The following is a 56,985-nucleotide window of genomic DNA, read 5'->3' on the forward strand; positions in this document are numbered from 1 at the left end:
GGCACGCGCGAATTGCAGACGGCGTCGAGCCATAGTCTTCGTGGACTTTGAACGCGGCCGCGCCGCCCAGGAGCTGCTCGATGAGGGGGTCCTTGCCTGAGCAATTGCCCTTGCCGCTCAGTCCGAAATTGATCGGCAAGTTCTCGATGGCGCGCAGCATCATCTCGAGATTTCTCGGACCGTTGGTGGTGGTGACGCCGTTCGTTCCGTCGGTCGGACCGATGCCGCCGCCCCACAAGGTCGTGATGCCGTTCGATAGCGCGGCATAGACTTGCTGCGGCGAAATATAATGGACGTGGGTGTCAATGCCTCCTGCCGTGAGGATGAGGTGTTCTCCGGATATGGCATCCGTCGCCGTTCCGGTGACAAGTCCCGGTGAGACGCCCTGCATCGTCGAGGGATTGCCAGCCTTGCCGATGCCTGCGATGTGGCCGTCACGTATTCCAACGTCGGCTTTCACCACGCCGAGCATGGCATCGATGATGGTGACATTCGTAATGACGAGGTCGAGACATCCGGCTTCCTGCGTCAGGAAGTTATTCGATCCCATGCCATCGCGCAGGGTTTTGCCGCCGCCATACTGGATCTCGTCACCGTAGACTCGCAGATCCTGCTCGATCTCGACGAAGAGATCCGAATTGGCGAGGCGGATCTTATCGCCGACCGTTGGACCGTAAAGATCAGCGTATTGCTGGCGGGATATTTGCGTCATTTGTCCACCTGAATGGCGTGAGCGATGCCTGTCGCAGAGACTTGCGCGACGAGAAGATTCTATTTGCGCGTCTTGTCGGGCTTGTCCGATTTGTCCGGCTTGTCGGACCCTTTCTCGCCTTCGAATTTGAAGCCGAGCTCATGGGCTTTTCTGACTGCTTCATCCTTGTTCGGCCGGTAGTCCGGGTTCGGGCCATCGCCGGTCCAGCCGTCGACAAGATTGTTGAAGCCATAGGCAAACTGCTTGCCTGCAAAGGGGACGAGGGTGACTTCCTTTTCATCGCCAGCTTCAAAGCGGATCGCGGTGTTCGCGGGGATGTCGAGACGCAGACCGAAGGCAGCGGGACGGTCAAACTCGAGATAGCGGTTGGTCTCAAAAAAGTGGAAGTGCGAGCCAACTTGAATCGGGCGGTCACCCGTATTGCGAACCTTCAATTTCGTCCGAGGCCGATTGTCATTAATCGTGATGGGGTCGCTTGCGAGGACATAGCCCCCGAGAGGGAGAACAGATTTGCGAGTGACCTGCGTTTGTTCTGGCGGGAGATGACCCGGCGTCTGCTGTTTACTCGGGGTTTTGGCCACTGCTGCCTCCTAGGCGAACTTGGAAATGCGAAGCGAACGCGAGGTGCTGATTGCGCGATGGGCGCCCGTGCCTATTTTTGCCGGCTACAATTTAGGTGGGCCGCAATTCAAGTGATGGGACGATGCAAACTGACGAGCCGGCTGCCGTCCGTGAACGTCGCCTCGACCTGGATGAACGGAAGAAGCCCGGGCACGCCCTCCATGACGTCATCGGCTTTCAGGACGGTGCGCGCATTGTCCATGATCTCTTCGACGGTTTTGCCTTCGCGGGCGCCTTCGAGGACCCAGGAGCAAAGCACGGCGACGGCCTCCGGGTGATTCAACTTCAGGCCCTTCGCTTTGCGCTTCAGAGCAATCTCCGCAACCATGTGAATGACGAGCTTGTCGAACTCTCGGGGCGTGAAGTGCATGTTGGAAGCCTCCAGTCCGATTTTGACTTCTGCTTTCCCGTCTCAAATGAGGAAGCTCACCAAGGCATCGGCTCTGCGGAAAATCAAAATCGCCTTTGCATCAAATGAAGTGTGCTTATGGAATTTCCAAAATGTCTTGCGTAAGAGAAGCAGCAGACGAAGTGCGGACACCGAAGCTCAATGGGAGCGCGCTGATCTCACAACATTCCAGGCAGGCCAGCGTTTCTGGCGTTCGTAATATTTTTTTGTCTTCCGCCTAATTCAAACGGCTTCGTTAGGCTGCCGTTACTGACGGCCCAAAGTGAACGGTTCGGCCAAACTCACTCATCGTGCGCGCGTCGACTGCCGGAGGGGTGGCCGCCAGCCGCAGAAACACTCTCTCCCACCTGCGAATCCAGTTCGTCGTATCCCATCATGCGATACACAAAGGTGGAGATGATCCAGCTCGCAACGAATATGCCGACAACGACAAAGCCGAAGCTGGTGAGATTTTCAGTCAGATCTCCAGCGATGCGCCATAGGCCCTGATCAAAGCCCAACTTCTCACCGATCAATCCAATCGCCTCTATTCCGCCGATGAAGATTGCGACGACAACGGAAGCCGCTGTGATCGTCAGATTGTACCAAAGCTTGCGCATCGGTTTGACGAATGCCCAACCGTAAGCCCTCGTCATCAGAACGCTGTCGGTTGCGTCCATTAGCGACATGCCCGCGGTGAAGAGTGCAGGGAACACGAGGATCGTCCAAATGGACATCCCTTGCATGGCCTGAGCTCCGGATATGGCGAGCAAGCCGATTTCAGTCGCCGTGTCGAAGCCCAAGCCAAACAGAAATCCGATTGGATACATTTGCCAGGAATGCGAAACGACGCGAAACAATGGCCGGAAGATTCGCGCGAGAATGCCCTGCCCTTCGAGCAGCGTATCGAGATCTTCGTCAACGATCTTCTCTCCGCGCTTAGCGCGCGTGAATGCACCCCAGACGTTCTTCAGGATGAAGAGGTTGATTATGCCGATGATCAGCAAGAAAACTGCTGAAACCGAGGTGCCGATGACACCACCGATGGTGTGAAACTGTTCGAAGCCGCTTTGCAGCGCCGCGGCGGTAAAAGCGACGAAGATGGTGGCGAGAATGACAATTGTCGAATGGCCAAGAGAGAAGAAAAAGCCGACGGAATACGGTTCTTTGCCATCCTGAATGAGCTTGCGGACGACGTTGTCGATGGCCGCTATGTGGTCGGCGTCGAAGGCATGCCGCAATCCGAAGACATAGGCTAGCAGCGCCGTGCCGAGGAGAGCCGGCCGTTCCGAGAAAGCAGCGAACGCCCAGGCCCATGCGCCTATATTGGCGGCGATCAAGATCGCGTACAAGCCGCCCACTTTGGCATACGCGCGGAAGGGACGGTCATCGAACGGATTTGCAAAGGCAGCCCGGATAATGCCGTGATGCGCGCGAGCCATGAACAAATGCCCTTGAGACTGGCCTCTACCCTCGCGGTCATCAAGCGAGCAAACCATGAATATCCCATCTATAGAATGGGTCGAAATGGGCCTTCCAGTGAGCGCTCCCAACATCCGCATAGTGCGCAAAATTTGGCGCTACCTTGCGCGGCAATCAAAGTGGATGATCTCTCCGTCGATGAGTTTGGTTGGCGCGCGCCGAGCCCGACCACCTCGCACCTCCCGCAAGGCCGGCCGGCCCAAGTTCAAGCTTGGCTTACGTCTGAAACGGAGGACGCTCTTTTGAGAGGACACGCCTGCGAGGGTGGCGCGCACCGTTTCGCCGGGCGACGCTATCGCAGCTGGGCCTCATCCTCCGGCTGGCACTGAGCCGACGGCTCGCCCATTGCAGGTTGCATCTCCCGCTCTCCTTCGGCGCAGAGGCAAGAGACAGTCTCCCTCCCGGACTGCGGGTATTTTTCCCAATTGTGCCACAGCGATTTGCAGCTAGTGTCGGCCGTCAAATCACTGGAAATCGCATGCCAACCAATCTCAGCATCAATTCACGACGCCTGTGGGACAGCCTGATGGAGACCGCCCGGTTCGGCGGTACTGAAAAGGGCGGAATTCGACGGCTCGCCCTTTCCGATGAGGACCGGCAGGTCCGCGACTGGTTCAAAGCTCAATGCGAAGCGCTCGGCTGCACCGTGCGTATCGACGAGGTCGGCAACATGTTCGCCGTCCGGCCAGGTCGCAACAACAGCCTTCCGCCCATTGCCATGGGTTCGCACCTCGACACCCAGCCGACGGGCGGCAAGTTCGACGGCATACTCGGCGTGCTTGGTGCGCTCGAAGTGCTGCGCACGCTCCACGAGCAGGACTATGAGACCCACGCGCCGATCGAGGCCGTCAATTGGACGAACGAGGAAGGCTCGCGCTTTCCTCCGGCCATGATGGCATCGGGTGTTTTCGCGGGAGCGTTTCCGCCGGAATACATCTACCAGCAGGCGGACCGCGAAGGCGTCACGTTTCTGGAAGAGCTGGAACGCATCGGTTATCGCGGCACGATGAAGGCCGGCGACCATACGTTCTCAGGCATGTTCGAGCTTCACATCGAACAGGGTCCCATCCTCGAAAACGAGAAGAAGATGATCGGCGTCGTCACCGGTGTGCAGGGCATGCGCTGGTACGAGGTGACGGTCACGGGCGTCGATGCGCATACCGGGGCTACGCCGATGTACCTGCGCAAGAACGCGCTGGTCGGCGCGGCGCGCATCATCGAGGCGGTGGACGCCATCGGGCAGAAGCATCAGCCGGGCGTCGCGACCGTGGGCCTTATCGAGAACAAGCCGAACAGCCGCAACGTGGTGCCCGGCGAGGTCTTCTTTACCATCGACCTGCGGCACCCCGATGAAGATGCTCTCGACCTTATGGAATCGGAGTTGCGCGCTGCGTTGGAGGCAAACCTCCCTCCCCTGCAGCTGACTTATGAGGAAAAGCGCATCTGGTCATCGCCTGCGGTGAAGTTCGCGCCGGAGCTGATCGATTGCGTGCGCCACGCTGCGGCCAAATCGAACTTTGCGATGCGCGACATGGTCTCGGGAGCGGGACACGATGCGGCTTACATCGCCCGCGTCGCCCCGACGACAATGATCTTCGTACCGTGCGAAGGCGGTCTCAGCCATAATGAGGCGGAATCGACGAGCTTCGATGAATGCGCTGCGGGCGCGCAGGTGCTTCTCGACGCCGTTCTCGCCTATGACGAACTACTGGCCGGGCAAACGGCAAAATGACAAGCGCGGGCCTTTCGGTCCGCGCTCTCCAGCGTTCGGCAATGTGAGCGCGCCTCGCGCTCTCCCCAAAACATGCAAGCCTTGCCGCATCCTTCGACCGGATGAACTGATTGACGGAGTCCGCTCCGGGGCCGGCCTCTTCATCGTGCTGGTCGCTGAAGCGCTGGATCGGCGAACAGTCGTTCACACTGAAAGAAGGCGACAGCTTCAGCTTTCCCTCAACCACACCTCAGCGCCCGCAACCGCTGCACGGTCGAGGCCGTTGTAGTCTGGGCGAGAGCGCCGCCATCTTACTGATGCGCCAAGGTGTTCGAAGGGACGACACGCATGAGAATTCTTCTCGTTGTTGCGCATCCGCGTGCAAACTCACTGACCCATGCCGTGGCCCGAGCATTTGCAGACGCGGCAAAGGCCAATGGGCACGAGATCGAAATTGCCGATCTCATGGCAGAATCCTTCGACCCGGTTATGCGAGAACCCGACGAGCCGGATCCGAATAACCCGAAGAAGATCTATTCGTCAGAAGTTCAGAACGAGATGGCGCGCGTCGAGCGCAATGAGGCCACCGTGATGGTCTTTCCCGTCTGGTGGTGGTCCATGCCGGCGCTGCTCAAAGGCTGGATCGATCGCGTATGGAACAACGGATGGGCCTACGGCGGGAGCAAGTATCCCCACAACCGTGCGTGGATGTTGGCGGTCGCGGGTGCCTCGGCGGAAGATTACAAGAAACGCCATTACGAGGAAGCCGTGCGCACGCAGTTGGAAACCGGCATTCTCGGCTACTGCGGCATACCTGAGACACGCGTCGAACTGCTGTACGGGTCGCTGGAAGAGGAGCCAGGCCCCGCGGCCCTTATCGAAACCGCGGGGCGCCTCGGCTCAGAATTCTGACCGCGCGATCAGCTGCGCCCATATGGGGCGCCTATCCTCCCCGCTTTACAAACTTTCACATTAGTGAAAATCTGCCCGCCTCTTCATTTTGAGGGCGAGCGATGGTTGAGGGCTACCAAGCCAAGTCCGCGTGGGCAGATCCTACGTTTGCGCCGCTTGCGTCCGATGCTCTCAAATCCAGCGAACATGTCGACCTCGCCATCGTTGGCGGCGGAATTCTTGGGCTTTCTTCCGCTCTTCATGCGGCGCGGCGCGGACTTTCGGTGCGCGTGCTGGACGCTGCCCAGATCGGAGATCGTGCGTCTGGACTGAACGGCGGGCAGGTCATTCCGGGGCTCAAGTACGATCCGGATTGGCTTTTGCAGCACTTCGGGCAGAAGCGCGGCGAGGCTCTCGTGCGGTTTGCTTCATCGGTTGCCGATGACGTATTCGATCTCATCGTGCGGGAGAAGCTTGACGTTCCGCATCAGCGGAATGGATGGATCCAAGCGGCGCATTCGGAAGCTGCGGTGCGGACGGCCGAGCAGCGGGCGAAACAGTGGATCGCGCGCGGCGTACCGGCCAAAGTCCTGAGCACGGCGGAAGTCACACGTCTCACCGGCGCGCGCGGTTATCTCGGCGGCTGGCTCGATCCTCGCGCGGGCGCAATTCAACCTCTGGCCTATACACGCGAGCTGGCCAGGATCGCCATCGAAGCGGGCGCCTGCATCGCCCAGAACACGCGGGTTACCTCCATAAGACGCACAAACGGCGCATGGATAGTGAACGCCGTGGATGGACGCTCCATGAGCGCCCGCGGCGTCATCGTCGCCACGAACGCGTACGCGGATGATCTTATCCCGGGCCTCGCGCGGACGCTGCTGCCGCTGCATTCGTTCCAGATCGCGACGGCGCCACTTTCCAAGGATCTCCTTTCGCAGATCTTGCCGGAAGATCAGGTCGTCTCGGACTCGCGGCGTATCCTCGTCTATTTCCGCAAGGGGCCGGATGGCCGAATGCTGCTTGGCGGCCGGGGATCGATGGCCGAACCCGTAAGCTCAGACGCATGGGCACATCTCGAGCACGCCCTGAAGCGGCTCTATCCGGCGCTTGAGGGCGTCACGATCGAAAAGCGCTGGTTTGGCCGCGTGGCGTTGACGCTCGACCATCTTCCGCACGTGCACGAACCGGAGCCCGGATTGCTGGTCGCCGCAGGATGTCAGGGCCGCGGCGTCGGCTTGATGACTGCGCTCGGCCCTCGCCTCGTCGACTATTTCGTTTCGAAAGATCCGGATCTTATCCCGTTTCCGCTGACGCCGATCCGGCCCATTCCATTTCACGCTTTTCGCAACATCGGCATTGGCGCCGCCATTGCCTGGTATCGCCTCATCGACATGCTCGAAAGATAGGCCGTCTAAGGATTGACTTTTTCTGGATTGTGAAAAAGTATCTCGTAAATTCAGGAACGGCACCGATGAACGTTTCGACTGAAAAGCTCTCGGCGCACCCGGTGGCATCTGAACGCCAGCGCCGGCTTTTCTTCATCGGAATGTCATTACCCGGGGCGCTGGCCACCTCCGTACTCGTCCTGTTTGCACTCGGCGTCGTGCTTTTTTTGGGTCTTCGCACGAATGATGGTTCGCTGCTCGGCGGCGCCTATACATTGGGCAATCTGCAAGCCGCGCTGACGGATCCTCTCTACGCGACGGTGATCATCCGTTCGCTCGCCATCGCCGGGTTCGTCACGCTGGCGACGGTCGTCACGGCTTATCCGGTCGCCTACTATCTGGCATTTCATGCCGGCAAGCATCGCGGGCTACTACTCTTCATCGTGACGCTGCCCTTCTGGACGAGCTATCTCCTGCGCGTTTTCGCCTGGAAGGTCGTGCTCGCCTACAACGGCGTCTTGAACTCGGCCCTGCTGACGACCGGCATCACGTCGGAACCGATACTTGCGTTCCTCAACACTCCGGCTGCCGTGGTCGTAACGCTCGCGCACGCCTATGCGGCATTCGCGATTCTGCCCATCTATGTCGCGCTCGAGAACGTGCCGAAATCGCTTATCGAAGCCGCCGAGGATCTGGGCGCGCGTCCGATCTCGATCTTTCGCAAAATCATCCTGCCGATCTCGATGCCGGGTGTCATGGCGGCGGCGCTTGTGGTGTTCGTGCCGACCGTCGGCGACTACGTCACGCCGGCGCTCGTCGGCGGGCCGAACAGTACGATGATCGGCTCGATGATCCAGGCGCAATTCGGCAAAGCCAACGACTGGCCGTTTGGCGCTGCGCTTTCGGTGATCGTCATGGTTGTCATCCTTGCCGTCGTCGTGGCCGCGCGGCTTGCCGACAAGCGCTTCGGGAGCAGAACGTGATGCAGGCGGGCTCCAGCAATGGCACTTGGCTGCGGGCCTATCTCATCGCTTACGTGCTGTTCTTGTATTTGCCGATCGCGATCATTCCGCTCTTCTCATTCAACAACTCGGTCCAGGCCGCGTTTCCGCTGAGCGGCTTCACGCTCGAATGGTACGGAAGCCTGTGGGGCAATGAAAATCTGCATCGCGCCTTCAAAACGAGTTTGATCGTCGGCTTCTCCGCGGCGTTCCTCGCGACCGCGATCGGCGTCACCGTCGGCTATATGGAAGTCGCCGGTGGAAAGCGCATTTCGCAAGCGATCTCCGGCCTCTGCCGTCTGCCGATCCTGATTCCGGGAGTGATCGTCGGCATCGCGCTGTTGATCCTCGTCAACCTCGCGGGCCTCGGGCCATCGCGAACCGCGATCATACTGGGACATACGCTGGTCGCGCTGCCGACCGCCGTCGTGATCATGCGCGGGCGATTTGCTTCGCTGCCGAGGAGCTTCAGCGAGGTCGCGATGGATCTCGGCGCACATGAATGGACGACGTTCCGCCGTATCGTTCTGCCGCTCGCGGCGCCCGCCATCGCCTCGTCGTTCATGCTGTCGTTTCTGACGTCGTTCGACGAATTCATCGTCGCGTTCTTCCTGTCGGGCACCGAGCCGACGCTGCCGCTCTTCGTGTGGGGTCAGCTGCGGTTCCCCAAGCAGCTGCCGAGCGTCATGGCGCTTGGGACCTGCATCCTCGTTGCTTCGATCATCATCGCGACCGCTGCCGAACTCATCCGGCGGCGCGGTGCTTCGGGCGAACTTCCCGTCACTACACCAAGACCTCTGCCGATTTCTTGAGCGCGAACAGGGAGTAAAAAAGCTATGGACGGTTCGACGACACGCACGATGCTTCGCAGGGCCGCCGGCCTTGCGACGATTATCGCCGCACTCGCGACGCCAGTACTCGCGGCCGATAAGCTGACCTACTTCACCTGGTCCGGATATGAACTGCCGGATTTCAACAAGAGCTTCCTCGCTGCCCACCCGGATGGCGTTGAAACCTCGGTCTTCAGCGACGACGACGAAGCGTTCACGAAGGTCAAGGCGGGCTTCCATCCCGATCTCGCGCACCCCTGCTACGACAAGATCGCGCGCTGGAACAAGGAAGGCCTGCTGCAGCCGATCGATACCAAGCGCATCAAAAATTGGGACACGATCTTTCCCGTATTCAAGGACCTTCCCGACATTCAGGCGGGTGACGGCAAGGTCTGGATGGTTCCCTGGGATTGGGGCAATACGTCCATTCTCTACCGGACGGATCTCGTGAAGGATCCTGCACCGAGCTGGAATTTGCTGTGGGACAAGCAGTACAGCGGGCGCATTGCGACGATCGATGCCGTTCACGATACACCCGTCGTCGCAGCACTGCTGGCGAACGTCAGCCCGTTCGACATGTCGCCTGAGGAACTGGAAAAGGTCGCGGCGAAACTGCGCGAGCAGCGGCCGCTGCTTCGTGCCTATACGACGGACATGACCTCCGTCGAGCAATCGCTGGCGAGCGGCGAACTCGTTGCGGCGATGACGTGGAATGCGTCTGCTACCGCGCTCAAGAAGCAGGGCGTCAAGGTTGAGTTCCTGAAGCCGAAAGAAGGCATGCTGACATGGAGCTGCGGCTTCGTCATGCTGAAGGACGCCAAGAACGTCGACCGCGCTTATGACTTCATCAACAGCCGTCTGGAAGGTGCGTCGGGCAAAGAGCTGATCACGCAATATGGCTATGGCAGCGCATCCAGCGCGGCGTTCGCCCTGGTCCCGAAGGAAGAGCTCGACCGGCTTCAGCTTCCCGACGACCCCAACGTCGTTTTGAAGAACACGGTTTTCACCGGCCCGATGAAACAGAACGACGATCTCGCCAAGATGTTTGAGAAAGTCAAAGCCGGCGGCTGACCGGCACAGCCTATAATTCTGGAAATGCGATCCAACTCTGCATCTCGAAGAAAGGCAACCAACGTGGCTCGGACGAAAGTGAAGGAAGGACGCGCGGACGTCTCGGACCAGGTGCCATCGGACGCGGACATTCGTCTGGGGCGCCGCATTCGTGCGGCGCGTCTGGAACGGAAATTGGGTCTCACAGATGTTGCTCAGCGCGCCGGCATCTCGGTCGGCGCGCTGAGCCAAATCGAGCGGGGAATTTCATCTCTGCGCGTACGCGTGCTGTGGCCGCTCGCTGCGGCGCTCGGCGTCGAACCGCATACCCTTCTGGCCGAGAGCCAGGAAGATGGCGGTGACCTCTATGTGGTCCGCGCCACGCACCGGAAGGAAATTCCCGTCCGGTCCGAAGGCATTCAGAAAGAGCTTCTTTCGCCGCCGAGCTCCGTGCTCACCGGGCTTTTGGTTTCGGTCGAGCCCTCAAGCGGGACGGGCGCCTCTTATAGCCATGCCGGGTACGAATTCGGCATCATCCGCAAAGGCCAAGTCGAGTTGACCATCGATAGCATCGTTTATCTCCTCAAAACGGGCGACAGCTTTGCGTTCAAGAGCACGCTTGAGCATTCTTTCCGCAACCGCGGCAAAGAGCGTTGCGAGATCATTTGGGTGAACACAGCGAAGCCGAACGAGATCAGCAATGGCGCGTGATCCACTGTTGCGCCTCGATGCCGTCTCCAAGATTTTCGATACCGGCACGGTAGGTCTCGAGAACGTCGATCTCGATATCGGCCACGGGGAATTCGTCAGTCTTCTTGGCCCCTCGGGCTGCGGGAAGACAACCAGCTTGCGGCTGATGGCGGGCTTTGAAATGCCCACCAGCGGACGCGTTCTTCTCGATGGGCAGGACATTACCGCGCTTCGCCCTTACGACCGGCCGGTCAATACCGTCTTTCAGGATTACGCGCTTTTTCCGCACATGGATGTGGCCGAGAACGTCGGCTTTGGGCTGTCGCTGCGCAAGCTTTCCGGTGCCGACATAAAGCGCCGGGTGACGGAGGCGCTGGAACTCGTCGGGCTTGCCGACAAGATCCACGCGCGGGTTTCGATGCTTTCGGGCGGCCAGCGCCAGCGCGTGGCGCTTGCGCGCGCGCTTGTCTGTTCGCCGCGGGTGCTGCTTCTCGACGAGCCGCTGTCGGCGCTCGACGCCAATCTGCGCGAGCAGATGCAGATCGAGTTGAAACGGCTGCAGGCACGTCTCGGCACCACGTTCGTCATGGTGACCCACGATCAGACGGAGGCGCTGTCGATTTCCGATCGCATCGTGGTGATGAACCGCGGCAGGATCGAGCAGATCGCGACGCCGGCCGAACTTTACGATGCGCCAGCGACGCGCTTCGTTGCAAATTTCATCGGGACGATGAACCTGCTCGAAGGCAAGGTTCTGGAGGCCACGGCGCAAACGCATCGCATTGCGGCCGGTCCGATGACCTTCGACATAGCGCCCTGCGATCCTGGAAGGGCGCCAGCCGCGGGGGCACCTGCATTGGTTTGCATACGCCCGGAAGAGATCACCGTTTTCCCCGCCCCATCCGACGGCGCGCTTCCGGCGCAAGTCGTGTCGACGGTGTTCTACGGGCCCATGCTGCGCGTCTTCGCCGAAATCGGCGGCGGCCAGAAGCTGATGATTGATACGCCACGGCGCACTGCAGCCGCAGCTTTCGAGCCCGGCGCACTCATATATGTACGCCCGAACGCCGGCTGCGGCCGGATGCTGGAGCCTTGAAACGACGCGACGGCGGCGGCTGCGTTCTACTCAGCATGACTGCATCTTTGCGGTCACGTCCGCACACCCATGCGGCAACAACGGACGGAACGAACCCCGCCCCTTCGGAGTCGTGGGTGACGGGTTGTTAGAGAGTGGGCGCCACCATGCCGTTTCCACGTGGGGTCATAGACAGTAATCATCTCAACATCATGCAGCAGGCGATGGATCTTGCCTGCAACGAACTCGCCATTCCGAAGACGGACGCCGCGGGACGCGAACGGGTCGCTTTTCTCGTCACGGGGTTCATGCGGGCGGGCGAGCACGACCCTCAGAAGCTGACGGCCTATGTGGTCGATCAGTTCAAAGTTCCGATCTGAGGCGCGCAGAACTCACTCCGCAGCGGCGGGTCTTGCGGCTGCCGGCATCTCAGGTTGCGCGGCTTTCGCGTCAGGCGCGGACGGAGAAATCCGCAAGATACGGCCAAGACGAATAAGCGCTTCCGGCAATACGCCGAGGTTGAGGAGCGTCGCCGTCGTCAAGCCGCCCAGGACAGTGATCGCCATTGGCGCTTCGATTTCGTGGCCGGGCCGGCCAAGACCCAGCGCTAGCGGCACGAGGCCGAGCGCCGCCATCAACGCCGTCATGAAAACCGGAGCGAGGCGCTCAGAGGCCGCGAGGCGGATCGTCTCCGGGCTCCAACCCTTGCCCTCCTCGTCGGCCACATGCTCGACGTGGGCCAACATCATGACCGAGTTGCGCGCGCCGATGCCGAAAACAGTGATGAGGCCGACCAGGCTGCCGAGCGTCATGCCGATGCCGCTGACCACGATCGCTGCGATGCTGCCGATGAGGCAGAACGGCAGATTGATCAGCACCAGGATCGCGAGGCCGCGGCGGCGGAAGGCCATCGCCAGCGCCGCGATAATGAGGGCGGTGCTCAGCGCGGTCAGACCGGCGAGCCGGATCTGCCCTTCCCTTTCGGCCTCGGCTTGACCCGCGAAGGAGACGTAAACGTCTTTGGGAAGATTGAGCGCTGTCACGCGCTCGCGCGCCTCGCTCACGATATGGCGCAGCGAATACCCCTTTGCGCCATTGAAGGTGACGGAGACGCGCCGCTGGGCCCCGTCATGCTGGATGTTGGAGCGGCCCTCGGTCAGCGTGACGGTCGCCACGTTCTTCAGGAGCGTTCGCGTGTTGGTGTTTCCGATCATCAGCTTGTTCAGCTCGCTGATACGGTTGCGATCCTGAGGTGCAAGGATGACGACCACATCGACGGTACGTGCGCCGTCGTACGTCTGGCCCACTGTGGTTCCGGCAAAGGCCGTTTGAATTGCCTCGAGCGCGTCGCGCGAGGTGAGGCCATAGTTGGCAAGTGCTGCTGGGTCGAGCTGGACCGACAATGTCGGCACGGTCGCGCTTCGCGGCATTCTGAGATCGGTGACGCCGGGGATGTCCTCGACGGCTTCTTGTATTTCGGCGGCGGCTTTTTCGAGTGAGGAGAGGTCCGTTCCCAGGGCGCTGATGACGACTTGGGCGGTCTCGCCGCTCAAGGTCTCGCTGATGCGATCGCCGAGGAACGTCAATGTCTCGCTTCTGACTTCCGGGAAACTTTTGAGGGTGTCGCGGATGATATCTTGGGCTTCCTCCTCACTCTTGTCGTGCACCGGCTTCAGTTCGATGTGGAATTCGCTGCGGTCGACGCTCCAGGTGTCTTCGCCCGCTTCGGCGCGGCCGATCTGATGTCCAACGGTATCGATGAACGGCAACTTCAGCAGAGCCTGTGTCACGCGCTCGCCGACAGCCACGACGTCATCCGTCGAAGTGCCGGGAGACGCCATCGCCATCTGCAGCACGAAATGGCCTTCGCGAAACTGCGGGATGAGTTCGCTATGGAGGTAGGGAACGGCGGCAGCAGCAGCGAGGGCGCCGAGCGTCAGCACCAGAACCGTTGCGCCCCAGGCGCGATGGACGACGCCTAGAATCCAGGCCTGTGCGGCTTTGAGCCCCTTCACGAGAGGCGACTCCTTCGTGTCCTCGCTTTTGGTCAGCAGGAGCGCGCAGAGCGCTGGCGTCACCGTGAGCGCGACGAGCATCGAGGCCAGCACCGCCAGAATGAATGTCAGCGCCATCGGGCCGATGAACCGGCCTTGCACGCCGCCGGCAAAGAGCACGGGGAAGAATGCGAAGATCACCGCGAGCGTGCCGTAAAGCATGGAGCCGCGGATTTCGACCGAGGCGTCTTCGATAACGGTCAAGCGGTCGGCGTCGGGACCGGCGAGGCGCAAGCGGCGCGCGATATTCTCGATGTCGATGATTGCATCATCGACAAGCACGCCCAGCGCCAAGGCAAAGCCGCCGAGCGTCATCGTGTTCAGCGATTGGCCGAATTCCTTCAGCACGACGACCGCTGCAAGGAGCGACAGCGGGATTGCAAGAAACGAGATGAGCGACGCGCGTACGCTTCTGAGGAATGCGTAGAGCACGAACAGGATCAACGCCGATCCGAGCAGCAGAGCGGTTTCAAGGTTTTTCAATGCGCGCACGACGAACGATGCCGGCCGGTGCAGCGACGGGTACATCGTGATGCCCCGGCGTTCGAGCGCGGGGCGCAATTCGTCGAGCGCGGCTTCCGTCGCTTTGGTGGCGTCGAGCGTATTGGCGCCGAACTGGCCTGAAACAGTGATCAAGACGCCGGGCTGGCCCATGATCGTGGCGTCGCCGATCTTGGGCGCGGGGCCGATCGTGATCGTCGCCACGTCCGAGAGGCGCACCGGGCGGTTGTTCTGCATCGTGACGAGCGCTTGCGAAATGGCTCGCGGGTCGGGTCCCGGCGGCGGCGTCTCGATGGTAATGCGTTGTGCTGAGGTCTCGATCACGCCGCCACCGCGCAATGCGGTAGCGTTGCTCGCCGCGTTCATGACGTCGGTCACTGTCAGCCCAAGCGCTGCGATGCGTTCGAGATCGGGCTGGATCTGAACCTGTCTTATCGCGCCACCGTAGACCGTCACGCGCGCGATGCCGGGAACGGCCAGCAGCCGTGGCTTGATGGTCCAATCCGCGATATCGCGCAGCGTATAGGGATCGACCTCGTCGGAGAGAATGCCGAGCTTCAGCACGTCCATCGTGCTCGACGTCAGAGGCGTCAGCTTCGGCGGCCCGACGCCTGCCGGCAGCTTTCCGTTCAAGGTCGTCAGACGTTCGGCGATGCCTTGCCGGGCCGCGTTGGCGTCGGCGCTTTCATCGAACGTCACGAGAACGACGGAGAGGCCGTAAATCGATTCAGAGCGAACGGTATGAATTCCGGGGCCGCCGATGACCGCGGCCTCGATCGGGCGCGTGATGATCTGTTCGACTTGCTCAGGTGCGAGGCCTGGGCTTTCGGTCTGGATCGTCACCTGAGGCGGTACGAACTCGGGAAAGACGTCGAGCGGGGCTCGCATCGCCAAGAAGATACCGGCGACGAACCAGACGACAGAGAGCAGCGCGACGAAGTTTCGATAGCGTATGGACCAGCGGATGAGCGCGTTCATGCTGGATCAGTCCGCGTCGGGCGCTGTGTGGCCCTGAGCCACGGACGGTTCAGATGACTTTGTCTTTCCAGCGATCGGGGCCGACGGTGGCGGAGATCGAGATCCCCCATCGTCATCGTCGTCATCGAAGCCGCCGGGCTCGGCCTCGCGCGCGAGCAGAACGGAAGCGCCTTTGACGACGACGCGCGTGCCTGGCTCGAAGCCGCTCTTTACAAAGAAGCCATCATCGACCGGCGCCTCCAGCGACACGAGCTTGCGCTCGTATTTCTGCGGCTCGGTTTCGACGTAGCACCACGATTGGCTGGCGTAGACGACCAGCGCGGCGTTCGGGATGACGACACCGCTCAGCCGCTCTGGGCTATCGGCAATGACGCGCGCGCGGTCCCCTGCACGCAGCCCAGGTCCGGCATTGATCAGGCCGAAGAACGAGACGCCCGGCATCGCGAGGTTGCCGGAAGGCGCTGGCCAAATGACGTCGACCTTCGTTTCCCGCCCTCCCCGGAGAGGCATGACGCGAACATTTTCGGGCGTGTCGATCGCCATGTCGGGGAAGTCGAGGCGGAGGACGGCGCGCGACCCGTTGGCAATGTCGGCCATCAAGGTCTGCCGGGCTTCTGCGTCCACAAACGGCGCTTTGTCGCCCCACGATTGCTGGAGACGAGTCAGCAGCAGTTTCAGCTGAGACGCATCGATCCCCTCCTGGCGGATGGCATTCTCCAGCGTCTGCCGGGAGAGCATGGTGGAGGCTTTGAAGCGCTCGAGCTGCCCGTGGCTGAAGTTGGCGGCGACCGTCGCGGAGCGGATATCGGCATCGAGTTGCAGGAGCACGTCGGGATTGAGAACCGTCGCAATGCCTTCGAGCTTCACCGGCTCGTCGGATGCCGCGAGGGCGATGGTGCGAACGGCGGGGGGAACGACGGCTTGTGCCTCCTCACGGTCCTCGGCTTCTTCCGAATGCGGGGCGTTGCACCCAGCCAGGACGACGACACCGCAGATAACCAGTGAAGCTCTGAGGATCGCAGCAACGTTCACGTGAAGCCTCCGTCCCGGACGGAAATTATTCCTGGACGCACCGGGAATTACTTCCTCATTTTTTTCCGGAGCATGCTCCAAAGATCGGGTTTGAACCAGCGGTTTCTGCAAAGCTGGTACTGGCGCCCGGGAGAAAAAGGCAAAATTGGTATTTCGGCGCAGGAGCGAGGGACCGCTCCCTGGCTCAGCAGGATGTGCGACGCGCGCGCAAATGGCCGGACATTATTTTATTTGAAAACGGATTGAGTTGTGCCACCACTTCGAGGGTGCCAACCAGCTTGGGTGGGGACCGTCAGCTCCACATCAGACCGGCAGCTGTTTCTCCGCGCGCCTCAACCACGCCCGCTCATGAGCGATTGACCGGAGCGAATGACAGGGCCCGGCTCAGCGCCACCACAAAGCCGGGTTCGTCAGCAGATCGACGACGCTGACGTTTTTCGCGACCGCTGCGAGGTTCGGCGGTCCGCTCGCGCCAGCACTCAGGCCGTGGCTTTCGTTTGCGATTGCCTTTTGCGGAATGCGATTGGCTTTGCGGCTTCCTTTCGCACGCGGGACTTGTCGCGCAGTCTTCGCGGAGGCCGAACTCGTCTCAGCCGTCTCCTGGGCCGACTTCTTCGACGCCAGCACGATGGACCGCGCGGACGACGTTTCGGGCTTTGCCGGATCGGTCGCGACAATGGGAGCGGCATCCGTTTCGAGCTGCGCTTCGTGCTCAGACCTGTCGATCGATCCGGTGGTCAATCCGGCGAAAAGCGAACTGATCTTGTCCGCCTCATGACGGGCGGCCGCTGCGGCGCTGGTTTTGCTTTGCAGGGCGGATGCGTAGTTTTGCTGTCCCGAGAGCGGGACGAACGAGGGCAAGGTCACAGTTTCGGAGACTTCTTGAGCGTGTTGCGGACCTGTTGATGCCGCCTCCGCCAAGACCGGCGAAATATACGCTGCTAATACTGCCAGTACCGGCAGTACCAATGACGCAAACAACTTCATAACTGACGCCCTTTACTCCCCACAGACGATTAGGGGACCTAACGACGGCAATAGAATGGCTGGGGGTCTCCAAGCGAACCTAACGCTCGTGCACCCGGATCTTCGAGGCATACCGAAAGCCTCGCGCGAGCCATTTGGTACGCTGGAAGCGACGAGCTCATTCTTTAACTTTTATAATCGAGAGCTTTCGGCCTCTTCGATTTTGGGCGGAAAATGAACACTGTGTTGGCAATTGGAGTAACGCAAGGCTCGGTTAAGCTCAGAGTAATGCATTGTCGCGATGATATTCCGGGGCGCCGAACAAGCATGGCCGGCCTTCTCGTCAGACCATAACCTGTTCTCCAATGAAGTCTCTGATGCCTGCGGCCGAAATCACCCATAACGAGCCCGCACTCGACTCCGGCAAGCTGATGCGTATGCGCAGCTATCTGGATACGGCGAGCTTTCGGGAAGTGATCGCCGAGTTCGAAACCGGAATTCGGCAGCGCCTATTGAACCTCGAGGCGCTCGATCTCACGCCTTCGCAGATCGACGCCATTTGCCACGATCTCATCAATTTCTCCGGCACGCTTGGATTGTGCGAGCTGGCGTCGGCAGCCGAGCAGTTGAGAGAGCACGCCCGCCGGCAAGCGCGGGCGGATTTGGTGTCGGCCCAGGTGGCAATGCGCCCGGTGGGAGATCGCGCCGTCGCCACGCTTCAAAACTACATGGAGGCGCTTCTCGATGAATAAGCTGCGCGTCCACCGTGACCAACTCGTGGCGGTCGCGCGCGTTACTCCTTATGCCATGCTCGGATATGCGGTGAACGTTGGCCTCGCCGCGGCGGCCTTCTGGGACAGGGGCCCGAGGAATCACCTCCTTGTCTGGATCCTTTTCTCCCTCGCTATCTGCGGCATCGTGGGCATTCGTTCATTGCGGCGCGCGATGTCGCCCCAGATCTCTAGCCCAGATCAAATGCGCAGCGCGCGCAGCGCCCTGCTCTTCGCCGTTCTTCTCGCGCTTCCGTGGTCCGTTTTGACAGTGGTCTGGATTGGGACCGTAAACGGAACGAGCGAAGCACTCCTTCTCGCCTTCGCCGTCGGCATGTCGGCGAGCGGCAGCATGTTGCTCGCGCCGATCCCGGCGGCGGCTCTCACCTACGCCAGCATCATCCTGTGCCCGCTCATCACGAAGATGCTCCTGCTCGGCGACAGGGAGAACATCATTCTGGCGGCGCTGGCGTTCAGCTTCCTGATCTTCCTCGTCGTGCTCGTCACGACGAACGCGCGCATGTTCATGGAGCGCCTTGCGGTCATGCAGCGGCTCAAGGTCTCCATCGAGGATGCCAAAGAGGCCAACGAGGCGGCTCAACGCGCGACCGCGGCGAAGTCTGAATTCTTCGCGACGATGAGCCACGAGATCAGAACTCCGCTCAACAGCGTCATCGGCTATACGAGCCTGGTGCTCGCTCGCCGAGGCCTCAATGCGGAGGACGCGCGCGACCTGGAAATCGTTCGCGATGCCGGCCGATCCCTCCTCAGCACCGTCAACGACATTCTTGATTTCTCTGCAATCGAAGCGGGACGCCTCCGGCTGTCGCTGGCTCCCACTCTGCTTCGTCCGACGATCGAAAGCTGTCTGTCGCTGATGCAGGTCGAGGCGCGAGCGAAAGGCCTCATTTTGAGTGGCGAGATCGACAGTGCGTTGGATGAAGTGACAGTCGATGCCGACGCGCAGCGCGTGCGGCAAGTGCTCGTCAATCTCGTCGGCAACGCCGTGAAGTTTACTTCGGAAGGGCGCGTCGATGTGCAAGCGACCTGCTCCAGGCGCTCCGGCGACGTCGTCACCGTGACATTCACGGTCAAGGACACGGGGCCCGGCATACCGCAGAAGTCCATACCGGAATTGTTCAACAGGTTCAGTCAGCTCGACGGCAGCTATGAGCGGCGTTTTGCGGGTTCGGGCCTCGGCCTCGCAATCAGCAAAAGCATTGTCGTTGCGATGCATGGCGAGATCGGCGTGGAAAGCGAGGTCGGGGTCGGCTCGGCATTTTGGTTCGAATTGCCTCTCGTCGTCAGCCGTTCGAGCGCGACAATCGATCGATCGGGCGAGCAAGAGCCACCGGGTCCTGGCGGGCTGAACGTTCTCGTCGTCGATGACATGGAGCCTAATCGGCGGCTGACATCCACCGTGCTCAGGCGTGCGGGCCATCGTGCCGTTACGGCTGCGAGCGGCGCGGATGCCATTACCCTCGCAAGTTCGGAAATCTTCGACTGCATTCTCATGGATATGCAGATGCCAAGAATGAACGGGCTGGCGGCCACGCAAAAAATTCGCAGTCTGCCGCCAAGTCACGGCCAGGTGCCCATCATTGCGATGACGGCCAACGTGCTTCCCAATGAGATTGCGAGTTGCTACGCGGCCGGCATGACCGCTCACATCGGCAAGCCATTTGAAATCGATGAACTGCTTCGCACGATCGAGGCGGCTTGTGGTGGGGAGTCTTCGCGCGCGCGTGCGCGGGTTCCTGCCGAGATGGTTGCGGGTCAAAAGTCGTTCTGATCATCGTCCAGAATTGTTCGCCGATCCTTGGCGATCCGCGTTCGCGCATCGAGAATTCACAAGTGTTACACAACGCGTTCGATTGTGAATTGTTTGTGACGCCGAATTTCGGTATTCGCTGCCTCCTTCAGCGGGAAGAGCGTCGCTGCTTGAACGGTCGGCAAAGCGGGAGCCGATACCGCCAGGCGTGAGGGTGACGTGTTCCTGTTAGCCCTGCCAGCGATGGCAGGGCTCTCTTATTTCAGGCGAAACATCTTCTGCGATTGGCATCCAAGAAAAAGCCCCGGCTCAACCGGGGCTTCTTGTCGTGCGTCTCAATCGTAGTAGCGGCAGACGCGCCGGCCGTGACGCCAGTAGCAGACGTAATCGTCATCGTCATAGTAGCTATCGTAATAGCCGTCATAGAATCCGTAGCCGATGAACGGGCCGCCTCTGAAGTGGCCGCGGTGGCCATGGTGCCCACCGTAGTGACCGGCAAAATGGCCGTAGCCGCCGCGTCCGCCGAAGCCGCCACCATGAAAGCCGCCTCCGCCATGGAATCCGCCACCACCGCCGCCGCGAGCGTCAGCCGAAACGGAGAATGCCGTTACCGCGAGCGCAGCAGCGGCAACGGCCACGAACTTTCGAAATCGTTGCATGGATTGCCTCATGAGTGATGAGCCGAACGGCTCGATGAGGTCCATACGCCAGCAGCAAATCCTTCGTTGCATGCCGTCTTGGCACAGCATCGCCAAGCGTGGAAATCAAACTCAATGGATGGTCTGAAGGCCTTGAAAAAATAATACCGAAGATCCAGCGGCTTATCTTTTATTTCCGGCACCGAATTGGTCTTGTAAAAGCAAGAGCAATGCAATTTCTGAAAAGCACATACGCGTTTCAAAGATGTAAATAATGGCTCTTCGAAAGCAAAAACATATGCTGCCCACCGAACGGAACTCGCATTTCACCGCGCGTCTTTAAGCATAACCGGAACCGCGAGGGAGAATGACGATGTACGAGGATGATTGGCTGGTGGAATTCAATAACCGCGCGACGCCTCGACTCCGCGAAATCTTCAAACGCGAATTGGATGGCATTCCGCCCTCGATGCGCGATCTACTCGATCGCTTGGGCACGCCGAAAAAAAGAAAACGAGCGCCCGTTAGCTTACTGGTACTCCCCCTCCAAAAGAAAGACGCCGGCTTTGGGGGAAGCCGGCGTCTGGACGGCGCTAAGGGGGAATAACGCCAGGGACAACAATCTGGGGGGAGATTGTACTGTCACAACGACAATCAGGCCTTACCGGTTCCGTTCGAATCAAAAAAATGAGGACAAATGCGGGAGCCAAGTCAACCGCTTCCCCATCGAAGTCTGCCGTCAAAAAGCTCGCAGATGATGGGTGGTGCTGGAGCGCGGTAGCGCTAGGCCGTTCCTCTGGAGCAGCCGATCAGGGGGCCGGTCGATGTTGATTGCAAGAAGCGGCAGTTTATTGACCGCTGTGAGGGAAGGTATGCAGATCGGCGCGCTAAGCCAGAGAAACCGGGCTGGACGGCGGACTTGTTCGATAGGGCTTCTACTCTTCTTGAGTGCTATCGGCATCCTTGAATCGGCTACCGTTCGCTATGCCCAACACGCCGAAATCTTGTGAGCGGGAATGTTCGTCAACCTCACCCGTCGGCTCACTCGCCAGCCCCCGCTTCAACAATTCGCGCACGGCTGCAGCGCGACTGGGAAGGCGAAACTTGTATCTAAAATCATCGAGTGCTCGTAACTCGTCGGGTTCGAGCATTATCTGCAGGCGTTCATCTCTATTTGCAGCGGCGTTCATCGCGACCTCCATGGCGCGTCAGGCGAGTTCTGGGGACCCGGGCGGATAATTCTACTTCAATTTCGCCAAGACGGCATTTAACGCGAATGTCTGAGATACAGTTTCTTGCTGAACTTACTCCATCTGCTGAACCGGCTTATATTCTGGAATTAACACATTGATTAATTTTACAAAAAGGAGGATCGTCGCGTTTTCGGAGTTTAACGAATGCGGATCGGCCGATCGGAAAAGATGAATGCCGAGGCATTTCAGCACCTCGCCGCACCGCCGCGCGTACTTCTAGCCGAAGACAACGCGCTCATTGCGCTCGATCTTGAAGAACTCCTCAGGACCTACGGATGCGACGTCATCGGGCCGAGCGTGACCGTGCAAGAAGCCTTGGACGTTCTCACGTACCAGGAGATCGATATCGCTGTCGTCGACTATCTCCTGGAAGACGGCGAGGCTGATCCACTGGCCCTCGCACTCGACCGCAAGGGCATCCCCTACGCGATCTGCACAGGCGCAGGCCAAGACAAGATCGGGTCGCTCTACCCAAACACGCCCATTATCGGGAAGCCTTTCACGCCTGAGGACGTCTCAGTGGTCGTGAATTGCCTTATCGCCAGCAGGCTCGCCCATAGCTGAGTTCGCCCGGCTGCGCTCGCAGGGGTCCGCTTAGACCGCTCCTTCATACTCGCAACAATCAGCATGAGGAACTTTCCAGCGCAACTGAGCGTTGCGGTGGCGTTCTTTCACAAGGAGGGTCCGATGGGCAGTCTCAAAAGCAAGTTCGATACGGTCATCGGCAAGATGAAGGAGAAGGTCGGATACGCTGTGGGCTCCGACAAGCTGCAGGCCAAGGGGGCCGCGCAAGCTGTCAAAGGCAAGGCCGAAGGCGCTGTAGCCGAGAAAGCGGACAAGGCCCGCAAAGCTGTCGACGACACCATCCAGAAACTTTGAATTTCACACGCCATTTCGCTGATCGCATCCGTTAGAAAATACCGACTTCCCTCCGCATTTATGCCGATCCGCGGAGGGATTTTTTATCACGCCACACTCTGTTTCCAAGCCTCATAAAATTTTGAGCGAATAGGCATCGCGTCCGAGCGGCCCGCCTCATCGTGCGTTAACCCGCGCGCCTTCAAGCTCCCAGCGTTTCATCGCACGACATCACATGGCGATGACACTGCGAAGTGCGGCGGAGCCCATTTTGCTGAGCGGGCTAATGGCGTTTGCAGCCCCATTCACGTCGATGGACGTGCAGGTAGCCAAAGCAAGCGAACTGTTCCTGCCACGGCTTTTCGCCAGCCCGCGGCGCCATGGAACAATCAGCATGACTGTCAGCACACCGTCTAATTCTTGGCTGGCGAGCAGCGAGGTTTCCTCAATGAAGACATTCAACCGGATTTTGATCGGAGCGGCGGGATCGCTTGCTCTCCTTTCGATGACCTCGGTCGCCGAAGCCGCCCACGGAGGTGGAGGTGGCGGGGGCGGCGGAGGATTTGGGGGCGGTGGCGGCTTCCACGGCGGAGGCGGCGGTGGATTTGGCGGAGGCGGTGGTTTCCGCGGCGGCGGCGGCCCAGGATTTGGTGGAGGCGGTGGCTTCCGCGGGGGTGGCGGGCCAGGATTTGGCGGTGGTTTCCGTGGCGGTGGGCCAGGGTTTGGATTCCGCGGGGGCGGCAGGCCGTTTCATGGAGGCGGATGGGGAGGTGGCGGCTGGTGGTGGCCAGGTGTGGGGTGGGGTGTCGGTTACCCCTACTGGGATGACGATTATTATTACAGTTATGGCGGTCCCTACTATCGGCGGCGTTACTGCCCCTATTGAGACCCCGCTCGCGCGTGGTGCCCCAGCCCGCGATGTTTGGGCGGGGCACCTCGCTGCGAAGGAAGCTTCAGAGAGATGCCGGGAACACCCGCTCAGACTGGGGGTTTAGTTCTATACGCTAGGGAGGCGATCATGGCTGTCACCGACAACCCGACCGCATTGCAGGTCCTGGAAGAAGAAGGCATCGAACGCGCTGCCATCGAGAAGCAGCCGCACGAGCCGAGTGTCCAGGAATTTCAATATCACGTTCGCACTTATCGCGACTTCGTACGTGGCGTAATTCTGTTCGTGGCCCACATTGCTGTCATTCTGATCGCCCTGGCGTATTTCTTCGGTTGATTACGAAAGGAATCGTGCGTGGCGAAGACACCAACAGAAGCTCGGCAAGCCAGTCCCCGGACGGGCAGCTTCTACGTACTCATCATATCGACAGCGCTTGCTGTTCTAGCTCTGGGCGCATTCACCCTTGCATTTTTCTCCGTCACATCTCCGCAGATGGACGGCTCGCAGGACAATACGACGGCGCAGGACCAGCCTTCGAAGGGACGTCCGCCAGAGCCGAAGGCGCTCCCTAAGACTTCGCCCGCCGGCGTCGGCGGCGGCGATGACACCGGGCCCAGCGTGCGTCCGTAACTGCGGCCCGCGTTTTCCCGGAGCGGATGTTCAGAAAATCCGATGTTAACTACCCGATCCGGTAATGTTCCGTGTGCGGAACTTGGCTTTTGACCCTCTGTTGCCGAAGCGGAGCATTCGCTCCGGCAAACAGAGGATCACCATCATGAAGATCATCACGATGTCCCTTCTGGCTACCTTCATGGCTACCGCCGCTGTCAGTGCGATTGCACCTCCTGCTCATGCTTGCGGCTGGGGCGCGAAGCGCTGCGGCTGTGGCGGCTGGTAGATCTCCCGCTGACTGTTGAGGATCCTCGACGGCGTGCCAAGACTCAGGTGCGCCGGCGGGGTTTTGTATTTTCAATGCAATCATCCGTAGACACTCAATCGGCGAGCCCGGCACCCATAGCAAACACTAGACATGTGCCAGCCCACTGTTGCACGGCATCACCGCGCTTAGACTAAACTTGATGCGCAAAGGCCTATGGCCTCGCTCGTCCTGAGTGTGAGTTGATATATTCGCCGCCGATTGATACGAGAGCGGGCTCCGCGGGTGCCTGCAAGATGACGCCGGCTGCAAAGCCAGAGCCGAGAGCTCTTCCCAAGTGATGCCGGATGCATCCGGCTCCTGATCAACTGGATTTTCCAATGCAGCCACTACGAAATCTGAGCCTCGCTGTTTCGATTGTGCTCGTCGCGGGCCTTTGCGTTTTTCCTGCTTACGCCGAAGATGCTTGCCCTGAAGGCGCGCTCGGCGTTTCTCGCACTATCGAGGTCGATACGACCGGCGGACCGTGGATCGGGTCGCCGCACGGCGATCCCAATCTGCTGGCTCCGGGCGAAGTCGTTTTGACGTTCGACGATGGCCCGTCACCGAAAAGCACGCGCCAAGTTCTCGACGCCCTCGCCAAAGAGTGCACCAAGGCCGTCTTCTTCATGGTCGGCGAAATGGCCGTCCTGCATCCGGAGGTCGTCAAGGAGGTGGCGGAGCAAGGCCATACGATCGGCACCCACACCTGGACGCATCCCAATCTCGCACGCCTTGATCAGGCCGATGTCACGCGCGAGGTCGAAGCGACCTTCGACATCGTTCAGAAGGCCAGCCCCGTGCCTGTCGCGCCGTTCTTCCGGTATCCGTACCTGTCGAGCAGCAAGGAAAACGAGGACTACTTCAAGAGCCGGAACATCGCGCAATTTGCAGTCGACATCGATTCTTCCGACTGGCGCGTGCGCCGCTCGGCACCGGTCATCACGAGGATCATGGCCGGTCTCAAGGCGCGCGGGCGCGGCATTATCTTGATGCACGATATCCATGGGTGGACGGCTGACGCCGTGCCCGAGCTTCTCGCGAAGCTCAAGGCGGGGGGATATAAGGTCGTTCTGCTGAAGCCGAAGACGTCGCTGGAACTCGTCGCCGATATCTCTCCGCCTGCTCCGCAGAAGGCGGCCGTAAGCAGATCGCGCAGAGGCAAGCATCAGCATGCCGTCTCGCGCACCCGGCGCGCTACGCTCGCGAGCAAAAAGTCCGCGGCGCTTCAATAAATCTCGGTTGATTTTGTAGAGAGCTTTTGGTCGCTGTCTTTGCGAGTGCGTCTGCTGACGCGCGCCCTGCCGTTATCGGCGTGCAAGGGCCCTGAATAGAGTCGCGGCGCCGACTGGAAAGCCGGCGCCGCGATTTGAAGTCTTAGGCGGCCTTGGCGACCGAGGTCGAGACCGAGGAGATCGTCTTCAGGATCTGCGAAGCGATCTGGTATGGGTCGCCCTGGGAGTTCGGACGACGATCCTCGAGATAGCCCTTGTAGCCGTTGTTGACGAACGAGTGCGGGACGCGGATCGAAGCGCCACGGTCAGCAACGCCGTAGCTGAACTTGTTCCACGGCGCGGTCTCGTGCTTGCCGGTGAGACGCATGTGGTTGTCCGGGCCGTAGACGGCGATGTGGTCTTCGAGGTTTGCCTCGAATGCCTTCATCAGAGCCTCGAAGTACTCCTTGCCGCCGACTTCGCGCATGTAGGCCGTCGAGAAGTTGGCGTGCATGCCCGAACCGTTCCAGTCCGTGTCGCCGAGCGGCTTGCAGTGGAACTCGATGTCGATGCCGTACCTTTCCGTCAGGCGGAGCAGCAGGTAACGCGCGATCCACATCTCGTCAGCGGCCTTCTTGGAGCCCTTGCCGAAGATCTGGAATTCCCACTGGCCCTTCGCGACTTCAGCGTTGATGCCTTCGTGGTTGATGCCGGCTGCGAGGCAAAGGTCGAGATGCTCTTCGACGATCTGGCGCGCGACGTCGCCGACGTTCTTGTAGCCGACGCCCGTGTAGTAGGGGCCCTGCGGAGGCGGGTAGCCAGCTTCGGGAAAGCCAAGCGGACGGCCGTTCTTGTAGAAGAAGTATTCCTGCTCGAAGCCGAACCAGGCGCCGCTGTCATCGAGAATGGTCGCGCGCTTGTTCGACGGATGCGGGGTCTTGCCATCGGGCATCATGACTTCGCACATCACGAGCACGCCGTTCGTGCGGGCGGGATCGGGATAGTGTGCGACCGGCTTCAGGACGCAGTCGGAGTTGTGGCCCTCGGCCTGCATCGTCGACGAGCCGTCAAAGCCCCAGAGCGGCAGGTCAGCCAGATCCGGGAAGGAGCTGTATTCCTTGATCTGCGTCTTGCCGCGCAGGTTCGGAACCGGCGTGTAGCCGTCGAGCCATATGTACTCAAGCCTATACTTCGTCATTCTTAGCTGCTCCCTGAGTTGACGTCTGAGGAATTCCTAATTCGTTTGCGACCGGCGAAGGCATGCCTGGGCGCTGAAGTCCGAGATCGCGGACGGCACCGCGAATTCGCCCGGGCTTCGCTGAAGTCCTGCATCTCGGGAGAGTTCGTGCGCACACCGCGGACTGGCCGCCAGGGCGGATGGCGCTGTGATCGAGGACGCTATTCCGGCGAACGGTCTCGCGCTCACTTCTTGAGACACGCCAGTCAGCATCCAATCTCCCTCTCAATGCAGCCCCCGCAAGGGCCCCAAGACTCCGTGGCGGAACACGACGACTGTGCGGGCGTTCACCACGGGGATGGATGCTATCCAAAGATACAAAACCTAGCATGCCCATAGTTTGGGCAATTGCTGATTTTTATTGAGGCATCAGGATAATCAGGCGAAACTGGCCTTCGAACCGGGCTCCTTTACTGAGCCGGTAGAACTTCAGGAGAGAGGAAATGACTGAAACGCATATTCGGCCGTCAGCGAAAATCTACCAATTCCCCAAGGGCGGACGCGCTTCCCTGCATGGCCAGCGCATCGTGAAGCAGGCGGCTTCGATCGTACCGGCGCGGCGCGTCAAGCCAGTTGAGTTCGGCAGCTGCTGGTATCACGAAGCGGCCATTGAAGAAGCCGCCGAGTCCGTGCGCTGGAGCTGAAGCCCTATCCGCACGGTATGAGTTATGTTGCTTTATTGAGTTTCAGATATTGATTGAGATCGCGCGAAAGGCTTTGTCCTTTTCGCGCGCGGCGGGGAAGGCTTTGCCGCCGAGGCCACAAGCTCCTGTATTCTGTTTAGTTTCCGCCTCGGGTGTTCTCACGCTCGAGTAAAAGCACCCATTTTTGGCACCCGAAACACGGGTCATCAGCCCACGTGACGGCAGGGGTCGCGAGGTCATGCACCGAAGATCGACCAGCCCATCCGCGTGGTGAGGCGTTCGAGCGCGATCTGCCCAAGACGCGAGTTTCCCGTCTTATCCAAACCCGGCGACCAGACGACGATGGACGCCTTGCCGGGAGCGACGGCGAGGATGCCGCCCCCTACTCCGCTCTTGCCCGGAAGGCCGACGCGGTAAGCGAACTCCCCTGAGCCGTCGTAATGACCGCAGGTCAGCATGAGAGCGTTAATCCGACGCGCCCTCTCAGGCTGCACAACAGCAAGTCCCGTGGACGGATTGCTGCCAAATTGTGCAAGAAAGCGCCCGGCCATGGCCAATTGTCTGCAAGACATCGCTATGGCGCAGTGATGGAAGTAAACGCCAAGCGTGAATTCAACCGGGTTGTCGAGGTTGCTGAACGACTTCATGTAATTGGCGAGAGCGGCGTTGCGGAAGCCGGTTCGCTGCTCGGAGGCGGCAACTTGGCGGTCGATCGTGATGGACGAATCGTCGGCCAGAAACTGCATGAACCGCAAAATTTCTCCCAACGCTTCGCGCGGGAGATGCCCCGACAGTATCACATCCGTGACGGCGATGGCGCCCGCATTGATAAATGGATTGCGCGGGATGCCTTGTTCGCGCTCGAGCTGCACGATGGAGTTGAACGGGCTACCCGATGGTTCACGGCCAACGCGGCTCCACAGCCTGTCGCCGACCTTCCCCAAGGCCAGGGTCAACGTGAAAACTTTCGAGATGCTTTGGATCGAGAATGGCGTATCAGCATCGCCAGCCGTCACAACGTTGCCCTCCGCGTCGACCACCGCGATGCCAAAAGCTTTCGGATCGACGCGCGCCAACTCTGGAATGTAGGTTGCGACCTCGCCCCGGTCGGGCATACGGCGCATCTCGTCGGCTATTTCTTTGACGACGTCGTCAAGCTTACTCACGGCAGGCCCATTTCGTGACTGCGATCATGCCCACCTACTAGCGGGCATTCGCTTCATCACACAAGCGGGCGAAATTGCTCGCGCTTCCGCTACGCGCCGCGCAACCGCGGGAATTATTTCTCGCTATCGAACGTATCGAACTGAATCTGCTTGGGAGCATTTGCGCAGGCGACGCTGCGACCGGCCGACAACGCGCCGGGCTCAAGTGGAACGCACAAATTTCATGTGGGTAGGATTGTTTCCGCGCCTTGCCGCCAATTGCCGAATCGGCTCGTTTCAACTAGCTTTCCTGGCGTTGTACGCTCCCGTACATTCATTAGATGATATTGCCTCGGCCCCGAAGCCTTCTCACTTCGGGGCCTTTTTAATTTCTATCACGTGGCGCGGTACGCACGCTCAGGAAAGCGGCGCCGCTCAAACGACCTGCGCTAGCTCTTCGACTGGACCTTCTCGTGAAGGTTCTTGACCATCTCCAGATGGTGCTCAAGCGTCGGAAGCATTTTCGTCGCGAACGCCTTCACCTCTGGCGTCGGCCCGTTCGCCGCATAATCTTTGAATTTCGCGACCGTGTCCTGGTGCGCTTTCAGCTGTTCGTTCGTGTAGGCGGAATCGAAACCGTTCTCCGTCGTGAAGAGACGCAACTTCGCGTACTTCGCGGCATGCGTCACATCGAGCGAATCCGACGGAGGCTCGATCTTCGCTTCAGCAAGAGCAGCCTTCAGCTCCTGAGCAGCCTTCGTGTGATCGTCGATCATCTGCTGCGCGAAGGTTTTCACGTCAGGCGATTTTGCGTGCTCCAGCGCGAGCTGGCTCGTGTCGATTTCGAATTTATTTCCTACAGTGGCGTTATCGATGAAGTCCTTCGTTTGGCTGGGGACGTCTGCTGCCAGTGCCGGCAGCGCAAGGCCCAGCACAAGGGTTGCTAAAATTGCTCTCATCGCGGTCTCTCCTCGGCGTCTTTCGATGGGCTCGTAACCGCTCCGGCGGGAGCAATGTTCCCGTCGCGCCTGGGTTGCCGGCCCGGATGGGAGCGTCGAGCGGCTCTCCGGCCCCGGGACCTCTTTTCCTATTTCGGAACTTTAGGTTTTCTGACCGGTTTTCGGCCAGATAAACGGAGATGAGCCGTGCACGAATATGTGAGCGAGTTTCTTCTGGTCCTGTCGGTTATCGGAACGCCAATCATTCTCGGTGCGCTCTTGTTTTACGGCATGACGATTTCAGAGCGCCGGAATTCGGCCAAACGCCGGGAGCGCAGAGCCGAGGGGTACCCGAAGCGTAGCTATGCTGAGGATGGCCGCAGCGGCAGCGCCCACCGCCGACGCGACCGATCCCACCGCCCTGTCTAGCGCGAAGCTAGTTGAGCTAGTTGGTGGCCTGGAACCGCCAGAAAGTTCCCGTGGGCGACTCCACCGCCAGGATGCTTTTTAAACGCTTGTCCGGCGGCCGGATGCCGAGTTGCACCAGCGCTTTCACATCGTTGAGCAGCGCCGGATTCTCGGCATAGCCGGAATGGTTGAGACCCAGCGCATCGGTGGAAACCGCTGTCACATCTATAGTGTCCACGCCCGGAATGATCAGCGGTCCGTCCTGGGGGACGTCGCCGGCGCGGGGCACACCGCCCCAGAACCGCGCGGAATATCCTAGCGCCCGATCGTTTGATGCAGCGTAGAGCGTCACGCCTTTGGCGAAGTTCGAGATTTCGCGCGCAATAATGTTGAACTTATCGCGGTCGACATCCGGCGCGGCCAGGATGACCTGGCTGATCACGACGCCTTCGGGAATTTTCGGGCGCATCCTTTCCAGCACGCGGAGCAATACCTGATTGCCCATCGAGTGCGCGATGAGGCTGATCGATTTCGCGCCGCTCCTCTCGATGACCAGCTTGAGAAATTCCGCCAGCATCGGTTCCGCCTGCTCAGCGCTGCCGTAGTCATACGTGTAGCTCGCGACCCTCCCGCCGGATGGCCAGCTGTAGAGGAAGGGCACGCCGTCGAAACCTAAGTCGTAGGCGATCTGCGCGGTTCTATAGAGCGCGCAGTCGAACGACGTGTTGAAGCCGTGCACGAAGACGAACGCGTGATCCTTGAACGTGGAGGATTTCGCCAAGTGCTCTTTGACGAGCGCCAGCATCTGGTCTTCGCTGAGGCTCGCGATTTCCTGCAGGGTGAAATGCTTATTTGGATCCTCCGTCTCTTCGTAGATCTTGTATTTGAAGTACGGGATTTCGAAGATCCTCGGCCGCTCGATGTGCGGCACCTCATGACTGAAGGGCACCGTAATCAAGGCGCGGCCAAGTTGAAGCTTGTGGCCGCGGTCGGAGCCAAATCGCAGCCTCGCCGGATCTAATTCGATTGCGCGATCCGTTCCGTAGAACACGGGCACGACTTTGAACTTCTTCGACGGATCGCTTGCGATTGCAGCGCGAGCCGCCGCTGCCGGTGCAGCAGGCGGTGGCGCCATGGGCGCCGGCGCGGCGGGCGGAGACATACGCGGCTCACCCAATCGCGCCCGCGGGGCGGCGGCGGGTGAGGCGGGGGCCATCGTCCCGGGAGAGAGTTCCGGCGGGGCGGCCCCACCCGCAGGTTCTTCAGCCATCGGAGGCGGAACTGCTTCGACCGCCTTGGGCTCTTCGGGAGCCTGTTGTGCAGCGCCTGCCGCTTTTGGTTCTTCGGGTGGCGGCGGCGGAGGTGACGTGTCTATGCCTCCCGAGCCGCCTGTTGTTCTGGTTTCGGGCTCCGCTTCGGATTCTTCGTGCTGTTCGAAATGCCTCTCAGGCGCTTCTTTCTTTTGCAATTCGGCTTGTGGCGGTGGAGCGGCTTCCGGCATCGCCGGGCGATTTGCTTGGGGCGGCGGCAGCGCAGGCCTCGCCTCTTCCTGCGCCTGACGGGGCTCGGCGCTGTCATTCTTGGAGAGTTTTGGGCTTTCACTACACGCGGCGAGCACTCCGCACGCTGCGAGTATCGTCAGCCCCCATCCCGCATTGCGTGCCGATCTACGGCAGCCTCGAGTTGCCCAAATCACGCTACCCTCCCCTAGGACGCGGCCCTCGCGCAGGCTAGGAAGCCCGAGAGCACCAAGCAATGGCTCTATGGCAGGAGTTTATGAGCGCGGATAGCGTCGAATTCCCGACTTGCGGGATGATCACTTTCCTGCCCATCGTCACGGCAAATAACCGAACAGGATTCAGCTTCTCGCCCATGGCCGTAACAGCCCTTCCCGCCCACAGAATTTCCGTTGCCGACTACGTATCCGGAATCGCCGGTGGCGATCGCTCGCTCCTCGCGCGCGCCATTACACTTGTGGAAAGTTCAAATCCCGAGCACGGGCGCCTTGCCCAACAGGTGCTGCAAGAACTGTTGCCAAAAACCGGCAAAGCCGTTCGGCTGGGCATTACCGGCGTTCCCGGCGTCGGTAAATCGACGACGATCGATCAGCTCGGAATGAATCTTCTTGGCGAAGGCCATCAGGTGGCCGTGCTTGCCATCGACCCGACGTCGAAGCGCTCCGGAGGCTCGATCCTCGGCGATAAGACACGCATGAGTTCGCTCGCGCAGGAGAAGAACGCCTTCATCCGGCCCTCCCCCTCGTCCGGAACGCTGGGCGGCGTTACGCGGCGCACGCGCGAAACGATGGCGCTCGTCGAAGCGGCGGGTTTCGATGTCGTCATCGTAGAGACGGTCGGCGTGGGCCAATCGGAGGTCGCGGTCGCCGATATGGTCGACTTCTTTCTCGTGCTTCTGCTCGCCGGCGGCGGCGATGATCTGCAGGGCATCAAGAAGGGCATCATTGAGCTTGCCGACATGATTGCGATCAACAAAGCGGATGGCGACAACGTCAAGCGCGCACAAAGCGCGGCGGCGGAATACCATAACGCGCTGCAAATTTTCACACCGCACGGCGCGACGTGGTTCCCACCGGTGCTGACTGTTTCCGGCCGCGACAATCACGGGCTGAAGGAACTGTGGGCCAAGGTTCTCGAGCATCGCGAAAAGATGACGGCGACGGGCGAGTTCGCGGCGCGGCGGCAATCGCAAGCCGTGTCATGGATGCGCGACATGCTTGAAGATCGCTTGATGGGGGCTCTCAGGGCCAATCCGAAGGTCGCGGCCGAGCTTCCCAGCATCGAAGCCTCTGTCCGCAGCGGCACGCTTCTGCCGACGCTTGCGGTCGAACGCATCATGGCGATGATGGGATTGTGATGCGGACCGCGATTCTCGATGTCCGATAAGAAAAAAGCGCCATGGGCTCTGATGCCAATGGCGCGCTGATCTCAAAACGCAATTTAAGTATGAGAAAAGATCCGGCGTTATCGCGAGATGCTGCCGGTCTCGATAACATTCCGGCGCGAATTGACCTGATATAGCGAGACTTCGATTTCGGCATTTCTTGCAGCCGCAAATTCCGCTTCACGGCGCGCTGTTTCAACAGCGGTCAAAGCCGCTTCTATCTCAGCATTACGCTCGGCCACGAAATTCGCATCCGCAACGGCTGCCAAGGCCGCATCGATTTCGCGATTGCGATCGCGCTCGAATTCCGCCAAGCGAAGAGCTTCCACGCGCGCCATCGAAGCTTCAGCGAGCGCATTCTGCGTGCGTTCGAATTCCGCTTGTGCAACGGCTTGAGCTTCCCGGGCAACGGCGTTTGCGACCGCAGCCAGTGATGCGTTGATCTCGTCGTTGCGTTCACGCTCGAACACGGCTTTTTCGCAAGCTGCAATTGATGCTTCGATTTCGGCATTCCGCGCGCGTGCGAATTCGTCGTCGAGCCTTTGTTTGACGCGAGCGATCGAGGCATCGATCTCAGCGTTGCGCTCACGCGCAAACGTGAGATTGGATGCATACGACGTGGTGTTTTCCGAGGAAGCTGAAACCCCCTCGACGGGGAGCGCAAGTCCTGTGAGGACGGTTGCGAGTATGATGCGCATGTATGACATTGGCGTTGACCTCGCTTAGATTTGATTGGCGCTCGGTTCAGCGCCGGCGAAGCCAATTTGAATCTATTTTACTTAAAATTGCGTGCATCCGTGTTGCGGAAAAAGCGCGTTATTTCTGCTCTTTTTCAGCATTTAATGTGCGATGGGATTTCGTACGCGAGCGTCGTTTCCCATCAATTCATATTGGCCATTTTGGCGCCTGCATGACCTCAAGCGAGATGCTTATTGAAGAACTGCATAATCTCGTCGAATGCGTCTTCGGTCTCGGGCAGAAATGGCGAGAGATATTGAGCGTGGCTTTGTCCTTCCAGGACTTGCAGGGCGGCTGGAACGCCAGCCTTGCGAAGCTTGCGATGCGCACGCACCGTGTCGCTTAAAAGAAGATCCCGCGTTCCCGACGTGAGGATCGCCGGGGGGAAACCGGTGAAATCACCAAAGATCGGCGAGATCATCGGGTCGCGTGGATCGTTCTGACCAGCGTAGAGCGCGCCCGCCGCGTTTGCCCAGCTCCGGCGCGAGACAAGCGCGTTGTCGACGAACGCGTTCGCCATGATCGAATCTCCCGACCATGTGAGATCGGCGACGGGGCTCCCGGGTGCGATGGCTCCAGGCAAAGCAAGTCCTTCGGCCTTGGCGCGGAGGATTGCAGCGAGGGTCAGCGCACCGCCTGCGGACGTTCCGAAGATTGCCATCTTGCGTGGATTGTAGGCGGCGAGCAGCACGCCCCAAACGGCCATGACGTCATCGAGTGCGGCGGGATAGGGGAAGTCAGGCGCCATGCGATAGTCGATCGAGACGACTTTGCAGCGGCCGTAACCGGCCATGAGCATACCTTCCCCGGCGCCCGCCTCGCCGGGAAACAGAACGTAACCCCCGCCATGGAGATGAACGAAAAGCCTGTCGCGATTTTCCGGCGCGATCTCTTGCGGTGTAATGACGAAGACGGGGACGCCGCCCATCTTCGTCTGTTCGACGGTCAGCCCGAAGTGCTGGCGAATGGCAGCGATCGCAGGCGCGGCACCTGCTGCACTTTTCACGGCGAGGCTTTTCCAGGCCGCAGCATCAGCAGGCAGCGCGTTCCAGCCCGGCGGATAAGGTTCGGCGATGACGGCTTGCAGCCCCTCGCTCACCGTCGATGGCACCGGCAAGGTGCGAGCCGGCAGCTGACGAGCGCCGAGATTTGCCGATGGCGCGGCCTCCTGGGCGCGCGCTGCTGCTGGGAGCGCTGTGGCGGCGAGCGAACCTCCAAGAAATAGCCGGCGCGAAAGTGAAAGTTTCTGGCTGATCGCGGCAAACGAGAGGACGCTCATGCTGTCGGTATTCTCCATGGGGGTGGGTAAAGAAAACAGGCGTCAATAGCGGCGCTGCGTCAACCGGCGAAAACCACGCAGCAAAAACACGCAAGCCGCGTGCGGTTGCCCGGACGCGGCGCGCAAGGTCTGTTCATCGAAGGAGATCGAAACGTAGGCAGTCAGCCGCTGCGGCTACTGCAGAGCCGCCACGAGGTCGTCGCGCGGCGCGAGCCAGGCGGGCGGCCCCAAAGCCTCTTCGGCCACAGACTTCAGTCCCACGAGGTCCTTCAGCCGCAATCCATGCGGCTCTGCCGGCTCCACCATGCCGCAAATTTCGAGCTGTTTGAGGGCGAGCGCAAGTTCGTCGATCGTGAGACTGAGGAAGTCCGCAATGATCGCGCAATTGACGCTGTCGTCGATGAAGGCCGGATCGCCGCCCTCCTCCCGGCTTCTCTGCGAAACCGCCGTCAAGAACGCCGCAAGGCGAATTGCCGGCTGCTTGCTGGCCGAGCTGGCGAGGCTTTCGCGGCGATAAATGAACTCACGTTCCATCGCCGCATCAAGTCTGGCCTTATTATGGGCATCACTTTCCGTGAGCTTCTCGGCCGCGTCCAGTGGAAGCGCGCGGACAGTGGAATTGATGGCGGCTCGCGCACTCGTCGCGTGGCGTTCTAAAAATCCCATGCCGACGAGATCGCCGGCAAGCGCGTGCTCGACAATTTCCATCGTGCCGTCAGGACGCGTGCGATAAATGCAGAGTGCGCCCGCTTCGACCCTGTAGAGAGACGTTTTAAAGTCACCGCTTTCGAAAAGAATTTCGTCCCGCCCGAGGTGACGAACATTGGCTTCTAAAGAATGAGACGCGGGCAGTGTCCGCAGGAGAGGTACGCTCTCCGCATTGCCGGAACCTGGTCGCAGCATGCTCGAACTCCACACAACAAAAACAACAAGGCTCGCCCAAATGCGGGCGTCGTCAAATATCGTGCGTCAGAGGAATAGATTTAGGGGACCGGAAAAGTCCGTCGTGAAACTGGGGGATCCGTGAAAACAGCTGGAATGTGCCCCATTTCTGCATTTCTGTCCAATCCTTTGAGGACCGCTTGGCCTTGATCAGTGCATAATTGCCTTGGCTTACACTGTTCAGCTGCCTCCTAACCTCAAGCCCGCGTTGAAGTTCCGCTTTAGGCGACGTTGCTGTGGAATACGCGTCAAGGCCGCAGGTCGCGCCACGCGTCATCAATGGCGCGCGGATCAATGCGCTCGCCGAAAAGCACCGTGCGGGCCGTATTGAGCAAAATCAGCATATCCAGGGCGAACGACGCGTTCTTGATGTACCAAAGGTCGAGCGCGGCCTTATCTTCGCGAGACAAATGGCGGCCACCTTTGATCTGAGCCCAGCCCGTCAACCCAGGCCTGAGACGCAGCCGCGCTTCGGAAAATGATGGCTGATCGACGGGCAAGAGCGGCCGCGGCCCAACAAGCGACATATGCCCGAGCAGCACGTTGTAGACCTGGGGAAGCTCATCGAGGCGGAGGCGCCGGAGAAGGCTTCCAACTCTGGAGACCCGTTCGGCGTCGGTCAGCGTGCGGCCGCTCGCATCACGGGCACGTCTCATCGTGCGAAATTTTAGCACCCGTATGGGGTGGCCGAACGCGCCAGGCCGCTGCTGCCAGAATATGAGGGGAAAGCCCACGTCCAGCATCACGGCGACGCTGATGATTGCCATCACCGGCGCCAGACAAATGATGCACGCCACAGCCGCAGTGGCATCGATCACCCGCTTCCATCGCAGATAGGAACTCGGCGGGCCGTCGTTGCCGGCGAAGGCTCCCGCCGGAGCCTCAGACGTATCATTGTTGGCTCCGGCGCCGCGATCCGCCATCAATTCGCTCCAGCCATACTGGGCGGAAAGCTCGTCCACCCGAACAGCGTGCGTTCTGCGAATTTCTGCGATCGCCTCCTGGGCCTTTTTTGACAAATGACCCAGTGGGATCGTGAGTACGAGGCGGCTAATCCGGATGCCGTGCACGGCCAGATCATGCAGAACCTCTTCTGCAGTCTCCGGCGGTCCTAGGATTTTGCAGGAGTGCAGCGATCGCCCGTGATGGCGCTCGGCATTGGAGAGAATGCCTGCGATGTGAACATGTCCGCGGGCATTTTCCGCGGCACACCGCAGAAAAAGATCTGCGACTGGATTGAGACCGATCAGCAGCACGTTCTCGCGTTCGTTGCGGAGCCGTTCTCTTGCCATCCGCGCGCGGTGCCGCAGGGAATGGCGCAGGCGCATGACCGCGCGGGCCCCGCCGAGCGTACAGAGAATAAGAAGTCCCTGCATTACCGGCAGCGATCGTGGCGTCTCATCAATCCCTTCGAAGGCGATATTCGCTGCGATGGAGAAGACCACGATCCAAACGGCGGCCGCCAGGATCAGCCAGCAATCGTTCAGCGACGTAAATCGCCAGACGGTGCGATTGAGACCGAAGATCCAGAGCACGGGAATGGCAACGCCGATCGTGAGCCATGGATAAATGCCGGCGTGTTCGACCGCTGAAATCGGCGGCAACGGGCTGCACAGCACGATCGCGAGGATTGTCGATGCGAGCACGAACGCAACATCCACAATCAGCAAGACAAGATGGTGCATCCGCAAAGCTCCGCAGGCGATCGAATCGATGAATGGATGCCTCGCCATGGAACTAGTCTTTTCGGATCATCTCCGCAATCGGAATTAGGCTCATCCTGTGGATTAAACCCGTTTCCTGGTGAACTCTACTTGGCTCAACGGTACTAGTTCTATCAGACCATTGGGAAGAAGATCAATGAACTGCGCCGTTCCTCAGACGACTCCGCAACCCGTTTGGATCGCGGTGAACACCCATCCGAACCGAGAGCAGTCAGCAGAGTGCAACCTTCGCCATCAGGGCTATGCCGTCTATATGCCGGTGATCAAAAAACAGATCCGGCACGCGCGCCGCGTCAGCGAGGTGCTGCGTCCATTGTTTCCCGGCTATCTGTTCGTACGGCTGAACGATACGCAGACCCGATGGCGGCCAATTTTGTCGACGATCGGGGTTCGTTCGGTGGTTTGCACGCGGGATGTGCCGTGCATCCTTCCCGCGCCCTTCATTGACGATCTTCGGGCGCGCGAGAAGGATGGCGTGATCGCACGCTCGGCATCAGCTCCCCAGATCGGAGAGACTGTCCGTGTTGGCCGGGGCGCGTTCGACGGCTTGGCGGGAAAGATCGTCGATTTGTCGGAGAACGACCGGCTCGTTGTGCTGATGGATTTTCTGAACAGGCCGGTCCGGGTCAAGATCTCCAGCGATCTCTTGTCCGCTATCTAGCCTTATCTCTGGAATGGCGCAGCATTGTGCGGCCTCGTGCGCCTGAGCACTTGCGCCTCCTCCTGGACATGCTCCACGAGTTGGAGCCATCGATCTATCGCCTGTTCCTTGCTGAAATTTTTCTCGCACATCGCCCTGGCGCGCTCGCCCATTTCGCTGCAACGATCCAGATCTTGTGCTAGCTTCGACAGCGCTCGAGCGAGACCAATGCCGTCACCCTCTGCAATCGCTACTCCGCAGTCGTAGCGGCGGATGAGACGCGCGAGTTCTCCGTCCGCAGCGCCCACAAACATGACGGGGCGGCCGGCCGCAGCAATCCCGTAGAATTTGCTTGGAACGATGAGACCTTCCAGCTCGGACCGCAGCAAGACGAGATGAACATCGGCAACCGACAAGCTTTGGCTGAGATGTTCGCGAGGTTGATACGGGCGGAATGTCATATTGGAAACGCCGCGCTCATTGGCCCTGCGCTTCAGCTGCTCGAAACCCACGCCACCGCCAATGAAGAGCCAATGGGGCTGCGGCTCGCCTGTTGCGCCCTTGGCCACAGTCATCGCTTCAAGCAACTCCGTGATGCCATGGGCCCGGCCGAGGTTGCCGGAGTAGGCAACGACGAATTTGTCCGACAAACACCACTCGGACCGCAGGGCATTGCGTTCCGGACGTATGGGAAGGATCGCGTTTGTGTCAGCCCAGTTCGGAATGACAGCGATGCGGCTGGGAGTTACGCCGGATCGCAGCAAGCGCTCCGCCATCAGTGAACCGATCGCGACGTTCATCGAAGCGTGACGAAGCGAGGCGTCGCGCGCTAAACGAAACGGCGAAAGCAGCAGCGACGAGCGCGTGCCCGCAAGCTGCAGTGCCTCGACGACCTCGGGAAAGATATCTTGCAGCCAGTTGACGATAACCGCGCCGCGCAGCCAAGCGATGAGCGAGACAAAAATCGAAAGCGCTGGCGGATCCGTCATCGCGACGACGGTATCACCGCGCCGAGCCAACCGCGCCAGCGTCCATGCTGCCGATACGTAGAACGTCAAATAATCGACGAGGCGAAGAGCAAGGCCGGCGCGGCCAAACTTCGAGGTCCAGATACGCTCAATTTGGACACCTCTGATCGTTTCGCGCGCGGGCCAGTTCGCAGCGGGATCATCGTAGGAGAGACGGCTGGTGATCACAGAGACGCTCGCCCCGCGCTCGGCGAGGCCAAAAGCCAGATCGCTCAACATCTGGCTCGTGGCGGAATGATCGGGATAGAAGAAGCGATTGATGAATATCAGGCGCAAGGCAGCCTCCATTCAAACTCTGGCTGATGCCAGCTCAGGCCGCTTTTTCACCGGCTGTGCCGGGTTTCCGGCATAGATGGTCCAAGGCGATGTCGTCTTGGTCGCGATGCTTCCCAACGCCAATATGCTGCCCTCGCTGACAGTCACCCCAGGCGCGACGACGGCGCGTGCAGCGATCCAGACGTGATCGCAGACGGTTATCGGCGCCACCCGAAGATCAAAGCCGGGAGCGCTCCAGTCGTGATTGCCGGTGCAGAGGTAGACGTCCTGCGATAGGCAGCAATGTGAGCCGATTGCCACGTCCGCAAGGTTATCAATCCATAGGTCCTCGCCCAGCCAGCAATAGTCGCCGACTGTCAGGCGCCAGGGAAATTTCACTCTGAGGCCGGGTTTGATGGTAACGCCCGTGCCTATGCGCGCGCCGAACAGGCGCAGAATAACGCGGCGATGGCCCGAACCGGGAATCGGCGGCCGGATGAAGAGTGCCTGCATGGCAAGCCAAAGGCACTCCACCCAAGCTGGCCTGCCGCGCAAGAAGCCGCGATTATTGTAGGCGTCGAGGCGCATTGCCGTCGCGACGCTTCAGGAGAGGATGCATGCTGGCTGGGCTCCGCCATTCAGAAGCCACCGGTAAACTTGCAAAAGCTGCTCGGCGACACGGCTCCAGCAAAAGTCCCGGCCGGTCAGGCGTTGACCGTTGCGGCCCATTTCAACTTGGGCTTCTCGCTCCATCCGCATGAAAGCTAGAAGTTCTGCGTTCATCCGATCGCCATCAAGAGACAGGCGAAACGCTGCGCTTTCGCTGAAACCCTGCGTTAGATTACACGCATCGGTCATAAGAACGGGAAGACCATAGGACCAGGCTTCGAGAACCGCGATCGGCAGTCCCTCGCTGAAGGAAGGCAACACGAACGCATCAGCCGCTCGAAAAGCCGCCTCCTTTTCCCTGCCGAACAGCGGGCCCAGAAAATGAATACGTTTCGAGAGACCCAACTTTCTCACAAGCTTCTGCAGTGTTTGTTCGTGCCCGCCCTCGTCCCATCCGGCGATTGCGAGGTGCCAATCCGGGCTGACTGACTCCGCAGGCCACGCCTTGATCAACTCACGCAAGTTCTTCTTAGGGTGGAGCCGTCCGAGGAAGAGCATCACCCGGTGCTCATGCGGCACCCACGCCGCCCAAGGCGCCGGAGTAGGCTTTGCGTGCTGCGGCGTTGCGATGCCGTTCGGGATGACGCAAATCGGATGTCGGAAGCCCAGCTCGCGGACCGCATGCGCTTCGGCCTCGCAGAGCGCATGAAAGCACGATGCGCCGCGAAGATGCGCGTTCTCGTATAGCCGAGCGGCAATGCGCTTTTTCCAGGCGGAATTCTTGAGCGCCCAGCCATCAAGCATGCCGTGAGGCGAGACGACGTATGGCCGGCCTGTGGACGCGCCCCAGCGTGCGACCACGCCGGAAGAATATTTCCAGATGCCATGCGTGTGGACGATGTCTGCATTGGCGCTGAGTAGGCACTGCCGCGCCTTCGGGGCGTAACCAATCGCGAAAGGACCCACCACGGGGAGCGGCGAAGCTTCTATCCCTGTCCATTGCTCTGCATCCGCGGCCCAGCCTTCGTCACGTAGACCCACGACATGCACGTTGGCTTTGGCAATGGATAGACTTCGCGAAAGACATTGTACGGCTGCTGCCACGCCTCCGCCCGATCGCGAAAGGCTGCCAGTGACGAGCGCGACTTTCATGCTCAGCTTTCCGTCAGATCCGAATTGACAGCGCCGTCGCGACCGCAGCGCCCATGTGAAGGCGCTTTACACCCCTGGGCCTCTTGGCAAGATCGACAGCCTGTGTCAGCCCCTGGACAAACCGGCCGAGATCCCATTCTGAAATGATGCGGCGGCTTGCAGCTCCCATTTCTTCTCGATTGCTGGATGTGGCAACAGCAGCCAGCAGGCGAGCGAGTTCACCTGCGTCGCGCGGGTCGAAACTGAAGCCGTTGACACCGCCTTCGACGAGGTCACGCTGGCAGCCAGCGCCTTCTGAGACCAGGACAGGAAGCCCTGCCGCCATCGCCTCATTTACGACGAGCCCCCATTCGTCGACGATGCTTGGAAGGACGAAGGCTCCTGCTCTGGCGTAAATGCCGGGGAGTGCCGCATAGCTCTTGTGACCCAGGAGATGCACGCTGGAGGTGACTGAAAGCTCGCTGGCGCGATCAGTCACAGCCTCACGCAGAGGCCCGTCCCCTGCGATGACGAGATCCCAAGGCTGATCCGAATGCGCGGAGCGATATCGCGCGTAGGCCTCGATGAGAAACGGCAAATTTTTCTTACTCACAAGGCGCGCGCAGCAGAGGAAGAAAGACTTCGGCAGGTTCGCTTGCTTCAGCGCCTCGCGCTCGCTCGTATTCTCGCTGGCCTTTGCGAAATGCGCATTGTCGATCGTATCAAAGCCTGTCGCAATTTTGTGCGCCGGAAATCCGAGCGAGACCAGAAATTCCGCGTGTGGCGTGCCGGCGACGAACGCTGCACGGTAGAGCTGTACCAGCTGGCGCTTCAACGCCTCTCGCACCCTATTCCGGCTGACACTTCCAGCATGCGTGTCACTCATCAGAATAGCCGGAATGTTAAGCGCATTACACGTTCGCAACGCTGCCAACGCAAAAGGTTCCGCATATCCGGGGATCGCAACCGCATCCGGCATGAAGCGGCCGAGCTCCGCCGTTAGCCTCTTTGCAAAAGCCTCCGCTCCCCGCGGGTTTGACAGCGCAATTACACCGGCATCGCGTTTTTGCGCTGCGACTTCCCAGCCGTAATCGGCGTCGATGTCCGAATACTCAAGCGCGAGCACCGAATGGTATTGCCTCACGGCCGCAAGACGCGCCAAATGATATGGCCCGTAGCTGCGGAAAAGCAGCGCGATCTTCATGGCCTGGCCCTGGTGCTTCGCGTGAGGGAATGAGCGTACCACACCTCGGATGAAACCCGCTCATTCCGCCCGCGACGCGTCAATATCCGCAGTGCTGTGATTGCGGGGATGCCGAAAAGCAAAGCTCTGAACAGCCATGCTTCAATCGTTTGCGTGAGAACGTATATCGAGAGCGCAGCGAAGATCGCGTAGGCGGGTTGCAGGCGCGGGTCCGCGCGGCTCGCACGCCAAAGCTTGCCGTAGAGCCCGCCTAATGCGAATGCAGCGAGTGGGGCGAACGCACCGAACTCCATCCAGAAGTCGCCCACTATCCCCGGCGCGGCACCAGACGACACTTTCCAGCCCGATACGTTGGCAATCCTCTCCGTTGGGATACCGGCCTCCCGTGTCAGGTCGATATCGAGTCCGATCGCTGCGAGGACATCGGTATACTTCGTCGGCCAAATCGCGGAAGGCACGACGCGCGCCGTCATGTGAGCAAAAACTCGCATTCCATGGAACGACTCGCCTGTCTCGTTCACATAGCGGACGATGGCGGACGAGTAGAGATACTCGTTGCCAGACCAGTTCTCCATCATGCGCGAGACAGGGCTGTCGAGGGGCTTTTCCGATCCAAGATATATTGCGCCGCGGTTTGCAACGAGCCAGAGAAGCAACATACCCATCACAACTGCGGCGGAGGCCGCAAACCAAAAAGGGATCTTGGGGCGGAACGCCAGAACGTAGCTGGCTGCTAGGCCGGTAATTGCGAGAAAAGTAGGACCCCGACGCGCACCCAGAAAGCCTTGCACGAGCAGCGGCAAAAGAAAGATGAAAACAAGAACCCAATCCTGAAGGCGTATGCCGCCTTTTCGCCGCGAGAGAACGAGCAGAGGAGCTGCTACAAAACCAAATTGTGCGGCCTCGCGCACATAACCACTATCATCCCATCCGCCGCCATATGCCCGCCCATAGGCAGCATCGAAGCCGCCGACGTTGACAATACCAACGACCCAAGCGACCGATCCCAAGACACCGAAGAGTACTGCAACGATGAAAATGGCATTCGCATCCTGCTCGGCAATGGGGATTGATCGACTGCTAAGGCCACGTGCTCCCCACCATATGCCGCCGATCAAGGCGGCGCACATGACGCCGGCGATCAACTGGAATTCCGCAAGCTGCTCCCAATAGCCGGCACGCGACACGAATTCGAACTCGTCGGCCGAGAGCCCATAGAGCGGCAGCGCTACGTACAGGAATAGCAGCTGGGGAGCGCAATAGATCGTCGGATGAAAGACATCGCGCCAGCGCGTCCAGTCGACAAAGATCGCGAACGCACAAAGTGCGGCTACCAAGCCTATGAGGGTGTAATACAAGCGGGCTAGCTATTCGCCGGCTTACAGTTTGGCAAGCGCGGCAACGAGCCGTTCTTCGTATTGCTTCAGAGTGAAAGATGCCGCTCGCTCGCGCGCGTTGCGAGACATGGCATTGCGAAGATTTCGATCACTCACGATGCGCTGAACGGCGTTGGCAATAGCCTCGGCGGACCGAATTTCAACGATTATTCCGTCAATGCCGTCGCGGACAACCGAGCCACAATTTCGCGTGGTGATCACGGGTACTCCGCATGCCAGCGCTTCGAGATGCACCAGTGCGAAGCCTTCGCACAAGGTTGGCAGCACGAACACATCGGCTGCCTGGAATTCCCGGCGCACCTCAGCCCGTGGAACTTGGCCGACATAGTTCGGTCCGCGAAATAATGGATCTCCCAAAATACGCCGATTGGCCGGCCCAACGACGCGGACCTCGCAGTCGACGCCCCTGCGCGCGAGCAGCCGTGACGCTTCAGCCAGATAATGATTGCCCTTCAGAAGCGACACATTCCCGACAAAGAGCACACGTCCACGGACGGGCTCTGGCCTCGTTTCAAGCCAGCTCTGATCGATGCCATAAGGCACAACAGCCACGCGCGCTGGATCGGCCCCGAGTGACACGACAGCCTTCTTGACGAATTCGGAAGGCGCGATGATCAGATCGGCGATCTGATATTTGATCCGGTCGCGCTCCCGGCCCGCTTTCGTGCGGTCGTTCGAAGAGGACGTCTGATGCCTCGGGAATCTTTGACGTTCCTCATCGAGCCAAATTCCGATGTCCGGGCTGAGCATCGCCTCATGGACGATTTTGAAGCCGCGTTTCTTGGCTTCCCGGCAAGCGTCGATGTCCTCGTTGACCAGAAGCGTATAGATTGCGTTGGCGCCACCAAAGCTTTCCTTGCGTGCGAGCGCGAGCAACGACGCAGCGCTACTTATTCGAGGCTCCGGGAAGATCTTTGCAGCCTTCTCGCGCATCACGGCGGTGCGTACCTCGCGCACTTTGGCATGCGGGATCTCCGTGGGAAGCTTTCGTCCGAGCATGCGCCGCACAGCGGCGGGCTGGAGCGCGCGCGGCCATACGTGCTCAAGATGACGCAACGGAGACGTGCTGGCACAGAAGTCCGTATAGAACCGCTGAAGCATGCCCGCGCGCTGCAACACCGCCGGAAGCGCGTAGTGGAGGCGCGCGCCTGGCTGGAGGACCGCAAAGCGCAACGGTGCGGCGTCAAGCATGTGATTTTATCCTCTCATAGGCGTGATAGTCCGATCCGAGCCAGATCCCTTGCAGTTTTCGAACTGCGGTGGCCCAGGTAAATTCTTCGCGCCTCGCCTCGATCGCTGTGCGGATCGCCCAGTACTGGTCGGCATTCTGAACATAGGACTGAATTGTTCCCGCAACGTCCTCAGGGAGTGCCGACGCATCGAATAGATGACCGCAGCCAGCCGGCATCGTGTCGGAGATTCCTCCGACATTGCGAGCGAGGACGGGGACGCCCAGCCTCAGGCTTTCGCGATTTGAAAGACCGAACGCTTCGGCATTCGAGAACAGGCAGGTGAAGTGGCAGGAGCGGACGAAGTTGACAAACTTTGCAAGCTCATGGCGCTTATCTATGAAACCCACCGCTTTCATCAGATGATGACTGGGGGCGGCATCAGGATCAAAGCCCGCAGCCATGATCTCAACCTGCACGCCTCGCGCGTGCAGAATATCTGCGATCTGGAGTACGAATTTAAGATTCTTTCGCCTCCAATCTTTTCCTACAAATCCTAATCTGACGGGCCTCAACGATCCACCGAGGCGCACGCATGAACCCGCGGGAACGCTCGCCGGCAGATTTGCGCCAGGTGGTACGACGTAGACTTTCCGCTTCGCAATTCCGTAATGTTCGATGACCGAACGCGCCGTCCAGCGGCTCATGCAAACTATAAGTTCTGCAGCTTCGTACTGCTCACGCTCGCGCGCGACGGCGTCTGCCGCCATTGCCCTTCCCACGCCACCTCTCCCGGACAGCCCATACTCGTTGAAGTTCTGGGTCAGCGTCGCGTCAATGTAATAGCTCGTTCTGCGAACGCCGCTTCGCAGCGGCGGAAAGAGTGGAAAATGGCTGATAACCTCAATGTCCGGCTCTATCGGCTGGACCTGTGCAAGCAGTCGCCGGAGAAAAGACGGACTGTACTGAAAGCCGCCCATCTCCCATCGCTTCATTGTTCTGGCGGCATTCCATGCGAGGCGATGATAACGCAGAACTTTCGTATCGAGTTGCCATCCCGCGTCGAGGAAGCCTGCGTCTTTTCCCGCGTTTAGAAAAAAGTACGGCGTGTTACTCCACGTTTCCATGGAGGTCGCATCGCCGAGACACGTCAGGATACGCATGGAGCAACCGCTGATGTCAGGCATTTGGAATTGCGGAACAGAAGCGACTCCCAACGAGCGGCGCATTTCTCTATCCCGTACTCGCGACGCACGTGAATGTTTGCTGCCGCAGCGAGAGCCTCCCGGCGAACTCGATTGCGAAGAAGTTCGCATATGCCCTCGCCGAGCGCTTGCGCGTTGCCCGGAGGCACGAGAAGTCCAGCTGTCCCGTCGGCCAGCACTTCGCGGCAAGCGGGGACATCAGTCGCAACGATGGCTACGCCTGCTGCCATAGCCTCAATCAGCGCGATGCCAAAGCCTTCGGCAGGGGTCGTGCTGAATGCGTAAACATCCATTTGCCCCAGCAGTGCAGGTATATCGCTGCGATTGCCTAGAAGCTTTGTGCAATCGGCAATACCCAATTTGCGGGCTTGCTCTTCAAGGGTGTTGCGTAGCTCTCCCTCACCGATGATCCACAGCTCGCAGTCCTCGTGCTTCCGATGTGCGAGTGAGAAAGCTTCGATGAGCGTTTTGTGGTCCTTGATCGTATCTAGGCGCGCGACCATGCCGACAACGGCAGGCCGCGCCTTTCTCTGCGCTCGTGCACGTTCTGCTTCGTCAGCAATGGAGATGACGTCGATTCCATTGTGCAACGGGCGCGAATGGTTAGGCATGCCAGCGCCCAGATTGCGAAGATCTTGGTCGACTGCCGCCGAGCAGGATGCAATGGGGCATCCGAGCAATCGCGAGGCCAGTGTTATACCGGCCCATTTGTGGCGCGAAAGTCCATATTTAGGTGGGGGGTTTCCGGCCTTCACGGCTATCGATTTTATCCGGGAGCTACGCGCTGCTGATGCTGCAATCATGTGGGGCACGCCAAAAACGTGCATGAGGACGGCATCGGGAGAATTCGCGTTGAATAAGGATCGTAGCCACCACCACCTCGCGAAGCCGCCGCGGTAATTTTCCGGCGCTATGGTGAGGCTACAATTTTCGATCTCATCAAATGCTCGTTCCAGCAGGCGGCTTCCCGGTTGTAGCGCGACGACATGCTGGCGAAAGCGCGACTGCCAATGCTTGGCCAGACGCAAACACGTCATCTCCGTGCCACCGGCTCCCAGCCCATGCACGATATGCACAATAAGAGGCTGAACGGTCACGCGGGTTGCAGGACCGCTGGCGACAATTGACCGGCGGATGCGAGGCCAAGCAGCTGTCCGTATTCGCACGCCATGGCTTCGCCCGAGAATTTGCGCAAAGCCATATGCTTCGCATGGGACGCACGCATACTAGTGGCGTGAGGATCCGCGCGGACCGCATCTATGGCATCGGCCATCGCAACAGCATCGCCGGGCGGGACGAGCAATCCGAGACCGCCCGATTCCAGAACCTCGCGGCAAGCACCCACGTCGCTGGCGACGATCGGCACGCGTGCGATCATCGCCTCCGCGAGCGCTATGCCGAAACCTTCATCCGGCGTCGTTGAGAAAGCGAACAAGTCAAACCCGGCGATGATCGCCGGCACGTCGCGGCGCATCCCAAGCAGCCTCACCGTGCCAGACAGATCTTCCGCTGTGATCATCTGCTCTAGCATCGCACGCTGGCTGCCTTCACCAACGATCTCGACGCGGATCTTACGGCCGCGTTCCTTGAGGATTTTGGCGGCGCGGATCAACGTAGCCTGATCCTTGTGTTTCTCGAGGCGGGCAACCATGCCTATCGTGTAGGGCTGATCTTGGCCCTTGGCGTCAGGCGTCGCATGCGGGATGAATTCTTGAACAGGCACGCCGTTGTAGACGACGGCTGTTTCCCATTCGCGAACGCCGAATGCTTTCATCGTGCCTTGTTGCACATAGCGGCTGCAGCAGACGAGCCGGTCCGTGAGTGGACGGCCGAGTTGGACTAGGAAGCGGAATTTGGCCTGCGCAGAGCCGCTGCTAAAATTCGGATAATTGCCGACGTGTGCGACGACCCGCCTGACTCCGTCCAACCGCGCGCCGAGCGCTATCATGGCGTGCCAGCCGAAAGGCATCGATAGCAATGCGGCTGGCCGATACTTCCGCGCAGCCGCAAAAATCTTGGCGACGAGGACGAAGTATCTCGTCCTGCCGCTCCTTGGGATGTTGAGCGTTATTCGCTCAACTCCGAGCGCATCGAAGTCCGCCGCGAGATCCTTTGGCGTGTCCTGAAGGACGACGAGCACAGGACGGAGACCCCATGCCAACCAATGCCTGCAAAGCTCAAGCGCCATTCGCGGCGTCCCTTCGGCCGCGAGCGACGTCACGACGATGAGCACACATTGGCCCGCGGCCTTCATTTGGAAGCGATCCACCATTGCTACCGCACGCTAGGTGACCGCAATCAGCGTCACCACGAGCCCGATATGTTCCTTAAGGACTAGCACTGACGGTGAGCCGATCACAATGACGCGAATGCAACAGCGACTATTATTTGTAGTTGCGTACTATAATCAGCGTGCGTCGCGTTCGATCATCAATCCCGTGAATGCAAAGGATCCCGCGACCAAAGTTTCGGACGCGGACCGCGCATCGAGAACGAGCCTCAAGAGCTGCGCTCTGCAGGCAGGCGGAATGTCGAAGCTCATCGTGAATTGCGACCAGCCTGACGATCCTTCCAAGAAAGCCTGGCTTTCGCCGAGCGCGCGAGAGGGCCGCTCCACACACGCGATTTGCCACTTAAGGCCGCGCGGCCCTCTTAGCATCCCCTTCGACATTCCAACGAGGCGATACCGGCCTGGAGCCAGGACCAGGAATTGATATACCGGCCGAAGGTCAACGCGCCCACCACCAAGCTCCAGCGAAAGCGCATTTTCCAGTGGCAGCTCCTGGACAGGAACGATTGCCGCTATCGCGCCGGCGCTGCTATCGATCGCCCAATCGAACGGAAGGCCGGACGGCAGATATTGGAAGCTCCCATTAAACAGCAGGCCTGCGGATGCGAGTTGTTTTGGTGGAAGGAGCTGCAGCCAAACCGAATACGCTTGCTCATAATATTTCTGGGCAATCAACCTGCGAAGATAGCGGCTAGCCTCACGCGGCTCCGGTGGGTGCTCCGACTTCAGCAATCCTAGGAACAATTGCGCAGGCAGCTCAGCGTTGCTCTTCTCATCCGCGAGCGCCTCGAAAAACTTTTCGCGCCATGGCGGTGCAGCGGCGAGCATAGCGATCAATTCTTTTGTTCCCGCAGGTAAAGTTGCGATTTCCACCAATGCAGGCGTGATCTGCAGAATCAAATCCGGGCGGATGCGAAGCAGCACATCAGCGTGATGAATAGCGCACTCAATGTTCCTCAGAATAATGCATTGCCGGAGAAGCCAGTAGGCTGCCGCGGGTCTTCTTTTCGATCTTGCCACCGCTGCCTGCATGAACATGATGGCAGACGCGGTATCCCCATCAGACGCCGAGAGTATTCCAAGAAGCTCGAAACCCCATGCACTCAGCGGATCGGATTGTAGCGCTTGCAAAACACGCTGACGTATCCGGCTTTCGTCAGGATAGGATTTTCCGTCCGGTTTGAGGATACCGCCCTCGGCGTGCACGGTGTTTGCGAGCCAAGCCTCCGCGATCATGAACTGCGCAGTTGCGTCGGAAGCGCGGACTGCCAGCGCCCACTGCGGGTTGATGCTGCCGATGTACGCGACGAACGTTCGAGAAAGCACGAACCAGCCGAGCACAACCGCCAGCGCGATCGACGCAACAGTGCCCACTACATTGGAACTCAACAGCGCCACAGACTTGGGAGAGTTCCACAAAGGCCTGCTCACAGCGGCCATACTCGCCTACGCAGCCGTCTCGCGAGGCGGGCGGAAGGCGCGTAAGCCGCGGTCTTGTGTCTGCTTTCTGGACGACTTCTGGAGAGCGGCCGGGACGCAGCGTCTAACGGCCTTGAGCCTGCTCGCAGCGCATGATCACCGGCTTCCGTGGGCATACGCTCTGCCGATTTCACTTCGTTCCACGCCATCAAGACCCGTTGCGCCAAGCGCGCTTTATGCGGATCTCCGCTCACGTCTGGGTGCAGCCATTTCAGCAGATAGGCCATGTGCCGGCGAAGCTCTGCAGAGCTTGCTCGACGATCGAGACCAAGCACACGATAGGCATCGGAATTCGTTGCTAACAAAACCTGCTCGATGAAGAAGATCGCAGCATCGCGATTTGCGGAAGACGAGCGCTTATTGATTTCTTCGGCTTCGCATTCGGCGCCCGTTTCAGATGCTGCGAGGCGCAGGAGCAAGAGAACGCCGGGTGGCAGAGGTGCCGATCTCATGATGCGGACCTGCGTTGGCATGCGAATGAGATCGAGAGCCACGCTCAACGCGTGATTTCTCCTCGCGCTCATGACGGGGCACCGATTGTGCGCGGCGTGGCCTGAGCATTTGCCAGCGTTGGCTCATAAGAGAACGCGTTAGCGCCATATCCATAGCCATAGGCGTACCCGTAGCCGTAACCCGCCGAGCGGGCGTCCAACTTTGTAATCACGCCGCCGATCAACGGGCCTTTCGAGATTTCGAGACGTTTGAGCGCGCTTCGCACGGCTCCGCCACGGGCCAATCCGCTTCCCATCACGAAGATCGTGGCCTCCGCTGCATTCGACAGCAGCAGCGCGTCTGCCAGTCCCAGAACCGGCGGCCCATCAATGATGACGAGGTCAAAAAGTTCGAGGCTGCCCGAGAGCAGCGACATCAGGTGCGGACTGCCCAGGAGATCGGCCGCGTTGGGTGGCAAGGGCCCGGATGATAGCAACGCCAGATTCGGCGTTGCGGTTTTCTGGATGGCGTCCTGCGGCGTTGAGGCGCCGGCGAGGCACGAACTCAATCCAACGGAGTTGTCGGCGTTCAGATATTTATGCAATGAGGGATTGCGCATATCAGCGTCAACCAGAAGAACCTTCAGCCCTAACCGCGCGAAGTGCTGAGTGATGGCGATAGAGCTGATCGATTTTCCTTCTTGCGCCCCGGCACTCGTCACGAAAAGGGTTTTGGGCATGCCGCGCACGGTTGCGAATTGCAGTGATGTGCATAGGGATCGATAAGCTTCCGCGAGTGGCGATCTCGCGTCCGCCAGCGCTTCTCTGACATCGACACGGGAACTCACGAGAGGAATGATGCCAAGCGTTGCAAGCCCTCCGACACGCTCGGCCTCCTCGACTGTATCGATGACATCGTCGAAGTTCTCAATCACGTACGCGAGCGCAATGCTTGCTCCAAAGCCGAGGACTAGAGCGAGAATCATGGATTTTACGAGCTGAGGAGAGGACGGCGCGCCCGGCAGGCTCGCGGCATCGACGACGAAGACGTTGTTGCTTCCGACGCCTCCCGCAACGTCTACCTCCTTATATCTTTGGAGGAGGCCATTATAGAGTTCCCTGTTAGTGTCGACCTCACGCTTCAAAATATTGTACTGTATCGATCGCTTCTGAAAGTCGAGAACATCGCTGCGGAGCTTCGCGACGCGCGCGCTGATTTCCTTCTCCTGACTGAGCGATGACTCAAAAGCGTTTTTCAGCGAGCCGCGGATCGTTTTCACTTCAGCTGCAAGTTGCCGGTCCACTTCCACGATCTTATTGTTGATCTGGATCATCGCCGGATAGCTCGGCTTGAAGGTTTGAAGCTTTTCCTGATATTCGGTCACGAGGTCGTTGCGCTTTGCGCGCAGACTGTCGATGGCAGCGCTCGAGAGAAATTGCGGGAAGTTCAACGCGTCCGATTTTTCGACCTGTCGCCAGAGTTGCTCATTCTTTATTCGCTCGCGCGAGACGTTGCCGAGGGCGGTGCTGGAATTTGCCAGATCCGCTTCGACAATCGATGAGCTTGCCCCGATGGAGACGATTTGCTCCTTTTCGGCGAAGGCCAGCATCGTCTTCTCTGATTGTTCGAGGCGCAGTTTCAGCTGCTTGATTTGGTCTTCAAGAAAGGCTTTGGCGTAAGCATTCGCCTCGAAGCGCTTGTCTAGATTGGACGCGATGAATGCGTTCGCGTAGGCGGCTGCGATTTTCTGGCTGCGCGCTGGATTAGGATCGGAATAGGAAATATCCACCAGGCGGGAACCGGGTATCGGCCGCACAGAAATGTTCTGCTGCACGATGGAGGCGGCAGCAGGAATCAATGAGCTCGCGCTCTGCGGCGTGGGGCTGGCGGGGCGTAGCCAGCCCCTGATCGTGGCCAGCACCGAAAATGCGCGCGGGCGGAAGAAGTCTTGATCTTCTTGCAAATGCGCCAGGCGCGCAACGCGTTCGGCAAGATTCCGGCTGAGCAGCAGTTCGTATTGCGTCCGTAGGAATTCTGAATCTGCGCCTTCAACGGGCGTGATATTGCCGCCTTCGACAATTTTGGCGACGTTGCGATCAATTTGAAGGCGCAGGCAGGACGTGTAGAGCGGCGTCATCATGAGCGTCCGCACCGTGCCGATGGATAATGCGGCGACGGTCACAGCAAATATGAGCCCCTTTCTCTTCAGGAAGAGCCGTATCGCCGCTTTCACCTTCAGGGCAAACTCAGCGCCTTTTGGCGATGACTGCTCAAAGCCACGACCTCCGTAGATCTCGTAAGGATCGCTCGCCTCGAGCGCGCGGATGTCCGCGTAGGTGAGAGGCGTATTGTTCGAATTTTTGGGAGAGGTCATGGTGCCGTCATCTAAAGGCCAGCGAACTGAGCGGCGAACGCGCCCTCACAGGAAAGGAACGAAGAGATTTGTGACCGGAACCACCTTCAGCAACGCTTGAAGGGATTCCTTCATGGCGGAGTTACTGACAACGACGACGTCTCCTTCGACGATCTGCGGATCCTTGGCTTTTCCCGAGCGAATTTCCGCGACGTCGAATTTTGCGGCAGATTTTTCACCCTTGGTGCTGCGGAAGATCGCGACCGATGAATCGGCCGTGTCCGTAAATCCGTCGGCGGTCGCGATGACTTGCAGAAGTGTTGTAGATCCGCGCAGCGGATAGACCCCGGGCTTCTTCACGGCTCCATCAACGGTGACGCGCTGGCTGTTGTATTCCTTGATGTACACGTTCACCTGAGGTTGCTGCAGGTAGTCTCGCGCGAGACGCTTGGTGAGATCGCGTTCGATGTCGCGCGGGGTCTTTCCGGCAGCTTGCACCTCGCTAGCCAGCGGAAGATTGATGGTGCCGTTGGCAGCGACCTGAACGGTTTTGGACAGCTCGGGAACCTGGAAGACGGAAACTTCCACAACATCCATGGGCCCGATTTTGTAGGCCGCCGTAGCGGGGTCCCCCGTTGCGATCAACTCGGCGGCTTCGAGCGCTGCCTCTTTGCGGAGTTCAATCGGCGGCCCTCCCGCCTTGTCGAGCTTTCGAGCAGCGCTGGTGACATGAGGTCCTTCATTCAATGAAGCCCCGCATCCGCCCAGCAAAAGCGCCAGCACCATACAAGCAAGCGTGGCATTACACGCCGGTCTGCACACACTCCAGGAAGCGGAGCAATCAGGCGCTTTTGGGTATCTCATTCGCATGTTGTGCCAACGACAGAGGAAGGTTTGACGGCGAGGTGTTTGCGAGAATGCCTTGCGGGCGCGTGAAAACGAGGTGGTTGGCTTCGACGTCTCCGACGCGCGAGGCTGCGGCGTCCCGCCCTCGCTTCAAGTCCGGCGCGCGCCGTTCCAAATCATGCGCATCGGTTGCGAGAAGATGGACGAAGCCTTCGTCGAGCAGCCGCTCTGCCCAGTATTTGGCGGAACGTCCGAACGCTCCAAGAAGCGATCCCGATGTGACCTGAAACCAAACGCCCGAGCGCGCGAGCCGCCGGATCAATGAAAAGTGTGGCTCGATCCAGGCCAACCGCTCGGGATGAGAGATGATAGGAACGTACCCCGCCACCATCAGCTCAAATACGAATTTTGTCAGAGGCTCAGGGCGCACGTGCATCGGCAGTTCGAGCAGCACGTAGCGACTGTCCGCGAGGGTTAGGATTTCACCGCTTTTGAGTTTGGCGCCAAAGTCCGGACAAATATGAGCGTCAGCACCGCTGAACAGGCTCAAATGCACTCCTGCTGCCGCCAGAGCAGATCTCAATTCTTCGGTCGCGGCACGGATAAGCGGTCCGGTATTGTGGTAGAGGCCGGGCAAGATATGCGGTGTACAAACGACCGCCTCCACCCCGTCGTCAATGAGTGCCGAAGCCATCCGGAGCGACGCCCGGATGTCAGGAGCACCGTCGTCGATGCCGGGCAGGATGTGGCAATGGACATCGATCAAGGGCCGGCCTCAAGACTAGCTCATTAGGACTAGTCATCAGCTATCTGGATTTTCCTGCCGCGAGTCAAGCCGCGCTCAATTTAGAGCGCATTACGTGTGTCCGACTGGCACCAACTCGGGGTTTTCAGCGCGAGAACGCGCGTACGCCCTTCTCCAGTCTGGATCGCCGATATAGTTCTATAGTGCTATTCCCGGGAGGCTTCCATGCGCATGCGCTTCGTCTTCACGGCGGCTTGGCTGACGGCTGGATTGCCGGCGGCGCTCGCTGCAAACGTGTCCGTGCTCAAGGGAGAAGCTCTCGTTAGCCGCGGCGAGGGCTACGAGACGCTCAAGGGTTCTGCCAATTTCGCGCCTGGCGATACGATCGTTCCGAAGCCGGGAAGCTCAGTGAAGGTCACGTTCTCGAATGGGTGCACACTTTTTCTCGGTGGGGGCATGATGTTCAGCGTGCCGGCCGAACCTCCATGCGGGGGGCCATCGCCCGTCAGTGGCGGTAGCGGGGCACTGCAACAAGCGGATCCAGCGCTCATTCAGAATTGGACCGCAGCGACACAGACGACGGCCTTCAGCACGACGCCGATGAATTTCACTCCTTATCTTATCGGCGCGGCGGCTGTCGGCGGCATTTCTGCTGCGGCTGTAGCTCTGAGCGGCGGCCGCAGCGGGAATCCAACAAGTCCGTGAGAGCGGATGAGATACGGGTTGCGTCAGCCACTTCAGCGCGCACAATGAAAGCGCGGCGGCCGCATCGTTGGAGTTCACAGAGAGCGAGATTACGTGCTGTCATCTCGAAGAACGCTCTTCTCTGGCTGACGGGGGTTGTTCTGGCGGCCTCGATCGCGTTCGGGGGCGCAACCAGAAACGGGCTTCCCGGCGACGTCTTTCTGCAGTTCCTCTCCGTCATTCTTCTCGTTGGCGCGCTGCGGAAGGTCGCTCTCTCCGGCTCGCTGTGGCAATTCAGATGGCCGCTGATCTTTATCGCAGGGCTCACGATCATCCCGGCCGTACAGCTTCTCCCCCTCCCGCCTGAATTGTGGAGCCGGCTGCCCGGACGCACGCCGATTTCGCAAACGTATGCTCTCCTCGGCGATCCGCTCCCGGCGCTGCCCCTGTCAATGACGCCATCTGCGACTTGGCTGAGCGGACTCGCATTGCTTCCTCCCGTAGCGGTTTTTCTCGGGACGTTGTCGTTGGGCTACGTCGATCGGCGGCGTCTCAGCTACGTTCTCATCGCTATGGCGCTCTTCAGCGTTTTGGTTGGCCTGCTGCAGCTCGCGCAAGGCCCAAGTAGCGGGCTTCGCTTTTACGAGGACACGAACAAGACCGAAGCGGTCGGCTTTTTTGCCAACAGGAATCATTTCGCGGCGCTGCTCTACGCGACCAGCCTTTTCGTCGCTGCGCACCTTGTCGATGCGATTGGCGCATCGGGGCAGACCGGGCGACGGCGCCGGCTTAGGGCAGCTCATTTCGTCCCTTTGCTGATGTGGCTGAGCGCCCTTTTCGCGCTGACGGCAGCCCAGATGATGGCGCGCTCCCGGGCCGGTCTCGTTCTGGGCGATCTAGCACTTGCTGCTGGCATCGTGATCGGGTTCAGCGACCCGCGCGTGTCGCGCCGCGGCTGGGCCCGCATGAGTGCAGGATTTATCGCAGCGGTTGTTTTGTTGCTGCTGCCATTGGCAATCTATCGCATTTCCGATCGGTTCGGCGCGGATCCTTTCAGCGACTTGCGCATCGATTTTGCGCGCAAAACAGCATCTTCCGCTTACGCTTATATGCCTTTCGGCACTGGGCTGGGATCGTTTGTTCCCGTCTTTCAGCTGCATGAGACGAATGCCGACCTCGGCCTCACCTATGCCAACCATGCACACAACGATTTTCTCGAGGTCTGGCTGGAGACCGGAATATTCGGCCTTTGCGCAAGCCTCCTGTTCGGCATTTGGATGGTGCGGCGCGTGATTTCCGCATGGAGGAGGCCTCGAGATCACCTGCACAGCATCGATGTCGTCCTTACACGTGCGGCCGCCATCGTGGTCCTACTGCTGCTTTTGCATTCTCTCGTCGATTATCCACTTCGGACGACCGCAATGATGACGGTAGCAGCCTTCGCGCTTGCGCTCCTCGTGAGACCCGCTCAATTGCAGGAAAACGAACATCGGGATCACGCTGTTGCCCTGAAGCCTGGCCGCTCTCATGAACCTCGGCCCGCCGAGCGGCCTGGCGACCCGCGAGCCTTGGACGCCAAGCGGCGCCTGGCCAGCGAGCTGGCTTCAGCCAAACGAAACGCGACGGCCATACGCGACTAGAGCTGAGAAGGACTAGCACGTGTGTGGCACGGCTTGGTCACAATTTAAGGTGGAATCGCATCAAAGGAAACACGTGTGTCAAGGCCAAGTTGCCGCATCCAGGCGCTGGCGTTTGCCTGCTCGGGCCGCTAAATCACTGCGGTCGCCAGGGGGCAAATGATTCCAATTCGCTAGTCATGCCTCACGGCTCGAACACGTCCCAACGCTGCAGGATTGCGATGAAATCCACCACCTCGCGTGAAC

At 59.8% G+C, this 56,985-nt stretch carries 55 protein-coding genes (2 of these 55 cut by a window edge); 23 read left to right on the forward strand and 32 right to left on the reverse strand.

Annotation, left to right across the window (positions count from 1 at the left end; genetic code table 11):
* The 4 genes from VFG26_RS07735 to VFG26_RS07750 form a co-directional block, all read right to left on the reverse strand.
* Window positions 1-712, reverse strand: the 5' portion of a protein-coding gene (locus VFG26_RS07735) for an urease subunit alpha (RefSeq protein WP_325023938.1). Its footprint begins 1,007 nt before the window's first position; the window shows 712 of its 1,719 coding nt (coding positions 1-712); the start codon lies at window positions 710-712; its stop codon lies off the left edge, out of view.
* Between the two features lie 59 nt (window positions 713-771).
* Window positions 772-1,293 carry an urease subunit beta gene (locus VFG26_RS07740; RefSeq protein WP_325023939.1) on the reverse strand — a complete coding sequence of 174 codons (522 nt, stop codon included), beginning with the start codon at window positions 1,291-1,293 and terminating at the stop codon, window positions 772-774.
* A 107-nt stretch (window positions 1,294-1,400) separates the two neighbouring features.
* Window positions 1,401-1,703 (reverse strand): urease subunit gamma, encoded by a 303-nt coding sequence (locus VFG26_RS07745; RefSeq protein ID WP_325023941.1) that lies wholly within the window; start codon window positions 1,701-1,703, stop codon window positions 1,401-1,403.
* A gap of 320 nt (window positions 1,704-2,023) precedes the next feature.
* Window positions 2,024-3,163, reverse strand: coding sequence for a HoxN/HupN/NixA family nickel/cobalt transporter (locus VFG26_RS07750; protein ID WP_325023943.1), 1,140 nt, complete (start codon window positions 3,161-3,163; stop codon window positions 2,024-2,026).
* Window positions 3,164-3,681: 518 nt separating this feature from the next.
* On the opposite strand from VFG26_RS07750, the gene VFG26_RS07755 reads away from it, so the two are divergent.
* From VFG26_RS07755 to VFG26_RS07795, 9 genes are all read left to right on the forward strand, one after another.
* On the forward strand, window positions 3,682-4,935 hold the full coding sequence (locus tag VFG26_RS07755; protein ID WP_325023945.1) for a M20 family metallo-hydrolase: 1,254 nt from the start codon (window positions 3,682-3,684) through the stop codon (window positions 4,933-4,935).
* A 327-nt stretch (window positions 4,936-5,262) separates the two neighbouring features.
* Window positions 5,263-5,826 (forward strand): NAD(P)H oxidoreductase, encoded by a 564-nt coding sequence (locus VFG26_RS07760; RefSeq protein WP_325023947.1) that lies wholly within the window; start codon window positions 5,263-5,265, stop codon window positions 5,824-5,826.
* 101 nt (window positions 5,827-5,927) lie between these two features.
* A complete protein-coding gene (locus VFG26_RS07765) occupies window positions 5,928-7,214 on the forward strand; it encodes an FAD-dependent oxidoreductase (protein ID WP_325023948.1) in 1,287 nt (428 codons plus the stop codon).
* Between the two features lie 65 nt (window positions 7,215-7,279).
* Window positions 7,280-8,176: an ABC transporter permease gene (locus tag VFG26_RS07770; protein ID WP_325023950.1), complete on the forward strand. Its 897-nt coding sequence runs from the start codon at window positions 7,280-7,282 to the stop codon at window positions 8,174-8,176.
* On the forward strand, window positions 8,176-9,006 hold the full coding sequence (locus VFG26_RS07775) for an ABC transporter permease (protein WP_325023952.1): 831 nt from the start codon (window positions 8,176-8,178) through the stop codon (window positions 9,004-9,006). The genes VFG26_RS07770 and VFG26_RS07775 overlap by 1 nt, the downstream gene beginning before the upstream one ends.
* 24 nt (window positions 9,007-9,030) lie before the next feature.
* Window positions 9,031-10,095, forward strand: coding sequence for an ABC transporter substrate-binding protein (locus VFG26_RS07780; RefSeq protein ID WP_325023954.1), 1,065 nt, complete (start codon window positions 9,031-9,033; stop codon window positions 10,093-10,095).
* Window positions 10,096-10,158: 63 nt separating this feature from the next.
* A complete protein-coding gene (locus tag VFG26_RS07785; protein WP_325023956.1) occupies window positions 10,159-10,785 on the forward strand; it encodes a cupin domain-containing protein in 627 nt (208 codons plus the stop codon).
* A complete protein-coding gene (locus VFG26_RS07790; RefSeq protein WP_325023958.1) occupies window positions 10,775-11,860 on the forward strand; it encodes an ABC transporter ATP-binding protein in 1,086 nt (361 codons plus the stop codon). The genes VFG26_RS07785 and VFG26_RS07790 overlap by 11 nt, the downstream gene beginning before the upstream one ends.
* Before the next feature lie 146 nt (window positions 11,861-12,006).
* Entirely contained in the window at window positions 12,007-12,219 is a 213-nt protein-coding gene (locus VFG26_RS07795; protein ID WP_325023960.1) for a hypothetical protein, read from the forward strand.
* A gap of 12 nt (window positions 12,220-12,231) precedes the next feature.
* Here the strand turns inward: VFG26_RS07795 and VFG26_RS07800 are convergent, their stop codons facing one another.
* The 3 genes from VFG26_RS07800 to VFG26_RS07810 form a co-directional block, all read right to left on the reverse strand.
* Complete coding sequence (locus tag VFG26_RS07800) at window positions 12,232-15,372, reverse strand: efflux RND transporter permease subunit (protein ID WP_325023962.1); 3,141 nt, start codon at window positions 15,370-15,372, stop codon at window positions 12,232-12,234.
* Between the two features lie 6 nt (window positions 15,373-15,378).
* Entirely contained in the window at window positions 15,379-16,404 is a 1,026-nt protein-coding gene (locus tag VFG26_RS07805) for a hypothetical protein (RefSeq protein WP_325023964.1), read from the reverse strand.
* A 384-nt stretch (window positions 16,405-16,788) separates the two neighbouring features.
* Complete coding sequence (locus VFG26_RS07810; protein WP_325023966.1) at window positions 16,789-17,271, reverse strand: hypothetical protein; 483 nt, start codon at window positions 17,269-17,271, stop codon at window positions 16,789-16,791.
* 476 nt (window positions 17,272-17,747) lie between these two features.
* On the opposite strand from VFG26_RS07810, the gene VFG26_RS07815 reads away from it, so the two are divergent.
* Window positions 17,748-18,122 (forward strand): hypothetical protein, encoded by a 375-nt coding sequence (locus VFG26_RS07815; protein ID WP_325023968.1) that lies wholly within the window; start codon window positions 17,748-17,750, stop codon window positions 18,120-18,122.
* On the forward strand, window positions 18,115-19,932 hold the full coding sequence (locus VFG26_RS07820) for an ATP-binding protein (RefSeq protein ID WP_325023970.1): 1,818 nt from the start codon (window positions 18,115-18,117) through the stop codon (window positions 19,930-19,932). Before VFG26_RS07815 ends, VFG26_RS07820 begins: the two co-directional genes overlap by 8 nt.
* A gap of 314 nt (window positions 19,933-20,246) precedes the next feature.
* Here the strand turns inward: VFG26_RS07820 and VFG26_RS07825 are convergent, their stop codons facing one another.
* Window positions 20,247-20,570: a hypothetical protein gene (locus tag VFG26_RS07825; protein WP_325023972.1), complete on the reverse strand. Its 324-nt coding sequence runs from the start codon at window positions 20,568-20,570 to the stop codon at window positions 20,247-20,249.
* 352 nt (window positions 20,571-20,922) lie between these two features.
* Here VFG26_RS07825 and VFG26_RS07830 point away from each other — a divergent pair, with 352 nt between their 5' ends.
* Entirely contained in the window at window positions 20,923-21,156 is a 234-nt protein-coding gene (locus VFG26_RS07830; protein WP_325023973.1) for a hypothetical protein, read from the forward strand.
* A gap of 328 nt (window positions 21,157-21,484) precedes the next feature.
* Here the strand turns inward: VFG26_RS07830 and VFG26_RS07835 are convergent, their stop codons facing one another.
* Window positions 21,485-21,739, reverse strand: a complete 255-nt coding sequence (locus VFG26_RS07835) for a hypothetical protein (RefSeq protein WP_325023975.1) — start codon at window positions 21,737-21,739, stop codon at window positions 21,485-21,487.
* 207 nt (window positions 21,740-21,946) lie between these two features.
* Here VFG26_RS07835 and VFG26_RS07840 point away from each other — a divergent pair, with 207 nt between their 5' ends.
* Together VFG26_RS07840 and VFG26_RS07845 are read left to right on the forward strand one after the other, a co-directional pair.
* Window positions 21,947-22,366, forward strand: a complete 420-nt coding sequence (locus tag VFG26_RS07840; RefSeq protein WP_325023977.1) for a hypothetical protein — start codon at window positions 21,947-21,949, stop codon at window positions 22,364-22,366.
* Window positions 22,367-22,489: 123 nt separating this feature from the next.
* The gene (locus tag VFG26_RS07845; RefSeq protein WP_325023979.1) at window positions 22,490-22,681 is read left to right on the forward strand and encodes a CsbD family protein; all 192 of its coding nucleotides are present in this window, start codon (window positions 22,490-22,492) and stop codon (window positions 22,679-22,681) included.
* Window positions 22,682-22,891: 210 nt separating this feature from the next.
* Here VFG26_RS07845 and VFG26_RS07850 read toward each other — a convergent pair whose 3' ends face one another.
* Window positions 22,892-23,122: a hypothetical protein gene (locus VFG26_RS07850; protein ID WP_325023981.1), complete on the reverse strand. Its 231-nt coding sequence runs from the start codon at window positions 23,120-23,122 to the stop codon at window positions 22,892-22,894.
* A 556-nt stretch (window positions 23,123-23,678) separates the two neighbouring features.
* On the opposite strand from VFG26_RS07850, the gene VFG26_RS07855 reads away from it, so the two are divergent.
* The 3 genes from VFG26_RS07855 to VFG26_RS07865 all read left to right on the forward strand — a co-directional run bounded on the left by VFG26_RS07855 (window position 23,679) and on the right by VFG26_RS07865 (window position 25,700).
* Window positions 23,679-23,885 (forward strand): hypothetical protein, encoded by a 207-nt coding sequence (locus VFG26_RS07855; RefSeq protein ID WP_325023983.1) that lies wholly within the window; start codon window positions 23,679-23,681, stop codon window positions 23,883-23,885.
* An 18-nt stretch (window positions 23,886-23,903) separates the two neighbouring features.
* On the forward strand, window positions 23,904-24,179 hold the full coding sequence (locus tag VFG26_RS07860) for a hypothetical protein (RefSeq protein ID WP_325023985.1): 276 nt from the start codon (window positions 23,904-23,906) through the stop codon (window positions 24,177-24,179).
* A gap of 627 nt (window positions 24,180-24,806) precedes the next feature.
* Window positions 24,807-25,700 (forward strand): polysaccharide deacetylase family protein, encoded by an 894-nt coding sequence (locus VFG26_RS07865; RefSeq protein ID WP_325023986.1) that lies wholly within the window; start codon window positions 24,807-24,809, stop codon window positions 25,698-25,700.
* Between the two features lie 142 nt (window positions 25,701-25,842).
* On the opposite strand, the gene VFG26_RS07870 is transcribed toward VFG26_RS07865, so the two are convergent.
* A complete protein-coding gene (locus VFG26_RS07870) occupies window positions 25,843-26,877 on the reverse strand; it encodes a glutamine synthetase beta-grasp domain-containing protein (RefSeq protein ID WP_325023988.1) in 1,035 nt (344 codons plus the stop codon).
* A 482-nt stretch (window positions 26,878-27,359) separates the two neighbouring features.
* Here VFG26_RS07870 and VFG26_RS07875 point away from each other — a divergent pair, with 482 nt between their 5' ends.
* Window positions 27,360-27,560: a DUF2735 domain-containing protein gene (locus VFG26_RS07875; RefSeq protein WP_325023990.1), complete on the forward strand. Its 201-nt coding sequence runs from the start codon at window positions 27,360-27,362 to the stop codon at window positions 27,558-27,560.
* A 236-nt stretch (window positions 27,561-27,796) separates the two neighbouring features.
* On the opposite strand, the gene VFG26_RS07880 is transcribed toward VFG26_RS07875, so the two are convergent.
* The 3 genes from VFG26_RS07880 to VFG26_RS07890 form a co-directional block, all read right to left on the reverse strand.
* On the reverse strand, window positions 27,797-28,726 hold the full coding sequence (locus VFG26_RS07880; protein WP_325023993.1) for a glutaminase: 930 nt from the start codon (window positions 28,724-28,726) through the stop codon (window positions 27,797-27,799).
* A 428-nt stretch (window positions 28,727-29,154) separates the two neighbouring features.
* Window positions 29,155-29,664 carry a DUF4142 domain-containing protein gene (locus VFG26_RS07885; RefSeq protein WP_325023995.1) on the reverse strand — a complete coding sequence of 170 codons (510 nt, stop codon included), beginning with the start codon at window positions 29,662-29,664 and terminating at the stop codon, window positions 29,155-29,157.
* 424 nt (window positions 29,665-30,088) lie between these two features.
* On the reverse strand, window positions 30,089-31,213 hold the full coding sequence (locus tag VFG26_RS07890) for an alpha/beta hydrolase (RefSeq protein ID WP_325023997.1): 1,125 nt from the start codon (window positions 31,211-31,213) through the stop codon (window positions 30,089-30,091).
* Window positions 31,214-31,923: 710 nt separating this feature from the next.
* On the opposite strand from VFG26_RS07890, the gene meaB reads away from it, so the two are divergent.
* Window positions 31,924-32,925, forward strand: a complete 1,002-nt coding sequence (meaB, locus tag VFG26_RS07895) for a methylmalonyl Co-A mutase-associated GTPase MeaB (protein WP_325024280.1) — start codon at window positions 31,924-31,926, stop codon at window positions 32,923-32,925.
* Between the two features lie 107 nt (window positions 32,926-33,032).
* Here meaB and VFG26_RS07900 read toward each other — a convergent pair whose 3' ends face one another.
* From VFG26_RS07900 to VFG26_RS07915, 4 genes are all read right to left on the reverse strand, one after another.
* The gene (locus VFG26_RS07900; protein ID WP_325023999.1) at window positions 33,033-33,650 is read right to left on the reverse strand and encodes a hypothetical protein; all 618 of its coding nucleotides are present in this window, start codon (window positions 33,648-33,650) and stop codon (window positions 33,033-33,035) included.
* A 218-nt stretch (window positions 33,651-33,868) separates the two neighbouring features.
* The gene (locus tag VFG26_RS07905; RefSeq protein ID WP_325024002.1) at window positions 33,869-34,969 is read right to left on the reverse strand and encodes an alpha/beta hydrolase; all 1,101 of its coding nucleotides are present in this window, start codon (window positions 34,967-34,969) and stop codon (window positions 33,869-33,871) included.
* Between the two features lie 174 nt (window positions 34,970-35,143).
* Window positions 35,144-35,872: a Crp/Fnr family transcriptional regulator gene (locus VFG26_RS07910; protein WP_325024004.1), complete on the reverse strand. Its 729-nt coding sequence runs from the start codon at window positions 35,870-35,872 to the stop codon at window positions 35,144-35,146.
* A gap of 287 nt (window positions 35,873-36,159) precedes the next feature.
* Window positions 36,160-37,596, reverse strand: coding sequence for a sugar transferase (locus tag VFG26_RS07915; RefSeq protein ID WP_325024006.1), 1,437 nt, complete (start codon window positions 37,594-37,596; stop codon window positions 36,160-36,162).
* 175 nt (window positions 37,597-37,771) lie between these two features.
* Here VFG26_RS07915 and VFG26_RS07920 point away from each other — a divergent pair, with 175 nt between their 5' ends.
* Window positions 37,772-38,296: a transcriptional activator RfaH gene (locus VFG26_RS07920; RefSeq protein WP_325024008.1), complete on the forward strand. Its 525-nt coding sequence runs from the start codon at window positions 37,772-37,774 to the stop codon at window positions 38,294-38,296.
* Between the two features lie 2 nt (window positions 38,297-38,298).
* On the opposite strand, the gene VFG26_RS07925 is transcribed toward VFG26_RS07920, so the two are convergent.
* The 14 genes from VFG26_RS07925 to VFG26_RS07990 all read right to left on the reverse strand — a co-directional run bounded on the left by VFG26_RS07925 (window position 38,299) and on the right by VFG26_RS07990 (window position 54,439).
* A complete protein-coding gene (locus VFG26_RS07925; RefSeq protein WP_325024010.1) occupies window positions 38,299-39,579 on the reverse strand; it encodes a glycosyltransferase family 4 protein in 1,281 nt (426 codons plus the stop codon).
* A 12-nt stretch (window positions 39,580-39,591) separates the two neighbouring features.
* Window positions 39,592-40,146, reverse strand: coding sequence for a WcaF family extracellular polysaccharide biosynthesis acetyltransferase (locus VFG26_RS07930; protein ID WP_325024012.1), 555 nt, complete (start codon window positions 40,144-40,146; stop codon window positions 39,592-39,594).
* Window positions 40,147-40,161: 15 nt separating this feature from the next.
* A complete protein-coding gene (locus VFG26_RS07935; protein WP_325024014.1) occupies window positions 40,162-41,319 on the reverse strand; it encodes a glycosyltransferase in 1,158 nt (385 codons plus the stop codon).
* 13 nt (window positions 41,320-41,332) lie between these two features.
* Entirely contained in the window at window positions 41,333-42,502 is a 1,170-nt protein-coding gene (locus VFG26_RS07940) for a glycosyltransferase (RefSeq protein WP_325024016.1), read from the reverse strand.
* The gene (locus VFG26_RS07945; protein WP_325024018.1) at window positions 42,499-43,860 is read right to left on the reverse strand and encodes an oligosaccharide repeat unit polymerase; all 1,362 of its coding nucleotides are present in this window, start codon (window positions 43,858-43,860) and stop codon (window positions 42,499-42,501) included. Before VFG26_RS07945 ends, VFG26_RS07940 begins: the two co-directional genes overlap by 4 nt.
* A gap of 21 nt (window positions 43,861-43,881) precedes the next feature.
* Complete coding sequence (locus tag VFG26_RS07950) at window positions 43,882-45,090, reverse strand: glycosyltransferase family 4 protein (RefSeq protein ID WP_325024020.1); 1,209 nt, start codon at window positions 45,088-45,090, stop codon at window positions 43,882-43,884.
* On the reverse strand, window positions 45,083-46,231 hold the full coding sequence (locus tag VFG26_RS07955; RefSeq protein ID WP_325024022.1) for a glycosyltransferase family 4 protein: 1,149 nt from the start codon (window positions 46,229-46,231) through the stop codon (window positions 45,083-45,085). Before VFG26_RS07955 ends, VFG26_RS07950 begins: the two co-directional genes overlap by 8 nt.
* The gene (locus VFG26_RS07960) at window positions 46,219-47,310 is read right to left on the reverse strand and encodes a glycosyltransferase (RefSeq protein ID WP_325024283.1); all 1,092 of its coding nucleotides are present in this window, start codon (window positions 47,308-47,310) and stop codon (window positions 46,219-46,221) included. The genes VFG26_RS07955 and VFG26_RS07960 overlap by 13 nt, the downstream gene beginning before the upstream one ends.
* Window positions 47,311-47,366: 56 nt before the next feature.
* A complete protein-coding gene (locus VFG26_RS07965; protein ID WP_325024024.1) occupies window positions 47,367-48,545 on the reverse strand; it encodes a glycosyltransferase in 1,179 nt (392 codons plus the stop codon).
* 135 nt (window positions 48,546-48,680) lie between these two features.
* On the reverse strand, window positions 48,681-49,937 hold the full coding sequence (locus VFG26_RS07970; RefSeq protein WP_325024026.1) for a hypothetical protein: 1,257 nt from the start codon (window positions 49,935-49,937) through the stop codon (window positions 48,681-48,683).
* Between the two features lie 53 nt (window positions 49,938-49,990).
* Window positions 49,991-50,542 carry a J domain-containing protein gene (locus tag VFG26_RS07975; RefSeq protein ID WP_325024028.1) on the reverse strand — a complete coding sequence of 184 codons (552 nt, stop codon included), beginning with the start codon at window positions 50,540-50,542 and terminating at the stop codon, window positions 49,991-49,993.
* A gap of 20 nt (window positions 50,543-50,562) precedes the next feature.
* Complete coding sequence (locus VFG26_RS07980; RefSeq protein ID WP_325024030.1) at window positions 50,563-52,848, reverse strand: polysaccharide biosynthesis tyrosine autokinase; 2,286 nt, start codon at window positions 52,846-52,848, stop codon at window positions 50,563-50,565.
* A gap of 45 nt (window positions 52,849-52,893) precedes the next feature.
* Window positions 52,894-53,574, reverse strand: a complete 681-nt coding sequence (locus tag VFG26_RS07985) for a polysaccharide biosynthesis/export family protein (RefSeq protein WP_325024032.1) — start codon at window positions 53,572-53,574, stop codon at window positions 52,894-52,896.
* A 94-nt stretch (window positions 53,575-53,668) separates the two neighbouring features.
* The gene (locus VFG26_RS07990) at window positions 53,669-54,439 is read right to left on the reverse strand and encodes a tyrosine-protein phosphatase (RefSeq protein ID WP_325024034.1); all 771 of its coding nucleotides are present in this window, start codon (window positions 54,437-54,439) and stop codon (window positions 53,669-53,671) included.
* A gap of 204 nt (window positions 54,440-54,643) precedes the next feature.
* Here VFG26_RS07990 and VFG26_RS07995 point away from each other — a divergent pair, with 204 nt between their 5' ends.
* The 3 genes from VFG26_RS07995 to VFG26_RS08005 all read left to right on the forward strand — a co-directional run.
* Window positions 54,644-55,123: a hypothetical protein gene (locus tag VFG26_RS07995; protein WP_325024037.1), complete on the forward strand. Its 480-nt coding sequence runs from the start codon at window positions 54,644-54,646 to the stop codon at window positions 55,121-55,123.
* Between the two features lie 44 nt (window positions 55,124-55,167).
* Window positions 55,168-56,742 carry an O-antigen ligase family protein gene (locus tag VFG26_RS08000; protein WP_325024039.1) on the forward strand — a complete coding sequence of 525 codons (1,575 nt, stop codon included), beginning with the start codon at window positions 55,168-55,170 and terminating at the stop codon, window positions 56,740-56,742.
* Window positions 56,743-56,960: 218 nt separating this feature from the next.
* Window positions 56,961-56,985 carry the start of a response regulator transcription factor gene (locus tag VFG26_RS08005; RefSeq protein WP_325024041.1) on the forward strand. Its footprint extends 671 nt past the window's final position, so only the first 25 of its 696 coding nucleotides appear in the window; the start codon lies at window positions 56,961-56,963; its stop codon lies off the right edge, out of view.

Source organism: Hyphomicrobium sp. (assembly GCF_035687085.1).
In the GTDB taxonomy this organism is placed as follows: Bacteria; Pseudomonadota; Alphaproteobacteria; order Rhizobiales; family Hyphomicrobiaceae; genus Hyphomicrobium_B.

Excerpts from the sequence above, each read along its gene's own strand:
- VFG26_RS07745 (WP_325023941.1), bottom strand. The coding sequence starts at position 1,703 with ATGCACTTCACGCCCCGAGAGTTCGACAAGCTCGTCATTCACATGGTT.
- VFG26_RS07750 (WP_325023943.1), bottom strand. The coding sequence starts at position 3,163 with ATGGCTCGCGCGCATCACGGCATTATCCGGGCTGCCTTTGCAAATCCG.
- VFG26_RS07755 (WP_325023945.1), top strand. The coding sequence starts at position 3,682 with ATGCCAACCAATCTCAGCATCAATTCACGACGCCTGTGGGACAGCCTG.
- VFG26_RS07760 (WP_325023947.1), top strand. The coding sequence starts at position 5,263 with ATGAGAATTCTTCTCGTTGTTGCGCATCCGCGTGCAAACTCACTGACC.
- VFG26_RS07765 (WP_325023948.1), top strand. The coding sequence starts at position 5,928 with ATGGTTGAGGGCTACCAAGCCAAGTCCGCGTGGGCAGATCCTACGTTT.
- VFG26_RS07770 (WP_325023950.1), top strand. The coding sequence starts at position 7,280 with ATGAACGTTTCGACTGAAAAGCTCTCGGCGCACCCGGTGGCATCTGAA.
- VFG26_RS07775 (WP_325023952.1), top strand. The coding sequence starts at position 8,176 with ATGCAGGCGGGCTCCAGCAATGGCACTTGGCTGCGGGCCTATCTCATC.
- VFG26_RS07780 (WP_325023954.1), top strand. The coding sequence starts at position 9,031 with ATGGACGGTTCGACGACACGCACGATGCTTCGCAGGGCCGCCGGCCTT.
- VFG26_RS07790 (WP_325023958.1), top strand. The coding sequence starts at position 10,775 with ATGGCGCGTGATCCACTGTTGCGCCTCGATGCCGTCTCCAAGATTTTC.
- VFG26_RS07795 (WP_325023960.1), top strand. The coding sequence starts at position 12,007 with ATGCCGTTTCCACGTGGGGTCATAGACAGTAATCATCTCAACATCATG.
- VFG26_RS07800 (WP_325023962.1), bottom strand. The coding sequence starts at position 15,372 with ATGAACGCGCTCATCCGCTGGTCCATACGCTATCGAAACTTCGTCGCG.
- VFG26_RS07815 (WP_325023968.1), top strand. The coding sequence starts at position 17,748 with ATGCCTGCGGCCGAAATCACCCATAACGAGCCCGCACTCGACTCCGGC.
- VFG26_RS07820 (WP_325023970.1), top strand. The coding sequence starts at position 18,115 with ATGAATAAGCTGCGCGTCCACCGTGACCAACTCGTGGCGGTCGCGCGC.
- VFG26_RS07825 (WP_325023972.1), bottom strand. The coding sequence starts at position 20,570 with ATGCAACGATTTCGAAAGTTCGTGGCCGTTGCCGCTGCTGCGCTCGCG.
- VFG26_RS07830 (WP_325023973.1), top strand. The coding sequence starts at position 20,923 with ATGTACGAGGATGATTGGCTGGTGGAATTCAATAACCGCGCGACGCCT.
- VFG26_RS07835 (WP_325023975.1), bottom strand. The coding sequence starts at position 21,739 with ATGAACGCCGCTGCAAATAGAGATGAACGCCTGCAGATAATGCTCGAA.
- VFG26_RS07840 (WP_325023977.1), top strand. The coding sequence starts at position 21,947 with ATGCGGATCGGCCGATCGGAAAAGATGAATGCCGAGGCATTTCAGCAC.
- VFG26_RS07845 (WP_325023979.1), top strand. The coding sequence starts at position 22,490 with ATGGGCAGTCTCAAAAGCAAGTTCGATACGGTCATCGGCAAGATGAAG.
- VFG26_RS07855 (WP_325023983.1), top strand. The coding sequence starts at position 23,679 with ATGGCTGTCACCGACAACCCGACCGCATTGCAGGTCCTGGAAGAAGAA.
- VFG26_RS07865 (WP_325023986.1), top strand. The coding sequence starts at position 24,807 with ATGCAGCCACTACGAAATCTGAGCCTCGCTGTTTCGATTGTGCTCGTC.
- VFG26_RS07870 (WP_325023988.1), bottom strand. The coding sequence starts at position 26,877 with ATGACGAAGTATAGGCTTGAGTACATATGGCTCGACGGCTACACGCCG.
- VFG26_RS07875 (WP_325023990.1), top strand. The coding sequence starts at position 27,360 with ATGACTGAAACGCATATTCGGCCGTCAGCGAAAATCTACCAATTCCCC.
- VFG26_RS07885 (WP_325023995.1), bottom strand. The coding sequence starts at position 29,664 with ATGAGAGCAATTTTAGCAACCCTTGTGCTGGGCCTTGCGCTGCCGGCA.
- VFG26_RS07890 (WP_325023997.1), bottom strand. The coding sequence starts at position 31,213 with ATGTCTCCGCCCGCCGCGCCGGCGCCCATGGCGCCACCGCCTGCTGCA.
- meaB (WP_325024280.1), top strand. The coding sequence starts at position 31,924 with ATGGCCGTAACAGCCCTTCCCGCCCACAGAATTTCCGTTGCCGACTAC.
- VFG26_RS07900 (WP_325023999.1), bottom strand. The coding sequence starts at position 33,650 with ATGCGCATCATACTCGCAACCGTCCTCACAGGACTTGCGCTCCCCGTC.
- VFG26_RS07905 (WP_325024002.1), bottom strand. The coding sequence starts at position 34,969 with ATGAGCGTCCTCTCGTTTGCCGCGATCAGCCAGAAACTTTCACTTTCG.
- VFG26_RS07910 (WP_325024004.1), bottom strand. The coding sequence starts at position 35,872 with ATGCTGCGACCAGGTTCCGGCAATGCGGAGAGCGTACCTCTCCTGCGG.
- VFG26_RS07915 (WP_325024006.1), bottom strand. The coding sequence starts at position 37,596 with ATGCACCATCTTGTCTTGCTGATTGTGGATGTTGCGTTCGTGCTCGCA.
- VFG26_RS07920 (WP_325024008.1), top strand. The coding sequence starts at position 37,772 with ATGAACTGCGCCGTTCCTCAGACGACTCCGCAACCCGTTTGGATCGCG.
- VFG26_RS07930 (WP_325024012.1), bottom strand. The coding sequence starts at position 40,146 with ATGCGCCTCGACGCCTACAATAATCGCGGCTTCTTGCGCGGCAGGCCA.
- VFG26_RS07935 (WP_325024014.1), bottom strand. The coding sequence starts at position 41,319 with ATGAAAGTCGCGCTCGTCACTGGCAGCCTTTCGCGATCGGGCGGAGGC.
- VFG26_RS07940 (WP_325024016.1), bottom strand. The coding sequence starts at position 42,502 with ATGAAGATCGCGCTGCTTTTCCGCAGCTACGGGCCATATCATTTGGCG.
- VFG26_RS07950 (WP_325024020.1), bottom strand. The coding sequence starts at position 45,090 with ATGCTTGACGCCGCACCGTTGCGCTTTGCGGTCCTCCAGCCAGGCGCG.
- VFG26_RS07955 (WP_325024022.1), bottom strand. The coding sequence starts at position 46,231 with ATGCGTATCCTGACGTGTCTCGGCGATGCGACCTCCATGGAAACGTGG.
- VFG26_RS07960 (WP_325024283.1), bottom strand. The coding sequence starts at position 47,310 with ATGACGTGTTTGCGTCTGGCCAAGCATTGGCAGTCGCGCTTTCGCCAG.
- VFG26_RS07965 (WP_325024024.1), bottom strand. The coding sequence starts at position 48,545 with ATGGTGGATCGCTTCCAAATGAAGGCCGCGGGCCAATGTGTGCTCATC.
- VFG26_RS07980 (WP_325024030.1), bottom strand. The coding sequence starts at position 52,848 with ATGACCTCTCCCAAAAATTCGAACAATACGCCTCTCACCTACGCGGAC.
- VFG26_RS07995 (WP_325024037.1), top strand. The coding sequence starts at position 54,644 with ATGCGCATGCGCTTCGTCTTCACGGCGGCTTGGCTGACGGCTGGATTG.
- VFG26_RS08000 (WP_325024039.1), top strand. The coding sequence starts at position 55,168 with ATGAAAGCGCGGCGGCCGCATCGTTGGAGTTCACAGAGAGCGAGATTA.